We start from the raw sequence: 43285 nt of genomic DNA on the forward strand, positions 1-43285 counted from the left end.
CGGATCATCAAGGACAGGGGCAACGAGTCATACCGGCCCCGAAGGCCACGAGCCCCGAACCGGGCTCTACGAAGACGGTAATGGGCGAGCTGCTGCCGCATCCAGGGCCGGTCCGGGCGCGCTCCCGGGGCCGGAGCGGGGCCACGTCGTCCGACGGTCCTGCCAGGCGCGGCTGGTGGGCCGCCCCGCGGTCGGCGGACATGGATGACGGCGTCGGTGCCGGGTGGCCGAGGTCGTGGCCGGCATACCGGTGAGGTTGTGGCGCCGCATCCATCGGACGAGGTCGAGGGGTTCCTCGGTGTGCCGGAAGACGTACCGGCCCCGGAACTGCCGCGCCCTGATCGTCTCGGGGCCGACGGCGTGGGCCGGGCCGATCATCCGGGTGACGGCGTCCAGGTCGGTCGACGGCCCGGCCCGGCGGGTCGGTTCCGCGACCGGGTCGAGGAGGTGGCCGGGGTGCGGCCACGGACGATGGGCCGGTGCACCGAAGCACAGGTGCAGTTGCCCCCCGATGGGCCGGCGGTCTGTCTCCAGCGGAGCTCCAGCGCTTCACGAGCGAGTCGCAGGATCCGGTTGCCAAGGTCATGGCAAGGCTTTGCCAGGCCTTGAGCCATCGTCGAAGGAGCCCGCCCGATGTCCCTCTCCGCCCTCGTCGAACAGCAGGTGCTCGCCCGGCCCGAGGCCGTCGCCGTGGCCTGCCCGGACGGCAGCGGTCCCAAAACCGCCCTCACCTACCGTGAGTTGAGCCGCGCGGCCGACCTGCTGGCGGCGCACCTCGCGGCGCGGGGCGTCGGTCCGGGCGACCGGGTGGTGACGTGTCTGCGGCCGGGCACGGACCTGGTGACCGCCCTGCTCGCGATCGTGCGGACGGGCGCGGCGTACGTGCCGCTCGATCCGGCGCATCCGGCACGGCGGCGACGGCTGATCGTGCGGGACTGCTCGGCCCGCGCCGTGGTGACGACCACCGCTCACCTGGCCGACTTCGACGAACCCGGCCCCATGTCCGTCGCCCTCGACGCCGAGGCCGCCGAGATCGCGCGGCGCGCCGACGCCCCGCCCCGCGCCGTGCCCGCGCCCGACGACGCCGCCTACGTCTGCTACACGTCCGGCACGACCGGCACCCCCAAGGGCGTCGTCGTACCGCACCGGGCGGTCCTGGACCTCGTAGGGTCGACCGACTACCTGCGGCTGGAGCCGGCGGACGTGGTCGCGCAGGCCGCCAACCCCGCCTTCGACGCGGCCACGTTCGAGATCTGGGCGACGCTGACCGCGGGCGGCCGGCTGGTCGTGCTGGACCGGGACACCGTCGTGGACCCCCGGGCGCTGGAGCACTCCCTGCAGGCGCACGGCATCACGGTGATGTTCCTGACGACGGCGCTGTTCCACCGGGTCGCCGACGAACGGCCCACCGCTCTCGGGGACCTGCGTGCCGTGCTGTTCGGCGGGGAGCGCTGCGATCCGCGGCGGGTGCGGGAGGTCGTGGAGGCCGGGCCGCCGGGGCGGCTGCTGCACATGTACGGGCCGACCGAGGCCACCACGTTCGCCACCTGGTACGAGGTGCCCCGGGTGCCCGGCGACGAGACGGTGCCGATCGGCCGGCCCGTCGGCGCCACCCGGGCGGTCGTCGTCGACCCGGCCGGGACACCCCTCGGGCCGGGCGGCACCGGTGAACTGCTGCTGGGCGGGCCGGGGCTGGCCACCGGCTATCTGGGGCTGCCCCGGCTGACCGACGAGCGGTTCGTCGAGGACCGGTTCACCGGCGGCGGACGGCTGTACCGCACCGGGGACCGGGTGCGGGTGCGCGAGGACGGCGAGCTGGAGTTCGCCGGCCGGTTCGACGACCAGGTCAAGCTGCGGGGTTTCCGGATCGAACTCGGTGAGATCGAGGCCGTGCTGCGCCAGCACCCCGCGGTGTCGGCGGCCGTGGCGTCGGTGCAGGAGAGTGCCGACGGCGAGTGCCGGCTGGTGGCGCACGTGGTGCCGGCCGCCCCCACCGCCCGTCCGCCCCGGCCGAACACGCAGGTCACCGAGTGGAAGGAGATCTACGACACCCTGTACGCGGACGGCGCGGACAGCCGGCTCGGGGAGAACTTCGCGGGCTGGCACAGCAGTTACGACACCCGGCCGATCCCCCCGGAGCACATCCGGGAGCTGCGCGCGGCCACCGTGGAGCGGGTGCGGGAGCTGGGCCGGCGCCGGATCCTGGAGATCGGGGCAGGTGCGGGGCTGCTGCTGGCGGAGCTCGCCGCCGACGAGGAGTGCGAGCAGTACTGGGCAACCGACCTGTCCGAGGCGGCCGTGGCGGCCCTGCGCGCCCGGGCCCGGGCGGACGTACGGCTGCGGGACAAGGTGCGGCTGAGCTGCCGGGCCGCGCACGACACGGGCGGGCTGCCGCCCGGGTACTTCGACACGATCGTCGTCAACTCGGTGATCCAGTACTTCCCCGGCCTCGGTCATCTGCGCACCGTCGTCCAGCGGCTGCTGCCGCTGCTCGCGCCGGGCGGCGCGCTGTTCCTGGGCGACCTGCGCAACCTGGAGCTGTCGCGCTGCCTGCAGACCGGCGTCGAACTGGCCGACGGCGGCACCGGCCGGGACGTTGGGGCGGTGCGCCGCCAGATCGCGCGGCGGGTGGAGCTGGAGACCGAACTGACGGCGGCGCCGGCCCTGTTCGCGGCCCTGGCCCGGGAGATGCTGCCGGCCGTGCGCGCGGTCGACGTCCGGATCAAACGGGGCGTGCACCACAACGAACTGACCCGCTACCGCTACGAGGCGGTGCTGAGCACCGCCGACCCCGTCGCCGACCTCGCGGACGCGCCGCGGGTGCGCTGGGGCGCCAAGGTGCGGGACAGCACGACCCTGCAGGCGTATCTGCACGCCGAGCGGCCCGCCGTGCTGCGCGTCGCCGGCGTGCCCAACGCGCGCGTGCACGGCGAGTGGGCCGCCCTGCGCGAGCTGGCCGGCCCCGAAGGCCGCGTCGCCGACGCGGCGGCCCGGCTCACCGACCTCTGCCCGGCACCCGATCCGGAGGAGTTGTGCAGGGCCGCCGAACGCCTCGGCTTCAGGGCGCTGCCCACCTGGTCGCCCGGCGCCCCCGAGGCGTTCGACCTGCTGCTGCTCGCCCCGGACGCCGTCCCTGAGGGGCCGCTGACGTCGGTGTACGCCGCGCCGGTCCGGGCGGCCGAGCGCTGCGCGAGCACCCCCAACGCCTTCGAGCGGACCGTCGGCTTCGAGGCGGCCCTGCACACCCATCTGCGCGAACGCCTGCCCGACCACATGATCCCGGCCGCGCTGGCGACCCTGGACGAACTGCCCCTGACCTCCGGCGGAAAGGTGGACCGCCGCGCGCTGCCCGCCTGCGCGTTCACCCCCGGGCGGCCCGGCACCCAGCCGGGCACACCCGTGCAGGAGATCGTCCGCGATCTGTTCGCGCAGGTGCTGGGTGTGCCCCGGCGGGCGGTCCACGCCGACTCGGACTTCTTCCGGCTGGGCGGCCATTCGCTGTCCGTCGCCCGGCTGCTCAAGCGGATCCGGCAGATCTTCGGTGCCGCCCCGGGCAGCGGCGCCCTGTACGAGGCCTCGACGCCGGCGCTGCTGGCGGACCTGATCGGGGATCCGGCGGCCGCGCAGACCGGTCCGGTCGGCTCGACAACGGACAGTGCGGTGCTGCCGCTCCGGCTGCGCGGCGCCCTGGACCTGCCCGCGCTCGAGGCGGCGCTGGCCGATCTGGGCCGGCGGCACGAGAGCCTGCGCAACTCGCGGCTGGGGGCGGCGGGCACCCGGCTGCGGAGGCTGTCGCCGGACGACCACGTCCTGGAGCTGGCGGTGCCCGCCGACGGTGTCGACCAGTGGTCGCACGCGCCGCTGGCCGCCGATCTCGCACGGGCCTACGAGGCACGGGCCACCGGCGAGGCACCGCGGTGGGCGGCCCCGGCGCACGACGAGGTGCCGCGGGCCACCGGGGGGCAGGCGGCACCGACCGCGCTGCCGGGCGCGCCGCAAGGACCGCCGGACGGCCCGGCCGGGAGCCTGGGCGCAGAGATCGACGCCGCCCTGCACCAGCGGCTGACCCGGTTCGCCGCCGAGCACGGCACCACCTTGTTCATGGTGGTGCACACGGCGCTGGCGGCGCTGCTCACCCGGCTCGGGGCGGGTGCGCGGACGACGGTGGCGGCGCCGGTCCCGGCCCGGGGCAGCGATGCGCTGCGGCGGTCGGTGGGACCGTACGGGCGGGTGCTCGCGCTGACCGTGGACGGCTCGGGCGATCCGGCGTTCGTGGAGCTGCTGCAGCGGGCACGGGCCGCGGGCCTGGCCGCGTACCGGGACGGCGATGCGCCGCTGGCCGAGCCGGGCGGGGTGTCCCTCACCGTGTTGCAGCAGGTGACGGCCGTGTATCCGGCGGCAGGTCTGTCCGTGCAGCCCGAACCCGCCCAACTCCCCTGTGCCCGCTCCGAGTTGGCGCTCACTCTCATCGAGCGGCAGGACGCGGTGGGAGCGCCCGCGGGCATCGCGGTGACGGCCGTGTTCCGGGCCGACGGCGTGGGCGAGGCGGTGGCGGCGTCCCTGACCCGGCAGCTGGTGGCCGTACTGGAGTCGGCCCTCGCCGACCCCCGGTGCCCGGTGAGCAGGCTGGGTCCGGCCGCCCCCGCGGCCGGCGCCGACGACCGCGGCTGGGCCGGCGAGGCGCTGCGGCTGCCGCGGGCGACCGTGGCGGGCCTGTTCGCCGAACGGGTCGGCCGGGGCCCCGAACGGCCGGCGCTCGCCGGTGTCGACCAGGCCGAACTGGACTCCCGTTCCGACCTGTTGGCGCACGTCCTGCTCGAGCACCGGGCGGGCGCGGGCGCGACGGTGGCCACGGCGATCGCGTCGCCGACGGCCTTCGCGGTGGCCGCGCTCGCCGTCGCCAAGGCCGGCGCCGTCTGTCTGCCGCTCGACCCGGCGCAGGGGGTGCCCGACGGGGTGCGGCCGGCGGTGCTGCTGCTGGACGAGGCCGCCGACCGGACCCTGCCCGCGGTGCCCGGAGCGATGCGGCTGGTACGGGACCCGGCGGCCGACGCCCTGGCGGCGGGCGGCCGGTGGCCGGTGCGCGACAGCGACCGGATACGGCCGCTCGCGCACGGCGACCCGCTGGTGCTGGCGCCCTGCGGGGACGGCATCGTCGTCGTCGGCGCCGAGTCCGTCGTCGCCGAGAGCGTCACCGCGCCCTGCGACCGGCCGCGGCGGGCGGCCTGGCTGGTGCGCGGCTACCCCGACGCGGACGCCGCGCTCGGCCTGCTCGGCGCCCTGGCGTCCGGTACGCACGTCGTGGTACCGCCCGCGTCCCTGTACGAGGGCGGGGCCCCCGCCGTACTGCGCTGGCTGCGCGACCGGGAGGCCGGCACGGTCCTGGGCGGCGGCAGCGACCGCGAACTCGTCGCGCTGGCCCGCGCCGAGGGCTGGACGCTGACCAAGAGCGGCGGCAGCGTGGAGGGCCGTCTCGTCGTCGAGCACGGGCCCGGCACCCGCACCCGGCCGGTGCGCGGCCACCGCGTGTACGTCCTGGACGAGGCGATGCGGCCCGTCGCACCGGGCGGCACCGGCGCGCTGTACATCGGGGGCGTCGGCGTCGCCCAGGGGTACGCCGGGCTGCCGGGCGCCACCGGCGAGCGGTTCGTGCCCGACCCGTTCGGCGGCGCGTCGGGCACCGCCCGGATGTGGCGGACCGGGCGGTCCGCGCGGCCGGCGGCCGACGGATCGCTCCAGCTGCTGGACGAGCCGTGGGACGGCGATCCCTACACCGACGTGGATGCCACGTTCGTCGTCGTCTGCGACGCGCTCGGCCGCAGCGCCCTGTGGCCGGCGTCCGCGGCGGTCCCCCGGGGATGGCGGCAGACGCACGCCGAGGACCTGTACGAGATGTGCGTCGACCATCTCAACCGGGGCCCGGACGCGGGGTGAGAGGGCTGGGGCCGGGACAAGTCCGCTGCGGTTCGGCGGCGCCCCACCGGGGCGCGGGGCTGCAGTGAGCATGCGGCTTGGCCGCGATGGGGGTCCCCCCCGCTCGAGCGAAGCCGAGAGTGGGGGAGCAACCTGGGGGCATCTCCCGGCCGAAGGCTGGGCGACCACGCCGGCGCCGCGGCCGATCGACGGCACATCGCGGCACTTCCAGCGGAGCGCTCAGCCGTCGCGGGCCGTCAGCAGCAGATCGGCGACGACACCCCACAGCTCGGTCGCCAGGTCCAGGCTCGCGTCCGCCTGGGCGCGCAGGGCCAGGGCGCGCAGGGTGTGCAGGGCCGTGTCGTCGCCGGACAGGAACCGCAGGCGATGGCGCAGGACGTCGAGACGGACCCGGTCGCGATACGTCATTCTCGGCTCGTCCCCGGCCAGTTCGGCCAGCCGGGCGCGGGCCTCGTCGCGGCGGCCGGTGTGGAAGGCCAGCTCCGCTTTGAGGAGGGCCAGTTCCTGACGCAGGGCGGCCGTGCCGACGAAGGCGAGGGCGGGCTCGGCGGCGGCGACGCAGCGCCCGGCGTCGTCGGTGCGCGGCGGTGTGCGCTGGAGGTTCAGGCGGGCCGCGGCGAACCGCAGCCGCAGCCACAGCACCAGGTCCTCGCCGCCGGGGAATCCCTCCAGCGCCCGGTCGAGGAGTGCCTGCGCGGCGGCGTGCTCGCCCTGCCGTACCCGGACGGCGGCCGCGGTCCACAGCGCCTCGGCCCACAGGGTGTCCGAGCGGCCCGCGACCAGGCCGGTCAGTTCGTCGGCGTGCGCCCGCGCCTCGGGCAGCCGGCCCGCCTCGGCCTCCACCGACACCAGGGCGAGCAGTGCTCCCGCTCGGTCCTGCACGCCGAGACCGTCGGCGCGGGCCAGGTCGTGGGCGGTGACGGCGGCGTCGAGGGCCGGGGCGATCTCGCCCAGCGAGCGCAGACAGCGGGCCAGCCCGGTCAGGCCGCGCACCCGCAGCTCGGCCAGCCCGATCTCCTCGCTCAGCGCGACGAGTTCGTCGAGACGCACCCGTTCCCCGGCGTGGTCGCCCTCCCTGCGCCGCACCCGGGCCAGCAGCCACAGCGCCTGCCAGCGCAGGACGGGGTCGGCGTCGGGGTCGGCCGCCAGCGCCCCGCGTACGGCGTCGACGGCGGCGTCGGTGGACCGCTCGGGCAGGGAGGCGGCCAGGGTCAGCACGTCGGCCAGCGAACCGGCCGCGGGCGCGGCGAGGTCGTCGGGCGGCACGCCGAGGCGCCCGGCGAGATAGGTGACGGCACGCGAGGTGGGCCGGCGGGCCCCGGTCTCCAGCCGGGAGAGATATCCGGTGGACATGCCGTCGCCGGCCAGCGCGGTCTGCGACATGCCTCGGGCGGCGCGCAGTTGGCGCAGGCGCCGGCCGAACGCGGGCTGCTGGAGCATGGTGCCCGAGGCTAGGCGGGCGGCAAGGGGCGGGCAAACCCTTGCCCGCCCTCGTGGGCCGGGTCTCAGGCGCAGTTGGCGCGTTTCTCACCCGGTCGTCGAGCATTCCTCAAGCGGACTTCCGGCGGTTCCGTGGACGCTCTCAAGCGGCCGCGCAACCACCGGGAGGTCCGTATGTTGCACCCGCTCCTGTCCGACGACGACATCGGCTGGCCCAGGCGATGAGCACCCGCGAGCGACGGGCACGCCTGTCCGGCACGCGAGGAGTCGATGCTGCCGGGCGCGGCCGCAGGCGCCGTGGCCCTGGCGGGTGCGGCGTCGGCGGCCTGGGCGGGCACGGGGCCGCGGGCCGTTGCGTCAGCCCGCCGCTGCCCGCCGGAGCGCCCGGGCCAGCTCCCGTGCTCCGTCGTCGTCCTCGCCGCTGCCGAGCACCACCAGCGGCGGTGTGCGGCCCGCCGCCGCGCAGTGGCGGGCGATCTCGTACGCGAGGGCGCCCGCGCCGGAGAAGCCGCCGAGCACCAGGCGGCCGCCCGGGCCGGCGAGGGGGCCGAGCGCGGCCGCGCCGCCGCGGGGCACGTTGGCCGAGGCCCGCAGGACGAACAGCGCCTCGGGGCCGTCGTAGCACCGCACCAGGCCGCGGTACCAGGCGTCGGGCGCGCCGGGAGCGGCGATGAGGCAGATCGTGGCCCGGCCGGGCAGGGCCGCCGCGCGCAGCGGGACGAGCAGGCCCGCGGGCCTGCCGCGGTCGTGCACCCGGGGCATCTGCGCACCGCTGAGCGAGCCGATCACCTCGGCGACGGTGGTCGACTCCCGCACCGTGTACGGCAGCCGGCGCAGCAGCTGGGCGCTCTGCACGAGCATGGCCTGCGTCTTGTCGTCCTCCAGGCGTTCGCGGTCGTGGACCGCGGACAGCACCAGGCCGCCCTGCACGTCGTGGTGGGCGACCACGCCCAGCGCGCTCGCGGTACGGGCCGCGGCGGGAACCGGGTGCTCGACGTGCACGCCGTGCGCCGCGAGCGCGCCGGTGAGCAGGTCGTCGCGGCGCGGGGTGGGCTCGAAGGCCAGCAGGGTCTCGGCGGGCTCGGCACCGCCTGGGCCGAGCCACTGCTGGATGCGGCCGGCCGGCGTCCACTCGTAGGCGGCCATGTCCAGCACGCGGTCCCGCAGGGTGCGCAGCAGCCGTGCCACCGTGTCCGCCGGGTCGACCTCGACGGTCAGCGGCAGCGGGTTGGCGAACGGGCCCGGGATCCGCTCGATGTCCTCCAGCAGGATGCCGCGGCCCGAGAAGGAGACACCGAAGCCGACCCGGACGGGCCCGCGCAGCGCACCGGAGGCCCGGTACAGCAGCATCGCCCACACGGTGTGCAGGGCGCCGGACTCGGTGGCGCCCCAGCGGGCCGCCCAGTGCGCGAGCCGGGTCGTCTCGGCCCGGGAGAGCCGGGTGCGGCTGCGTCCGGCGCCGTCGTGGCCGGTGCGTTCGCCCGGGGCGGCACGCGGCAGCGGGGCGGGGGCGGCGACGGAGGTGGGGCGGCTCCAGAAGTCCCGGGCGGGCGCGGGGTCCTGACGGTCCAGCCAGCGGGTGTAGTCGCGCAGGTCGGGGCGGCGTTCGCCGCCGGGCAGGGTGCCGCCCGCGAGGTAGGCGCGGTAGAACTCGCGGACCAGGACGCGCACGCTCCAGCCGTCGAGGAGGGCGCGGTGGTAGGTGAGCACCACGTCGGTGGGCGGCTCCTCGTCGAAGGAGCGCACGGGCGGCCCGTCGAGGAGGGCGACGCGCAGCAGGCCGGGGCGGCGCAGGTCGAAGCCGCGGGAGCGCTCGGCGGCCAGGAGGTGCTCGCGGCCGGCGAAGGCGTCGTGCGCGTGGTGGGCCACGTCGGGTTCGCAGCGGTCGAACAGGACGGCGCGGGGGTGCGGGTCCCAGACGAACGCGGACCTGAGGACGGTCTCGCAGTCGAACACCGCCCGCCAGGCCGCGGTGAACCGGCCGGTGTCCAGCGGCCCGTGCCACCGCCAGGCGAGCTGCTCGACCTGGTGGTCCGGGCCGGTGCTCGCGTCGGCGAGCAGCTCGCGCTGCAGCGGGGTCACCGAGAAGGTCTGCGGCAGCGGCCCGTACGCGCTCGGCCGGACCCCGTCGCCGTCGGCGACGGACGCCGGGTCGGGTGCCACCACCGGGGCGCTGGTGATCAGGTCGGCGAGGAGTCCGGCGGGGTAGGGCGCCGGATCGCCGGCCGGGGAGGGCAGTTCGAGGGTGTGGTGGTCGGGTCCGTGCCGGTGCAGCCGGAGTTGGTCGGCGAACGGCGTGGGATGGCCGGCGGCGATCCGGTCCAGCGCGGCCCGGAACAGGGCCGGGTCGAGCCGGCCCCGCAGCTCCAGCACCGGCCGGGACTCCTGGGTGTGGTGTCCGGGGTCGAGGACCACGGTCATGGTCGGTGCCGGGGAGCGATCCGTCGGCATCGGTTGTCCTCCTCTCCTGACTCACGGACCTCGATCATGAAGGGCCGCGCCACGTGCCGCTGACGCGGCGCTGACACGGGTCAGCGGGGATGGCGCAGGCCGGTCTCGAACGCGTAGATCGCCGCGTGGACCCGGTTGCGCAGGCGCAGCTTGTGCAGCAGGTTCTGCACGTGGGTCTTGACCGTGTGTTCGGAGAGGGAGAGCCCGGCGGCGATCTCGCCGTTGGACAGGCCCCGGGCGAGCAGTTCGAGCACTTCGCACTCGCGCTCGGTGAGCTGGTCGGGGCTGACGTGGGAGAGCGGGGACTGCCGTGCGGCGGCGGTGCGGTGCGGCGGCTGCGCCGTCTCGTGGACGAGGGTGTAGCCCGCGGCCGCCAGGACGACGGCGGAGGCCAGCTGGCCGGCGGTGGCGGTGGCGGGCAGCGCCCCGTGGGCCGGGCCCAAGGGGCCGCCAGCGGGCTCGCCCATGGTCAGCAGCCGCACCCCGTCGCCGGCGGCGCGGGCCAGCTCGCGGGCGCGGTCGGCGGACAGCGGGCCGTGCGCCACGAGCACGTGCGGGCGGCGGGCGCGCAGGGCGGCCGCGGCATCCGGGCCGGGGGCGGACTCGCCGGTGACGCGGATGCCCCGATGGCCTTCGAGCAGGGCGCGGATGCCGGTCCGGGCGAGCGGGTCGGCGCCCACGACATGAACCCGCACGGGGGCGCTGCCGGGGGCGGTCGCGGGGGCCGGGTCCGGCTCGTGCGCCCAGGCCTCCGGCAGGGCCTGGGCGGTGGGCAGGACGTGCAGGGTGGCGTGCCGCTCGTCCATGGCTGCCTCCTCACACTCGACACCGGTCACGGTAGCGGCGCGCACGGCGTCTGCCCGTTTCCTCCGGCGCTTGCCTAGCGTTCCGCGAGCGGTTCTGACTGCTGTTCCAACGCGACGAGTTCGGCGACCGCGCCGAGGAAGCCGTCGTCGAGCATGGTCTGCACCCGGGTGTCCCGGGAGGGGTCGAGTCCGCAGTCGTGGCAGGCGATGCTGACCAGGTAGCGGCCGAGCGTGGACCAGGTGCCGAAGGCCCACTCGCCGCGGGCGGCGGGGCGGCCGTCGGGGGCCAGGAGCGCGGGGCCGGCGACGCCGAAGCCGAACTCGGTGAAGGACAGGCGCAGTCCCTGGCCGATGGCCTTGGTATAGGCCTCCTTGAGGGTCCACAGCCGCAGCATGGCGGCGGACTGCTCCTGTTCGGGCAGGACGGCGAGCTCCTGTTTCTCGTCGAAGGTGCACACGTGGTCCTGCATCAGCTCGAACGACATGCGGCGGCCGGCGGGTTCGGTGTCGACGCCGATGCGGCCCAGCCGGCTGATGCCCACGGCGATCAGCTCGTCGGTGTGGGTGAGGCTGACGTCGATCTGGTCGAAGCCGCGCAGGTAGGGGCGCCCGCCGAGCCGGTAGGCGAGGTCGATGTCGCCCGGGTCGAGGGCGAGGGCGGCCGCGGCGGTGTACTTCACGGCGAGCCGGGAGGCGGCAAAGCGGGCCCTGACGACCGGGTCGGGGCTGCGCCGGTAGCGCTGCCAGTCCCGGCCGAGCAGGGCGCGCAGGTGCGGGTCGCCGACGACGGTGGGCAGCCACTCGCCCCAGGTGGTGCACACGGTGGCGTTGCCGCGCACCGCCATGCCCTCCCGGACCTGCTGCCACGGCCCGCGGGGGCCGCTGATGTGCACGGGTGGGGTGATGCGCGGATCGTTCTCGGTCATCGCCGTGCCCTTCGTGGTGGGGTCGCCTAGGGTCACTGGGCCGGCGCCGTGGCGTCCAGGTCGCAGGAGCGGCCGGCGCGGAAGCGGTGGACCAGCTCCGACAGGACCATCTCGACGCAGCCCTCGGGCAGTTCCGGGACGGGGATGCCGAGCCGGCCGCCGATCCGGGACAGGGCCAGGACCGCCCAGGCGGGGGCGGCGAGGAACGGGTCGGAGCCGTCCTGGCCCTCCCAGACGCCGAGCACCGCCGCGGCGGCCAGCACCAGGGCGTAGCGGTCGCTGAGCACGCACACGGCCGGGTCGGCGAGGCTGCCCGGGGTGATCGCAGGAAGGTGCCGGCAGGCTTCGCGCAGGGCGCGCAGCTCGGTGACGAACGCCTCGGCGAGATCAGCGAGCGCGGCCATCTGCCCGCCGACGCCGCGCACGTTGGCGAGCCGGGCGGCGGAGCCCACGAGGGAGGCCGCGAGGAAGTCGCCGCCGCCGGCGATGGACAGCAGCCGGTAGTCCAGGGCGGGCAGTTCGGCACCGGTGCGGAACAGCTCGGGCGGCGGCTCCTGCTGCGCGAACCAGGACCGCTCGGCGAGCGCCCGCAACTGCGGCACGATCACCGCCTGGCAGGCCGCGGTACCGGCGTGGCCGAGACCGGCGACCGGCAGGTCACGGACGAGCTTGTCGAGGGCGCCGTACGCGGAGCCGCCGCGTTCGTAGCCGCGCGAGCCGAGCACGGTGGCGAGCTCCTCGAGGTTCTCGCGCAGCAGGTCGGGCACCACGTACTTGACGGCGGCGGCCAGCACATGGGTGCCGTCGGGCAGCAGGCTCAGGGCACGCAGCGCGACACTCGCCATGCTGTCGCAGGCCAGCAGGTCGGCGAAGACTCCGGTGAGGGGCCCCTGCCAGCGGCGGGCGACGGGGCGGGAGCGGCCGGCGGTGACGGCGCGCACGGCGGAGTGCAGCACGGTGTCGGCGGCCGCGACGACGGTGCCGGCGATCAGACAGCGGTTGACCTGGTAGGTGCGCAGCGCCAGCGCCACGCCCTCCCCCGGCCGGCCGACGAGGGCGTCCTCGGGCACCGCGCAGTCGGTGAACTGAAGCCCGGAGAACTGGCAGCCGCGCATGCCGGTGGTCTCGATGCGCGGCAGGTGGCGTACGCCGGCGCCGAGTTGATCGGGGTCGAGCAGGAGAACGGAGTGGCTGCGGGGGCTGCGGGCGGGGTCGGTGCGGGCGTAGACGACGTAGGCGTCGGCGCGGGCGGCGTTGATGATGACGTCCTTGCGGCCGCTGAGCAGATGGCCGCCGCCGGGGGCGGGCCGGGCGGTGAACTCGTCGCGCAGGATGGCGTTGGCGTGCGCGAGTTCGTGGTGCAGGATCGAGGCCCGGCCCTGGTCGGTCAGGAGGCGGGCGGTGTTGCGGCGCTGCCGCTCGGTGCCGGCCGCCCAGACCGCGGAGGTGGCGAACAGCGAGGTGATGCCGGCGCCGAAGCCGAGGGCGACGTCCCGGCGGAAGATGGGGCGCAGCACCTTGGCCAGCAGGTCGGCGCGGGTCAGGCGGCCGCCGTACTCGGCGGGCACGAACTCGGCGCCCAGGCCGGCCTCGGCGAGCAGCTGCTCGGTCTCGGCGGGTGTCTCGCGCCGGTCGTCGGCGGCGAACAGGGCCGTAAGGCCGTGCGGGTTGGCCGGGTCGTGGGGGTCGCCCAGCAGCGCCTCCAGCCGCGCGGCGCGCTTGAGCGCGGCGCTCTCCTCGGGGCCGCGGGACCGCACCCGGTCGGTGCGGGCCGCGAACGTCTCGGCTGTGGTGGCCATGGTGGCGTGGATCAACTCCTTCGTCATGGACCGCCTCCACCGGACCGCGCCGTCCCGCCCTCGGGCACCGGGCTCCCGCCCGCGACCACGGCCCGAACCGGCCCCGCGGAGAAGCCCATCAAAGAGCGCTGGGGAAAGGACTGACGTGGGCTCGCGTCCTGCTGGAGCGGTGGGCAGGGCGAGGGGCACCGGGGTGGGTGGTGCGTGGCAGGGGCTGGGGCCGCGCAGGAGGAGCGGGAGCGGTTCAGTGGTCGGGGCAGCGGATTGTGGGCGGACGGCCGGTGGCGGGTGGCGGGCGGTGCAGGCGGGCCAGGGCGGTCAGCACGGCTCTCGTGTCGCCGACCGTGACGGAGAGGTCCTCGGCGGGGCCGTGCGGGCCGCATTCGAGGAGGTGGGTGTGGCCGGCCGAGCGGAGCCGGTGTTCCGCCCGGGGCCCGGCCGTGCCGGGCGGGCGGACGCTCCCGCGGGCCGCCGCCCGCAGGGCCAGCGTGCCCGAGACGTGGCCGGCGGCGAGTTCACCCACGCCGTCGCCGGCCACCGCCGCGCCCGCCGCGCCCCGGTCCTGCCACAGCCGGTACAGGGCCACCTGGTAGGCGAGCAGCGCGCTGCGGCCGTACTGCGGCGTCGCCAGCAGCCGCGTGTCCACGCCGTCCTGCGGCGCGAACACCACCACGGCGAGCGGCAGGGGCAGTACGTCGTCCAGCGCGCGGCACACGGTGTCGAACGCGGCGCGGAAGACCGGGAACGTCCCGTACAGGGCCCGGCACAGGGTGAGCGGCCGGCCCCGCCAGTCGGGGAACAGCACGGCCGGCCCGGGCCCGCCGTGCGGCACCGGCCTCCGCGGGGCCTGGTGGGTCGTCCTGGATACGGGCACGCGGACCGCCTCTCACAGCATGCGGACCGCGGACCCGGCGTGCCGCTTGGCCAGTTCGAGGGTGGCCAGGCTGTTGCGGCCGAGCGCCTCGCGCACGTAGCGGCGGGCGTCGGCGACGGTCGCGCCCGGGCCGAGGACGGCTTCGACGTTCTCCTCGCGCAGCACGACGCTGTGCTGCGAGGTGACCGTGACGCCGGTCTCGTCCGGGACGACGGACCACTCGCCGGTGTGGGCCGTCATCAGGGCGGGCGTGAGTGTCTGCTTGTAGACGATGCGGCCGGCGTGCGGGAAGCACACGCGGACCGACTCGGTGGTGTGGACCGAGCCGTCGGCCGTCGTGGTGTCCATGGACATCACCTGGACGCCCGGCTCGTCCTCGGTGACGTCGAGCCGGGACACGTGCGGGACGCGCTCGGGCCAGTTGGCCACCTGGTACAGGAAGTCGTAGACCACCTCGGCGCCGCCCCTGACGCGGACCGAGTCCTCGAAGACCAGGATCAGTTCGTCGAGGCGGCTCCACTGCTCGGCGATCCGGCGCAGATTGCCCAGCTCGGTGCGGCTGTTGGAGTCCACCGCCTGGTCCACCCATGCCACACCGGCCGGGTCGTCGCCCTCGACGGTGAAGTCGTGCAGCAGCGTCAGCCGGCTGTGCCGGGCGTCGAGCTCCTCGACGATCCAGGTGCCGAGCATGCTCTTGACCGGGGCGGCCGGCAGGTCCTGGCGGAAGGTGATGCGGCGGTCCTGCGGGGACAGCTGCCGGCTGGAGGTCCAGGACCTGACCTGCCCGTTGGCGGTGGCCCACATCCGCAGCCGCTCGCTGCGGCCGTCGAACTCCAGCTGTTCGACGTGGACGTTGGGCGGGAAGTACCAGGGCCAGCGTGTGGCGTCGGCGATCAGGCCGTAGACCACACCGGCGGGGGCGGCGACGTCCACGTCGTGCGCGGTGGTGTGCACTCGCTCGGCGGCCATGTGTCTTTGCACCCTCTCTGTGTGCGGCCCGATGACGGCTCGGGGCGGCCAGGGCCTGTCCGGTGGATCAGGCCGGCGTCGCGGGGTCTGGCACGCGCATCTGCCGCGTTGTCGTCGGTCGCCGACTCCCCCACTCTCGACTTCGCTCGAGCGGGGGGGACCCCCATCGCGTCGACTCCCTCCTCCGCCTTGCAGCTGCACGCACCAGACCCCGCTCGGCTTGGTTGGAATGTGCGGTTTCTTGTAGCCGGCCTGATCCACCGGACAGGCCCTAGTAGTTGCCCAGTCCGCCGCAGACGTTGAGCGCCTGCGCGGTGATGGACGCTGCCTGGCGGGTCGTCAGATAGCCGACGAGGCCCGCGACCTCCTCCGGGGTGCAGTAGCGGCCGAGTGGGATCTTCGCCTCGAACTGCTCCTGCACCTGCTCGGTCGTGGTGCCGTAGGCGGCCGCGTAGCCCTGGCGGACCCGCTCGGCCAGCGGCGTCTCGACGTAGCCGGGGCAGACCGCGTTGACGGTGATCCCGGACGGGGCGAGTTCCTTGCCGAGGGCCTTGGTGAAGCCGACGACGGCGTGCTTGGAGGCGCTGTACGGGGCGCCCAGGACGACGCCCTGCTTGCCCGCCGTGGAGGCGACGTTGATGATCCGGCCGTGCGGGTTGCCGGTGATGCCGCCGTGGTTGAGGACCTCGCGGGTGAGCAGGAAGACGCCGGTGAGGTTGGTGTCGATGACGTCGTGCCACAGCTCGTCGCTGATGCCCGCGGTGGGGCCGCCGCCGCTGCGGCCGGCGTTGTTGACCAGCACGGTGATCGGGCCGAACGTGTCGACGGCCGTGCGCACCAGGGCGGCCAGGGAGTCGGCGCAGCGGACGTCGGCGGCCGCTCCCTCCACGTGAAGGCCCTCGGCGCGCAGGTCCTCGACGGTCTGCTTGACCGTGTCCGCGGTGCGCGCGCACAAAAAGACGCGGTGGCCGCGCTGCCCGAGTTCCCGGGCGACGGCCAGGCCGATGCCACTGGTGCCCCCGGTGACCAGGGCCACCGGGGGCGGCGCTGTCGCTGTCGTCATCGGCTGTCCTCCCGTCCGGTGATGGTGCTCAACACCCTGTCCCGGTCCGCTGGAGGCACGCACGAGGAACCCTGGAGAGCCGCCGCCTTGCGCACGCCGAGGCCCAGTGCGCTCAGCGCCCCCTGCCACGCCTCTTGGGTCAGCCGGGCCCCGCGGGCGGCGAGGTACCCGTCGGGGCGGATCAGCAGCCAGCCGCCCGCGCCGAGGCCGAGCGCGTCCCGCAGCGTGCGGCCGGGGTCGGGCAGCGCGCCGGGTGCGCTGCCCGGGCGGGCGCCGACCGTCCGCACGGACAGCCAGGGGGTGTGCGAGGCCGCCGCGCGGGCCGCGGTCTCGGCCGGTACGGCGTCGCACTGCGGGGCCCCGGCCGCCCACAGCAACGTCCAGCGCACCTCGCGCAGTTCGGCGGCCAGCGCGTCGGGTCCGGGCTGTCCGGCGTGCACGGCGGCAGCCGCAGAGACCCGCTCGCCGGGCGCGGGCCCGGTGCCGGACGGCCGGGCAAGCCGGTCGGCGCCCCGGCGCCGGATGCGGGACCCGGCGCCGGTCAGCGGGGGCCGCGTGCGGCGGGGCTCCTCGACGGACAGGCTCAGCGAACAGTCGCGGTAGCCGATCCGCAGCCCGGACATGCCGCCGAGCACCTTGCGCTGGATGGCGCGCCGCAGCGGCGCCACCTTGCGTACGACAGTGAAGACGACCGGCAGCGCGGCGGCGGCGAGAAGGTTCTTGAACTGCACGAGGAAGGTGGCCGTGCGGGTCGAGCCGAGCAGGGCCCGGCCGATGGGCACCCGTTCCTCGTCGTAGGTGTCGAGCAGGTGGCGGCCGGCGTGGCCGCGGGCGACGGCGGCGAGTTTCCAGGCGAGGTTGTACGCCTCCTGGATGCCGGTGTTCATGCCCTGCCCGGAGGCCGGGCTGTGGACGTGGGCGGCGTCGCCGGCGACGAAGACGCGGCCCTCGTGCATGCGGGGCACCATGCGCTGCTGGAAGGTGAACACGGAGGTCCACTCGGGTTCGCCGACGGCGACGGGCGTGCCCAGTCCGGCGCTCAGCTTCTCGGACAGGCGCCTGGCCGCCGCGTCGGCGCCCTGGTCGCCGGGGGCGGTGTCGAGGAGCCGCCAGTGGCCCTGGCGGGCGTAGGGGACCATCATCAGGGCCTGTTGGCCGGTGTGGACCCAGTAGATGCTGTCCGGCACCAGGTCGGTGCGCACCGGGGCGTCGGCGAGCATCCAGGTGTCGCGGCTCTCCCCGATCAGCGGCAGGCCGAGCTGTTTGCGGACGGTGCTGTGGCCGCCGTCGCAGCCGACGAGCCAGTCGGCCCGGCAGGTCTGCTCGCCGCCGTCGGCCCGCTGAAGCCGCACCCGTACCGAGTCGGTGTCCTGGTCGAAGCCCGTCACCTTCACGCCCCACTCGATGGCGACACCCTGTGCGGCGACGGCCTCGCGCAGGACGGCCTCGGTGGCGCTCTGTTCGACGATGACGGTGTACGGGAAGCGGGTCGGCATGCTCGCGTAGTCGGCCTCAAGGCGCACCAGCCGCCGCCCGGAGGCGAACATGGTGAACGCCCGGTTCTCCCGGCCCCTCTCCCGCAGGGCGTCGACGACGCCCATCTGGTCGAGGGTCTCCAGGGTGCGCGGGTGGACGGCGACCGCCCGGCTGCTGCGGGCGGGACCGGGCGCGGCGTCGACGACGCGGACGTCAAGGCCCCGGCGGGCCAGTTCGTGGGCGGCGGTCAGGCCGACGGGGCCGGCGCCGGCGATCAGGACCTGGGGCCGCGGGTCGGCGGGCACCTCAGGCCGCCTCGACGCTCTCGTACAGCCCCGGCTCGGGCTGGGCGAGCGGCACCAGCTGCCGGATGAGGGCCTGGAACTGCTCGCTGCGCGCGGCCTGCTGGTGGGCGGCGGCGTCCTGCCAGACGGCGACCTCGATGAAGACGTTGCGCTCGCCGACGTGCCGCAGGGTCTGGTTGCTGACGTGGCCGGGCTGGGCGCTCATGTAGGCGGTGAGGCGGTCCTTGACGGCCAGGAAGGTGTCGATGTCGCCGTGCACGGTCAGCTTGTTGACGAAGGTCACCACGGTGTCCTGCTCCTCGGGTCGGTGCGGTGGGTGCGGTGCGTGCGGTGGGCCGGTCAGACGGCCTGCTCGGAGGCGGCCCGCAGGTGCAGCCGTCGGCGCAGTTCCCGGCGGGTGGGCTTGCCGCCGGGGTTGCGGGGGACGGCGTCGAGGGCTTCGAGCCGGCGGATCCGGTCGGCGTGGCCGAGGCGGGCGTTGGCGCGTTCGGCGATGGAGTCGAGGACATCGAGGATGCCCGGTGTGCCGGGCAGGGCGTCGTCGTAGCCACCGGGGATCTCGCGCAGGACGACGCCCGCCCAGACCAGGGCGCCGTGCTCGGGGTCGGGCCAGTCGACGACCATGCACTCGGCGACGCGGGGGTCCTCGGCCAGGATGCGCTCGACGACGCTCGGGGAGACGAGTTCGTTGTCGTACTTGAAGACGTCGCTGAGCCGGTCGACGAGGTGCAGGCCGCCGGTGTCATCGAGGTATCCCACGTCTCCGGTGGTCAGCCAGCCGTCGGCGTCGACGGGCGAGGGCTCGTCGTCGTCCAGGTAGCCGGCCATCAGCTGCGGGCCGCGGATCTGTATCTCGCCGGTGGACCAGACGTCGACGGGGCTGCGCCCGCCGAGGGAGACGATGCGGCACTCGGTGCCCGGGACGGGGCGGCCGACGGCACCGGGTTCGGGGTCGGCGTCCAGCAGCTGGTTGCAGGCCAGCGGGGAGAGTTCGGCAAGACCGTAGCCCTGGACGACGGGCACCCGCAGGGCGTCGCGCAGCCGGCGGGCGGCAGCGGGGGCCAGCGCACTGCCGCCGGACAGCACGGCCTTGAGCCGCGGCCCGGCCGGCACGCCCTCGGTGCGCGCCTCGCCGAGCCGGTCGTCGGCGGCCAGGCGGTACAGCCGGGCGGGCAGCCCGTAGTAGTGGGTGGCGCCGACGCGGGCCGCGACCTTAAGGGAGGCGAGGGGGTCGGTCAGGCGGCACAGGACCTGCGAAGCGCCCGCGTGCACCGCCGAGTTGAGGTGCATGGTGTGGTAGAGCGGCAGGTGGTTGAGGGTGACCGAGTCGCCGTCGAGCTGGTGGGCGAGGGCGATCTGGGCGGCGTTGGCGACGACGTTGCGGTGGGTGAGGCGCACGCCCTTGGAGCGGCCGGTGGTGCCGGTGGTGAACTGCACGCAGGTCACGTCGTCGACGTGCGGTGCGGCGCTCTCGTAGGGTCCCTCGGGCGCGGCCGCCAGGGCGGCGGCCAGCGGGATCGCGGCGCCGGGCACGACTCCGTCGTCGGCGTCGGTGACGATCACGGTGCGCAGCGCGGGCAGTCGGTCACCGATCTTGACGAGGAGTTCGGCGACGGACGTCGGCACGAAAGCGACCTGCAGGCCGGTGGCGGCGCACACCTGGGCGAGCGCGGCCTCGCCGAGCAGCGGGTTGAGCAGGGCGATGGTGCGGCCGGCGCGGGCGGTGCCGTAGTAGGCGGCCGGGAAGAGGGCATCGAGGGTGCCTGCGACACCGATGACGGTGGAGGGGGTGCCGGCCAGCCAGTGGGCGATCCGGTCGGCGTGCCGGTCGAGTCCGGCGAACGTCACGGTGCCGCGCTCGGTGGTGACGGCCGCGCCGTCGGGGTTGCGCTGGGCCGCCCGGCGCAGCAGACCGTCGAGCGGGATCCTCGGGTAGCTGAGGAACGGCACGGGGCGACCTCCTGGCTCGGATCGAACGATCAGTTGAGGCCTTAACCCTGCGGGCAGCGGCTTGAGAGGGGTTCGAAGAATGCTCGATCCGGGCCGCAGAAGCTGTCGGTGCCGGGGCGGGCGTCCGCCCCGGCCTCCCCAACCCACGAAAAAACGGAGCCCCCCATGCCGGAGCCGACCGAGTCCAGCCTGCTGCTGTACGCCGAGGTGCAGCGGTTCTACGCCCGTCAGATGCAGCAACTCGACCTGGGCAAGGCCCAGTCGTGGGCGCAGACGTTCACCGCGGACGCCCTCTTCGATGTGCCCACGCTGCCCGAGCCGGTGCGCGGGCGGGCCAAACTGGTCGCGGCGGTGGAGCGGGCCCGCGCCCAGCTGGCCGCGGCCGGTGAGCGCCACCGGCACGTCATGGGCATGGTCGACGTCCTTGAGCGCCCCGACGCCACCCTGGACGTCCGCTCCTACACCACCGTCTACGCCTCGGCGGTCGGCGGCGCCTCCCGGGTGCACCGGGTGTGCGTGTGCGAGGACGTGCTGGTCCGCGAGGACGGCGAACTGCGGGTGGCGCGGCGGAAGGTGACGCGGGACGACCTGCCCTGACGCGTGGTGGCGGGCCGCCTACGCGTGGCAGTGCGGCAGCGCGCCGTGGTACTCGGTCATCTCCCCGAACAGGGCGCCGACGTCGAGCGGGGCACCGGGGGCCGCGCCGGCCAGCTCGGCGTAGGCCCGATGCAGGTTGGGCACCAGGCGTTCGGCGTCGAGGCGGTCCGCGTACGGGCCGGGGCCCTCGGCGCGCGCGAGGTGCAGCGGGGGCAGGCCCGCCGCCCTGCCGCGCTCGGCCTGGCGCTGCAGCCAGTGGAAGTACGCCTCGTCGGCGTCGAGGAGTTCGGGCCCGCCGACCGGTCCGTGCCCCGGCACGACGGTCACCGGGTCGAGGGCGCGCAGCCTGCGCAGCGCGGCCAGTGACCCGGACACCGAGCCCATCAGGCAAAACGGCGTGACCCCGTTCATCACCACGTCCCCCGCGAACAGCACGCGCCGGCGGGGCAGCCACACCGCGGTGTCGCCGGTGGTGTGGGCGGCGGGCCCCAGGTGGATCAGTTCGGCACGGTCGTCGCCCAGGTGCAGGGTGAGGGTGTCGCGGTAGGTGATCTGCGGCAGCGTCGGTTCGATGTCGCCCCAGTCGACGCCGGGCCACAGGGTGGTCAGCGAGAGGCCGGCCGCCGCCATCTCGGTGCGGGCGTTGTCCTGGGCGACGCCGACGGCCTCGGGGAAGTAGCGGTGGCCGAAGGTGTGGTCGCCGTGGAAGTGGGTGGTGACCAGGGTGCGCGGCGGCCGGGCGAGGGTGCGCAGGACCTCGGCGCGCAGCCTGCGGGCGCGGCGTTCGGTGGCCGCGGTGTCGACGAGCACGGCGTGCCCGTCGGCGCCGGCGATCAGGCCCGCGTTGTTCAGGCACCAGCCGCCGTCGGGCTGGACGTAGGCGAAGACACCGTCGGCGATCTCGGTGAGGCGGGCGGCCGTGCTCGTGGCGGCCGCCGTCATCGGGCGGCCGCCGGCAGCGGCGCGGCGTGCAACTCGACGATCCGGCCCGCGCCGTCGAAGCGGAACTGGGCGAGCAGACACCGCACCGGCGCCGCAGGGCCCGTCCTGGCCGTCGCGGTCAGGCGCAGGGCGACGCGGTCGCCTTCGGCGAGGACGCTGTCGCAGGCCAGCAGCGGGCGGTCGGGGGCGAAGGGGTCGGTCAGCGCGCAGGGCTCGCCCCGGTTGGCCGACTCGACCAGGGCGAGGGCGAGTTCCTTGTTGCGCTCCTGCACGGTATGGCGTACCAGGAGGGTGTGCAGGGTCTCGCTCAGGGGCTCCGCCAGGGTCAGAGGCATGGCCGGCCTTTCGTGTCGTCGGGGAACGACTCCCCCGGCCAGGCTTGCGCCTTACGGTCGAGGGTCATTGGAGAACGGGTGAACCCGGACCGCCCGCGTGTTGGCTGCGCAGCCCCTCGTCGAGGGCCGGAGCTCTCCTCGACGGACGCACTGCCAGATCTCCATGGCCTCTCCAGCAGCTCCTGAGAGCGTCGCCGCACCACAGCGAACCGACACCCCGGGAGCAGAGCATGTCCGTGTCCGTCTCCGAACGCCCAGGAACAAGCGGCTCCGGCGCACCACGCCCGGCCGGCCGCACGGCGCGTCCCGGTGTCGCCCTCGCGGTGATCGCCGGCTGCAACGCCATGATCCAGCTGGACGATCCGATCGTGAACATCGCGCTGCCCGGCATGCGCTCGGGCCTGGGCCTCACCGCGGTCGGCGCCTCCTGGGTGCTCAGCGCCTATCTGCTGGCGTTCGGAGGGCTGCTGCTGCTCGGCGGCCGGGCCGGCGACATCCTCGGCCGCCGCAAGGTGTTTTTGGCCGGGGTCGCCGTGTTCACCGTGGCCGCGGGCGCGCGGGCGCTGGCCCCGACCGACGAGGTCATGATCGCCGTGCGTGCCGTGCAGGGGCTGGGCGCCGCCTGTGCCGCACCCAGCGGGCTCGCCCTGCTGCTGAGCACCTTCGCGGAGGGCACGGCCCGCAAGAAGGCCATCGCGCTGTGCACGGCGGTCGGTGCCGTCTCCACCGCCGGCGGCCTGCTGCTGGCCGGCGCGCTGACCTCGCTCGGCTCCTGGCGCTGGGTGCTGCTGCTCAACGTGCCGATCGGCGTGGCGATCCTGCTGCTGGGGCCGCGCGTGCTTCAGGAGACGGCCCGCAACCGGGGCCGGTTCGACGTGGCCGGCGCGCTGCTGTCCGCGGCGGGGGCCACCTCGCTGGTGTACGCGCTGGCGCGCGCCGCCGACCATGACTGGAGCGATGCGACGGTGGCCTTCCCGCTGCTGGCAGGCCTCGCGCTGCTCGCCGTGTTCGCCGTCGTCGAGCGGCGCGCCGAGCAACCGGTGATGGTGCTGCGGCTGTTCGCCGACCGGGACCGGGTGCTGGCGTATCTGGCGGTGCTCGCCGTGCCGGGTGCGCTGGTCGGCGCCTACTTCTTCCTCAGCCAGTCCTTCCAGCAGGAGGGCCTGTCGCCGCTGGTCACCGCGTGCGCGCTGCTGCCGGTGCCGGTGACGATGGCCGTCATGGCCGGCGTGGCCGTCCGCGCCGAGCGCCTCCTCGGCCCGAAGCGGCTGATGGCGCTGGGCGCGGCGGCGCTCGCCGTGGGCAACCTGATGCTGGCCTCCCTCGATACGGTCGAGGTGGTGCGGGTCGTGCCCGCCCTGGTGCTGCTCGGCGCCGGCATGGCCTTCTGTGTGATCCCGCCGACCGTGCTGGCCACCTCGCGGCTGCGCGGCGACGAGGCGGGCGCGGCGTCCAGCATGCTCAACTCGCTTCAGGCACTGGGCGGTTCGCTGGGCATCGCGCTGCTGGTGAGCGCCTCGTCCGGCCGGGCGACGTTCGCCGGCGCGAGGTCCGCGGGCTTTGTCACCGGCGCCGTGTTCGCCGTGGTCGTCCTGGGGGCCGCGCTCTGCGTCAGGCGGCCCGCGGACCGTGGGCCGCGCCGGCGGTGAACAGCTCGGTGCGCACCCGCACCGGGGTGCGGCCGTAGGCGATGCGGGAGGTGATGCGCGCCCCGGCCGGGGTCCTGGTGACCACGGACGCGGCGCGCGCCCGCACGAACTCCGCGAGGGGGCCGCCGACGCCGAAGAACGCCATGGCCTGCACCCGCTGGATCCGCGTCACGGCGTCGGCGACGGGCCGCCGCTCGGCCTCGAACGCGGCGAGCCGCTCCCGCCGTACGTCGGAGGCGGCCAGCGCTTCGACGAGGACGGGGTGCAGGACGGCGGCGTCCTGGAGGGCGAGGTTGATGCCCTGGGCGCCGAGCGGGCCGTGGGTGTGGGCGGCGTCGCCGAGCAGGACGAGTCCGTCGCCCGTCCAGGTGGCGGCGTCGGCGGCGAAGACGTCGAGCAGCGACAGGTCGGACAGACTCGTCAGGTGCTCGTGCAGCAGATCGGCGTACTGCGGCAGCGCGGCCGCCAGATCGCGCCGGACGCCGTCGATGCCGTGCGCGGCCAGCTGGTTCCAGCTGCCGTGCGGCAGGGTCCAGCCGATCCGCAGCCGGTCGGGGTGCGTGTCGTGCACGAGGACCGCGGCCTTCCCGGCGCGGTGGATGCGCACCCGCCCGGTGGCCCGTCCGGGCGCGGGCAGCGTGAACCACACGACGTCCTGGTCGAAGACCTCGCGGCGGCCGGCGTCGATCCCGGCCAGCGCACGGGTCTTGGAGAAGCGTCCGTCGGCGCCGACGACCACGGACGCGCGGACCCGGACCCGGCGGGTGCCGAGCCGGGTGAGAACGGCGCCGGTCACGCGGCCGTCGTCGCCCTCGGTCAGCGCGTTGATGCGGTGGCCGTCGAGGTAGGTGAAGCCGGGCAACGGCCCGCACGCGGCGAGGAGTTCCTCCAGCAGGTGCGGCTGCGGCAGCGCCAGCAGCCGGTTGTGGGGCGCGGGCAGCCTGCGGTAGTCGATGTCCAGGAGCACCTTCTCGCGGCCCAGGACCTGGAACCCGTCGAGGGTGCGGGCGCCCCGCGCCGACGCCTTCTCGAGGACGCCCAGGTCGTCGAGGACGAGCTGGCCGCCGGGTTGCAGGATCTCCCCGTAAAAGTCGCGGCGGAAACAACTGCTGCGCTCCGCGAGCGTGACCCGGACCCCGGAGCGCAGCAGCATCAGGCTCAGCGCGAGCCCCGCGGGGCCCGCGCCGACGACCAGTACATCGGTGTGCACGGTGGCGTCCTGCCACGGGGAGGGGCCCACGGTTCAGACCACCGCCCGTGCCGCGAGCAGCTCGTTGACGAGCTGCAGGTACTGGCGCGGTGTCTCGGCCGCGTCGATGGCCTCCTCGTCGAACGTGATCGTGTGGTCCCGCTCGATGCGGCCCGTGGTTTGCAAAATGGCGAGCGAGTCGTAGCCGAGGTCGAGGAACGGCGTGTCGAGGATGTCCCCGTCGAGGTCGGTCCACTCCTCCTCGCCCGCGCACTCGCGCAGCAGCGTGACCAGGTCGCTCAGTTCCAGACGCTCCATCGTGTTCTCCTCGGTGGGGTTGCGGGTGGGCTGCCCCGGGAGGGGGGCGGCCGGGGCTCAGTGGTGGAGGGGCTCAGGGGGCCGCGCGGAGCACGACCGCGGAGTTGAAGCCGCCACGCCCCCGGGCCAGCACCAGGGCGCAGCGCAGCGGGGCACCGCGGCGCGGGGCGCCGGTGACCAGGTCGACGGGACAGTCGGCGGCGGGCTGCCCGGTGCCGGGCGTGGGCGGGATGACCTGGTCGCGCAGGGCGAGCAGGGCCGCGGCGAGGTCCAGTGCGGAGCCGCCGGCGAGCAGCCGCCCGGTCATCGCCTTGGGCGCGGTGACGGGCACGCCGTAGGGCCCGAACAGCGCGGCGAGCGCCGCGGCCTCGGCCCGGTCGGCCGCCCGCTGTCCGGCCGCGTCCGCGAACACCACGTCCACGTCGCCCGGTTGTGCCCCGGCGTCGGCGAGCGCCAGCCGGGCGGCGTCGCCGAGCCGCGGCGTTGTCCCGCCGTCGAAGGTGGCGGCGTACCCGGCAAGACTGCCGTACACGGTGGCGCCCCGCTCCCGCGCGCTGTCGGCGTCCTCCAGGACGAGCATCGCGCCGCCCTCTCCGGCGACGTGACCGCCCGCGTCGGCGGCGAACGGCAGGTAGGCGCGCTGCGGGTCGTCGACCGTGGACAGCAGGCCGTCCGCCAGGTGGGCGGTCCAGCCCCACGGGCACAGCGCCGAGTCGGCGCCGCCGGTGACGACGAGCCGGCTGCCCTTGCGGATCTGCCGGCGGGCCTGCGCGGCGGCGTCGAGGCCGCCCGCCTGCTCGGAGACGAGGACACCGCTCGCGCCGCGCGTGCCGTGCCGGATGGAGAGCTGGCCGGTGTTGGCGGCGTTGAACCAGGCGAACGCCTGATAGGCGCTGACGTGTTTGCTGCCCTGGTGCCACAGCGCCTGCAGTTCGCGCTGCCCGAACTCGAAGCCGCCGGCCGAGCTGGCGGTGACCACGCTCGCCGCGTACTCGGGCAGCGCGTCCAGGTCGGCGCCGCAGTCGTCGACGGCCTCCTTGGCCATGGCCAGGGCGAGCCGGGTGACCCGGTCGGTCTGCGGCAGCAGCCTGCCGGGCACGTGCTCCTCGTCGGTGAAGCCGGGCACCTCGCCCGCCAGGCGCACCGGATAGCCGGAGGCGTCGAAGCGGGTGACCGCTCCCACCGCGGTACGGCCCCGCAGCGCGGCGGCCCACCAGGTGGCGGTGCCGAGCCCGCCGGGTGCGGCGATGCCGATGCCGGTGAACACGGCGGTGGCCCGGGCCACCGAGACGGTGCCGCTCACGCGGCCTCCTTGAGCCGGGGGCGGGTGAGGACCATGGCGCTCTGGAACCCGCCGAACCCGCTGGCGACGCTGACGACGGTGTCGGTGCGGTGCGCGCGGGCGGTCAGCGGCGTGTAGTCGAGGTCGCAGGCCGGGTCGGGTTCGTGCAGGTTGGCCGTGGGCGGCACGGTGTCGTGGGTGATGGCCAGGGCGCACGCGGCGGCTTCGAGGGAGCCGATCGCGCCGAGCGAGTGCCCGATCATCGACTTGATGGAGCTGACGGGCACCTCGTAGGCCCGCGCCCGAAGGCTCTGCTTGAACGCGGCGGTCTCGTGCCGGTCGTTCTGCTTGGTGCCCGACCCGTGCGCGTTGACGTAGTCGACGGTGGACGGGTCGCGGCGCGCCTCGTCGAGCGCCCGCCCGATCGCCCGCGCCATCTCCTCGCCGTCGGACCTCAGCCCGGTCATGTGGTAGGCGTTGCTGAGGCTGGCGAACCCGGCGATCTCGGCATACGCCCGCGCCCCGCGCCGCCGCGCCCGCCCGGCCTCCTCCAGCACGAGAACGGCCGACCCCTCCCCCAGCACGAACCCGTTGCGGCTGCGGTCGAAGGGCCGCGACGCCGTGCCGGGCTCGTCATTGCGCGGGCTGGTGGCGCGGATCGCGTCGAACGAGGCAACGGAGATCGGGGAGATCGGCGCCTCGGTGGCCCCGGCCAGCATCACGTCGGCGCTGCCCTCCCGGATCAGCTCCACGGCGTGCCCGACCGAGTCGAGCCCCGAGGTGCAGCCGGTGGACACCATGGCGACGGGGCCCTGCGCGCCCGCGTCCCGGGCGACCTCGGCCGCCATCGAGCTGGGCACGAAGTAGTCGAACAGATGCGCCACGGCCCTGCGGTGGTCGACGTTCCAGCGGGCCCCGCGGTCGCTGACCCGGGCGTACTCGCGGTCCAGGCCGGTGGTGCAGCCGACCGCGCTGCCGAGCGTGACCCCGCAGCGCACCGGGTCGAGCCCGTCGGCGACACCGCTGTCGGCGCGTGCCTCGCGGGCGGCGACGAGGGCGAACTGCGCCGCCCGGTCGAGGCGCATCGCCTCCTCGGAGGTGAAGCCGTGGGCCGCGGGGTCGAAGTCGGCCTCGGCGGCGATGCGCGAGCGGTAACCGGTCGCATCGAAGAGGGAGATGGGACGGGTGGCGGTGCGGCCAGCGGTGAGCAGATCCCAGAACGCCAGGGTTCCGGTCGCTCCCGGGGCGACGACACCGATCCCGGTGATGACGACACGCCTCATCGGCTGTTCCTCACGGTCGTGCGCGCGGGTGGCGGAGTCTGTGACGCCAGTCGCCGCGCGACACGGCACGCGCGCCCCACGATCCGGGGTGTCTGGCGTTCTCGTACGAAGAAGTGGTCGCCGGCGACCATCCGCAGGGCGACCGGAGCGGTGCTGAAGCGGCGCCAGCCGGCGAGCGCCTCGGAGGGCACTACGGGATCGTCCGCGCCGCCGAGCACGAGCAGCGGCACCTCCAGCGGCCCGCCGGTTGAGGGGTCGACGGCGGCCGCGCGCAGGGCCGCGGCCAGCCTCAGGTCGTCGCGGAGAACGGGCAGCACGGCCCGGTGCCACACACCGCCGGGCGCCGTCGCGGCGGAGGCGGGCAACAGTCCCAGGTCGGCGAGCAGCCGCAGCAGCCGGTCGGCGGGAGCGTCGGCCGCGTTCACCAGCGCGGGCGCCTCGTGCGGCGACGGCGCGGCACCGAGGCCGACGAACGCGGGCGCAGGCCGCCCCTGGTCGGCGAGGACCCGGGCCAGGGTGTAGGCGACGAGGGCGCCGAGGCTGTGCCCGTAGAGGGCGAACGGCCCCTGATCCGCACGCCGGCGGGGGAACACGTCGAGGAAGGCGCCGAGGAGGCCGTCACGGCCGGTGACCCGGGCCTCATGGCGACGGCTCCCCCGTCCGGGCAGCGCCAGCGGCACGATCTCGACGCCCGCCCCGGCCGCGGCGGGCCAGCGGCGGAAGCAGTCGACGCCGGCACCGGCGTGCGCGAAGCAGTAGAGCGTCACGGGCCGGTCGTCGGGCATGCGCGGCCTCCTTCGGCGGACCCCGTTTCGCCTCGGGGTGAGGCGTTCCTTGCCCCGAGGCTCACCGACCGGCCTGGAGAAGCGCTTGAGGACCCGTCAGGCTCCTCTGGAACGGGGACGGGGGCAAGGAGCGTCGTGGACGGCGGACCGGAAGGCACCGGTCCGCCGCGCGCGCCGCGGCACGCGGCCCGCGTGGCGCGAAACCGTCACCGCCCACGTACTCGCGACGGTGGGGCGCCGCGAGGGTGGGCATCAGGCGGCGAAGAGGTCGAACGTCGAGGTGCACCGCGGTCCCGCCAGCACGTCCAGCTGCGGGTCGACGGCGAGCATGGCCTGGTGCAGCCGCTGCAACTGCGGCGAGGGCTCCACCCCGAGCTCGTCGATCAGCCGCATCCGCAGCTTGCGGTAGGCCTCGAGCGCCCCGGCCTGCCGCCCCGACCGGTACAGCGCCACCATGACCTGCGCGTGCAGACCCTCGTGCTGGGGGTGACGGGCCGTCAGGTCGGTGAGCTCGGCGATGAGTTCGGCGTGCCGGCCGAGTCGGAGGTCGGCGTCGATGCGCCGCTCCACGGTGCCCAGGCGGCTCTCCTCCAGCCGCCTGACCTCGATCTCCAGGATCGGCCCGACGCGCACGTCGACCAGGGCCGCCCCCGTCCACAGGTCGAGGGCCGCCCGCAGCCGCTGCGCCGACACCTCGTTGTCCCCCGCCTCGAAGGCGACCTGCCCCTCCCGCGCCAGGCGCTCGTACTCGTGCACGTCGACGCAGCTCTCGGGGATCTGCAGCAGATACCCCCCGTGCCGGGTGGCCAGCACTTCCTTGGCGCTGGCGGGAGAGCTCGGGCCCATCGCGGTACCCAGCCTCCTGCGCAGCTGGAGGATGTACGTCTGCAGGGTGGTCAGCGCGCTCTGCGGCGGGTCGGTCCCCCAGATCTCCTCCATGAGCATCGGAACGGGCATGACCCGCCCCGGATAGAGCGCCATCAGCGACAGGATCTGCCGCGGCTTGGCCGCTGTAGGAACGATTGATCCCCCGTTGACCTCGGCACTCAACGGACCCAGAACCTGAATCCTCACGGTGTCCTCCGTAGTGGTCGAGCTCTCTGTCCAGTTCCTTTCGTTGGCCAGAAATCTGTGCCGCGAGTGACGCTAGCCGGGCCCGTTTCCAGCAAGCGAAGTTCTGTAGCGGCCCTCTAGCCGACCTCCAAGTGCGGTATTGCCAAGGGGCGTTGAGCCACTAAAGAACGCCTGTACAAATACTCGGAGTGAACTCCTGGTTCCACTCCTTCGGTGATCGCGCGGATATCGTTCGGTGCATTCCGACACACATTCGGGATACCGCTGTTCGGACGGAGGCGCGATGGAATGCACCGGCCCTGGACCGGGCGGCCCGCAGGAGCCCGGCACCGGCGGTGGGCTGCGGCTCTTCGTGTTCCCGCACGCGGGAGGCTGGAGTCTGATGTTCCAGGACTGGCCGGACCACTTTCCGCCCGACTGGCGCGTGCGGGCGCTGGACGCACCGGGCCACGGGCCGCTGCTGGACACGCCGCCGCTCACCGACGGCGAGGCCCTTGTCGCCCATTTCCTCGACCTGCTCACCCCGGAAATCACCGACGACCGCACCCCGTTCGCGTTCTTCGGCCACAGCATGGGATCCCTCGTGGCGTACGAGCTGACCCGCCGGCTTCTGGCGGAAGGACTGACTTTGCCGGTGTGGCTGGGAATCTCCGCCTTCAGCGTCCCGCAGCCGGGCGACGAGACGGCCCCACTGCTCGACAGCGCGCTGTCCGACGACGCATTGCGCCACCGGCTGGCCGCGCTCGGCGGCACCCCCGCACCGGTGCTCGCGGACCCGTATCTGTGGACGGTCTTCGCGCCGGCGATCCGCGCCGACCTCGCCGTGCTGCGCGGCTTGCGCACGGCACCGGCCGGCGCCCCGCTGCCGGTCGCGCTCTCCGCCTTCGCGGGCGCCCGCGACCGGGCGGCGCCCCCCGCGCGGATCGCCCCGTGGGCCGACCGCACCGAGCACTTCCTCGGTCTGCGGGTCTTTTCCGGCGGCCACTTCTACTTCCAGGACGACCTCGCCGCCCTGGCCGCCCAGGTCACCGCCGACGTGCACACCGCGCTGCGGGCCCGGGCCGCGGTCGCGGGTGCCCGGTGATCGGGGCGGGCAGCGAGCTGCGGCTCCTGGGCCCGGTGGAGGTGCACCACCCGCGCACCGGGTCGCGTGTCGTACCACCCGGCGCCAAGCAGCGGGCCCTGCTGGCCACACTGGCCGTCGAGGCCGGACACACCGTCTCCGTCGAACGGCTCACCGACGAACTGTGGGGCGCCCGCCCGCCGCGCAGCGCGGCCAACGCCGTGCAGGCGCACGTCGCCCGGCTGCGCAGGCTGCTCGGGCCGCCGGACGGCCCGGCGGTCCGCGAGACGATCGTGACCGAGCCCACGGGATATCTGCTGCGGCTCGGCGAAGCGAGCACCGACGCCGAGCACTTCCGCCGGCTGTCCGCCGAGGGACGCGCCGCAGCCGCCTGCGACCCCGACCGCGGGGCCGCGCTCCTGGACCGCGCGCTGTCCCTGTGGCGGGGCCCGGCGCTCGCGGACTGCCGTGGCGGCCCGATCTGCGCGGCGGAGGCCGACCGGCTGGAGGAGCAGCGGCTGCTGGCGCTGGAGGCGTTCTACGAGGCGAGGCTGCGTTCGGCACGCCCCGACGGCATCACCGGCGAGCTGGAACGGCTGGCGGAGGAACACCCTCTGCGGGAACGGTTCTCCGACCTGCTGATGGTGGCCCTGCACCGCGCCGACCGCCGCTCCGAAGCCCTCGCGGTCTACGAGCGGGTGCGCCGGCGGCTCGCCACCGAACTCGGCGTGGACCCCGGACCGTCCCTGCGCGGCCGCCGCGCGGCCCTGCTGCGCCACGGTCCGCCCCCGTCCCCCGTACGGGAACAGGGCTCCGGGGGGTACGAGGAATACCGGGCGTACGCGAAGGACACGGAGGACACGGCGTACGACGGCCCGGCCCTGGGGGCGGCCGAGATGGCACGCATCGGCAGGCGGCTGGAGGAGCTGTCGTACGAACTGCGCGAACTGACCCGCCGTTTCGAGGCCCTGAGGGCCGGCCATCACGCCGCCGCCCCGCTCGCCCCGTCCCCTCGCCGCTGAAGCGTGTTGCAGAAGGATCTTGTAGTTCTTCATCCGGGCGAAGGCCTGGGACGCGGCCGCTGGATGACCCGGCACACCGTCGGCGGCGAGACGGCGAGCAGCGGCGCGAGCTGCCGCAGGGTCAGGTCGGTGCGGTAGCAGACCGCCACCAGCACCACCCGCTCCGCCGGCGGCAGGCACCACGGCCGCCCGCCGCCAGGACCGTTTCCGCCCGGCTCCCCCACCACCCGTAACAAGCCTTCGAACTGCCGCATCCGCAGACCCGTGAACGTCTCCGCCCACAACGGATCAGCCCTCAACACCCCACGCATACAAGGGAAATGCCCAGATCACAGCCTTCTGCGGCACGCTTGAGGGCGTGTTGCGAAAGTCCCCGCCCCAGGCTCCGGCCGGCAGGTGCCCCCCGCCCCGCGTCGCCCGTCACGCCCTCTCGCCGCACCGGCCGAAAGCCCGAGTACGTCCCGTGCGAGGACGTCCGGCCGGCACCGAACGCCGCTCCTTCTCCCACCAAGATCCATCAGAAACCCCCTGGCCCCGTCCCTGTTCAGCGGGCGGTCGCCCCGGCCAGCGGGGGGCCGCCGAGGGGTTCGGGCAGCGCGATCCGGCGCGGTGCGGCCCTGCCCCAGGGGAATCCGTGGTGCAGCTGGAGCACCGGGTCCTGCCCGTCGGCGGCCTGCACGGCGACGGCGACCAGCACATCGGGGACGGGCTCCAGCTCGACGAACCGCCACCGCCCGGACCGGTCGTCCGCGGGCGGCCTGAACCCCTTCACCCCGCGGTCCTCGGCCAGGTCGAAGGCGAACTCGTCGAAGGGCAGGCCGAGTCCGAGGCCGCGCGCCTTGGAGTAGGCCTCCTTCAGCGTCCACAGGCGCAGCACGCGCCGGTCGCGCGCATGTCCCGGCGCGGCCCTGGCCACCCATTCCTGTTCCTCGGGGGCAAACGTCTCCACGATGGTGTCCAGGGCGTGCGCGTCCCGGGCGAGCCGCTCGACGTCCACGCCGATGCGCTGCCCGCGCATCACGCCGAGCAGGTTGTAGCCGCCTGCGTGGGAGAGGTTGAAGTCGAGTTGTGGCCCGCCCCGGGGCAGTCCGCCGTCGGGGGGCTGGAGAAAGGGCCGCCCCCGCGAGGAACGGAAGATGACGAGCTCGGCCTCGGCCAGTCCGGCCTCCAGCGCGAGCGCCCGCCGCACCAGGGTGTGCGCGACCAGGTACTGGCGACGGTCGCGTTCGAACAGGAACCTGCCTGCGATCTCCTGTTCGTGCTCATCGAGCCAATGCGTGGCGAGCACCCCGGCGATGGCGGGGGCGAGGTCGTCGTTGGCGCAGATCCACAGCTTCACCGGTGCGGGCGCGGCCCGGCCCCCATCCGGTGCGGGGAGCGTCATCGTGTCCGCTCCGAAGCCGTGCCCGTCCCGGCCGCGCCGTCCGGGCCGAGCCACAGCGACCGCGGCCGCAGCGCGCTCGTGGGCAACGCCACCACCGGGCCGGCCGGGATCGCTGCGCGCGTGACGTCGACGCCGGCCAGCCACAGCCGGGTCAGCTGCTCGAAGCGGTGGCCGTGCCACAGGGCGGTCAGGTAGGCGCGGGTCTCCGGCAGGTCGTCGAGAAGGGGTCCGCTGCCCGGCCGCGGCCGGGTGTCGGCGGTGCGGGCGAGTCCCGTCACCGGTGCCGGCCGCCGCCCGCGGTCCGCGGCGGCCTGCGGCTGGGCCGCGAACTCGTCGAGTGCGGTGGCCAGTTGGGCGCTGTCCTGGGCCGTCACGGCGAGCCGGCAGTCCAGGGCCGCGCGGCCACACCGCAGTTCCCGGGCCAGCGCGCCCAGGCCGGGCAGGGCACCGGCCGGGCGGCCGCGCGCGGTGAGCCAGGCCGCCAGCCGTCGTGCGGTGGCGGCCAGGTGCTCCAGGGTGGGCGCCGAGACCAGCACCAGCTGCGGCTGTCCGTCGTCCTCGCCGGCTGCGCCCGCCGCGTCCCGTTCCGCGCCCGTGCCGGAATCGGGCAGGTACTCCTCGACGACCGCCCGCGCCTGGGTGCCCGCGCTGCCCCGCACCACGACCGAGGCCCGGCGGGGCCCTTCGACGCCATCGGCGCGCCGCGGCCGGTCCCAGGGACCGGCTCCGCTCTGAGCGCCGGCGGCGGCGAGCGTCCCGCTGCGCACCTGGAGCACGGCCCGGGTCAGCGCCGCGGCCCCGGTGGCGGCCCCGGCATCCCCGACGCCGGCGCGCACGGTCTGGCCGGACTCGTGCAGCGTGCCGCCCTCGGCGGGAGGCGGCCCTGCGGCCCCGTCCTGGTCGTCACCGCCGTCCCCCCCGCTTCGTCCGGCGTGGGCGACCGCGGTGGAGCGGATGACGGCGTGGACGGTGTCGCCGTCCTGCTGCGCGGCGGCCAGTGGTTTGAGCAGCACCGCGCCGACGCCCTCCCCCGCGCCGGGCCCCTGGCGCGAGGGGTGCAGGCGCAGCTCCACGGCGCCGACCAGGGCCGCCGCGCACTCGCCCGCCCGCAGCGCGGCAAGCGCCTGGTGCAGGGCGACGAGGAAGGAGGACTCACCGGCATCCACGCACTGGCTCGGGCCGCTGAGGTCCAGCAGTGCGGACAGCCGGCCCGGCAGGCTCCCGTGACCGGCCGCGGGCAGGGCGCGTCCCGGGGTCCACTGCCCGGCAGCGAGCAGCAGGTAGTCGTGGGAGCCGGCCGCCGCGTAGACGCCGAGGCTGCGCGGCCGGCCGCTCGCCGACACCAGCGCGTCGAGCCGGGCACCGGCCTGGCCGGCGGCCTCGAGCGTCTCCCAGGCGGTGTGCAGGAACAGCCGTTCCTGAGGGTCCGTCAGGACGGCTTCCTCGTCGGTCAGGCCGAAGAACGCCGTGTCGAACTCGTCCACGTGCTCCAGGAAGTGACCGCCGTCCCCGGCATCTCCGGCATCCCGGCCCGGCGGCGCGGCGGCCGCGGTGTCCCGCCCCTCGAGCAGGTTGTGCCAGAACGCCGCCAGGTCGGGGGCCTGCGGATAGCGCCCCCCGATACCGATGACGGCGAACCGGTCGTCCGCGTCGGCACGCCCGGCCGGGACGCGGGCGTGCGCCGGGTCGTCCGCCGTCACGGGCGAGGACACCGCCTCGGTCCCGGACGGCACGGGCACCACCACCGGCCCGCCGGCGATCGCCGGCCGGCCGGCTTCCCCGCCGGCGGACGGCACGGGCGCGGGCGCCGCCGAAGGTGGCGCAGGCGCGAGCGGCGCCCCGGTGAGCAGCGCCACCGCGTGCTGCCGGTCCAGGGTGCCGTTCTTGAACCTGGTCAGGATCTCCCTGTTGTCCATGGTGCCGTGCGCTCCCGTCTCAGGCCGCTCGCCCCGCCAGCACGGCGGCTGCCTCGTCGACGCTGAGCCGGTTGTCGCGGACCGCGTCGAGCAGTGCCTCCAGGTCCGTGGGGCCCGCGGGGCCGGACGGCGCCTGGGTCCGGGACCGCAGGGCGGGCCCCGGCAGGGTCCGGGCGGCGGGCAGGCCGGTGCGGGAGGCGACGTAGGCCGCCATGGCGTTCAGGCTCGGGTGGTCGTAGAGCGTGACGGCCCGCTCGTCGAGGCCGTAGGTGCGGTTGACGACGGCCACGAACTCCGCGCCGAGGATGGAGTCGAGGCCGAGCAGGTGGAAGGCGGCGTCGGCGTCGATGTCCCAGGGCTCGCAGCACAGGATCCGGGCGAGCTCTGTGCGCAGCACGTCGACGACCTGCTCCGCGCCGGCCGCCGGCGCCGGCGCGGGGCCGGGCGCGGGCTGCGGGCCAAGGACACCGAGCTGGGGGGCCACATGGCGGGCGAACGCGGCGGGGGTCGGGTGGTCGTACAGGGCGGTGGCCTTGATGCGGGTGCCGTAGCGGGCGTTGACGACGGCCACGAACTCGACGGTCAGCATGGAGTCGAGACCGAGCAGGTGGAAGGGCTGCTCGGGGTCGATCGCCTCGGCCTTGACGCCCAGGGCGTCGGCCAGCACGGTGATGAGCTCGCCGAGCAGGTCGCCGCCGCCGGGCACCGGGAGCGCCGGCTGCGCTGCCGTACGCGGGTCGCTGGTCATCTTTGGGCCTCTCTCAAGGGTCGGTCCCGGTCTGTGGTGGGAAATTGTCTGCTCAACCGGTCGGGCCGCACATCGCCGTCCGCGGTGAACCCGGGCCCGCGGTATGGCTCGTGGGAGGGGGCCCGGCCTGCTCCCCTACTCCGAAGGAGTGAGGGGGGCAGGAAGGTGTTCACTCCTGCCGGCCACCGGTGGCCGGTTCCCTCGTCCCGCAGCCACCGGTGGCCGGATCCTTCACCGGTGCCAAGGTCCGGTCTCCGGACCCCGGCACCCGGCGGCACCACAATCGGCGGCATCAGGTCCCGCAACGCGCCGCTCCGCCCGGACAGTTCGTCGTACGTCATGCCACCGCGCGAGCGCCTCGCCGCCGCCCAGTGCGGCGTCGTCCATCGCCTCGGCACGCTCCTGCGCGTCCTGCCGGCGCACCTCCCCGCGGCACGCGCCCGGCGCAGCAGATGCCGGCCGGCCGCGAGGCGCATCCGGTGGAATCCGGGCCCGCCGCATGGTCGTTCCCGGCCCGCCCGCCGGTGATCCGGAACGCGGCCCGCAGCGTCGGATCCTTCCGGAGGGTCCACGCCCGCCAGTGGGTGTGGCCGCGCTGCCGCACCCGCTGCCGCGAGGCCCTGTGTGGAGGCGACGTGGACGTGCAGCGCCCCTGGGTCACCCCGGCCGCGCCGGCGCTGCCGGTCAGGGGGGCGTTCGCGTATCCCGTGAGGCCGAACAGGTGCGCCCCGGCGTGCACCAGCCGGTGGCGGCTCTTCTCGGATCGTTCCGGCACTGGTTCCCCCGGCCAGCCCGTCACCGGTTCACACCTGCGCCATGCGGCCCCTGCCGGATCCGGCGGGGGGCAGCTGGGTCGCCGCGGGCGTCGGGTGGTCCAGGGACAGCGGGGTCTCGGGCGCGGCCATCAGGATCGACTGCTGCAGCCGGCGCAGCCGGGCCGAGGGCTCCAGGCCGAGGTCCCGCACGAGGGTGCCGCGCAGCCGGTGGTAGACGTCGAGCGCCTCACTGCGCCGGCCCGAGCGGTGCAGCGCCAGCATGAACTGGGCGTGCAGGTTCTCGTGGTTGCGGTAACGGCTGGTCAGCACGGTGAGTTCGGCGAGCAGTTCCCGGTGCCGGCCGAGCCGCAGGTCGGCGTCGATGCGCTGGTCGAGGGCGCACAGCCGGCTCTCGTCCAGCCGTTTGGCCTCCATCTGCAGCTGGGTGCCCATCTGTACGTCGGCGAAGGCGGCGCCGGCCCACAGGCTCAGCGCCTCGCGCAGTTTGCGGGCGGCGCCGGGGAAGTCCCCGGCGTCCATGGCCCGGTAGCCCGTGCCCGCGAGCCGCTCGAACTCGCGCACGTCGCTGGTGCCGCCGCCGGTGACCAGCAGATAGCCGCCGGGCGAGGTCACCAGCACGTCCTTGGCGCTGCGCGGCGGCTCACCCGCGGCGGGAGTGTCCTTCTCCAGCGCGACGGTGATGAGTTCACGCAGCTGCAGTACATAGGTCTGCAGGGTGGTGCGGGCGCTGCGCGGCGGTTTGCCCGCCCACAGCTCCTCGATCAGCCCGGAGACCGGCACCACCTGGTCGGCGTGGAGCGCCAGAAGGGCGAGGACCTGCCGAGGCTTCGGTGCGGTGGGGGCGATCGAGGCCCCGTTCTCCCTGACGTCGAGTGCGCCCAGTACGTCGATGTCCACGCCGTCTCCCCCTACTTCCCTGTGTGGTGCCCGGCACGATCCAGTAAAAAACAGTACGGACGGTTTGTCAATATCAAACCGTCTAAGCTGTTTTATTTGACCCGCCTAGACTGGCCCTCAAGCCCGGGTAGACCAGCCTGAGCAGGCAACATGATGAGATCTCCGGAACGGGCACCGCGACAGGGCGCCTAGCTTCGGGTGAGATCCCGGGGAGATTCCACCCTGAGTCGAGCGACTCAGAGTCCTTTAACAGACCAGATGCGCTGTTTAAGTCCGGCCGGGCCCGGTGCCCGGCGTCCCGCCGGGCACCAGCCGGCCGAGGGTCTCGGCCGACGCCAGCCGGGGCAGCAGCAGGTCCCAGAACTGCCCGATCGTGGCCGCGGACATCCACCTGCGGTCGCTGGCACCGAGCCGCTCGAAACCCACCGTCGCCGCCACCACGGCGACCGCGGCGTCGGCCGCGGACACGCCCTCGGCGAGCACGCCCTCGCGCTCTGCGTCCTTGAGCACTTCCTCGACCCAGCCCTGCCACTGTCCGCGCAGGTCCGCCGCGCCGTCCCGGCTCGGCGAGCCGCCTGCCAGCTCAAAACCGGCCCGGACCACGACGTCCCGGTCCAGCCGTCCCATCAGGGTGTGCGTGGCGTCGATGAGCCGCTGCAGCGGCTCCGGCCCGCCGGCCCGGGCCGGGGCGGCGATGGTGCGGACGGCGGCGGCCGCCTCGTCCTGCACGGCGCGGGCCAGGGTCTGCTTGCTCTCGAAGTGGAAGTGCAGCGCGCCGTTGCTCACCCCGGCCTTCTGGCTGATGGAGTTGAGCGACGCCACGCCGAAGCCGTCGTGCGCGAACACCTCGGCGGCCGCTCGCACCAAGGCCTGCCGCGTGCGCGCGGCCCGCTCCTGCTTCACCATGGCGGTGCTCCTGACTGGGGCCGGCCGGCGGCGTGACCGGCCGGCCCTCGGGTTGTGCCTGATCCAGCGGCTTACTGCGGGGGGGGTTGCCGTGCTTGCGGGAGGGCAGGTCGGCCTGCTTGGTGCGGAGCATCGCGAGGGACCGGATGAGTACCCCGCGGGTCTTTGCGGGATCGATGACGTCGTCGACCAGGCCGCGCTCCGCCGCGTAGGTACGGGTGCATGAGCTCGGACCTGTACTCCTTGACCATGCGGGCCCGCACCGCCTCGGCATCCCCGGCCTCGGCGATCCGGCGGCGGAAGATGACGCCGGCCGCGCCCTCCGCGCCCCTCACGGCGATCTCGTTCGGCGGCCGGGCGTACGTCGGGTCCGCACCGATGGACTGGCTGTCCATCACGATGTACGCGCCTCCGTACGCCTTGCGCAGGATGAGCGAGATGCGCGGCACCGTCGCGTTGCGGCAGGCGTACAACAGCTTCGCGCCATGGCGGATGATTCCGCCGTGCTCCTGGTCGATGCCCGGGAGGAACCCGGGGACGTCCGGCAGTGTGATGACGGGAATGCTGAAAGCGTCACACATCCGGACGAAGCGCGCGGCCTGCTGCGAGGCCTCGATGCCGAGCACGCCCGCGAGGCTCTGCGGCTGATGGGCGACGATACCGACCACCTGGCCGTCGAGGCGGGCCAGCGCGCAGATGACGTGGCGCGCCCAGCGCTCGTGGACCTCCAGGTGCTCGCCGTCGTCGACGATCTCCTCGATCACGCGGGTCATGCCGTACGGCCGGCTGCCGTCGGCGGGCACCAGGTCCAGCAGGACGCCGCTGCGCCGGTCCGCGGGGTCGCCGCCGAGCACCTTCGGCGGGGCCTCGCGGTTGTTCTGCGCACGCAGGGACAGCAGGCAGCGCACCTCGGCGAGGCAGGTCTCCTCGCCGTCGTGGGCGACGTGCGCCACGCCGCTGGTCTCGGCGTGGACGTCCGCGCCGCCGAGCCCGTTCTGCGTGATCTCCTCGCCGGTCACCGCCGTGACCACGTCCGGTCCGGTGAGGAACATCTGCGAGGTCCCGCGGACCATGAACACGACGTCCGTCGGCGCCGGGCCGCAGGCCGCGCCGCCCGCGCACGGGCCGAGCATCACCGAGATCTGCGGGATGGCCCCGGACGCCGTGGCGTTGCGCCGGACGCTGCCGCCGTACCCGGCGAGCGCACGCACCCCCTCCCGGATCCGGGCGCCGGCGCCGTCGTTGAACAACACCAGCGGCGCCCCGGTGGCGATGGCCATGTCCATGATCTTGTGGATCTTCGCGGCGTGGGCCTCGCCCAGCGCGCCGCCGAAGACCCAAAAGCCGTGCGCGTACACGAAGACCGTGCGGCCCCCCGCCGTGCCCCAGCCGGTGATCACACCGTCCGGGTACGGCTCTTCGGCCTCCAGGCCGAAGCCGGCCGCCCGGTGCCGGCGCAGCCGCTCGACCTCGTTGAACGAGCCCGGGTCCAGCAACAGCCCGATCCGCTCCCGCGCCGTCAGCCTGCCCTTCGCAGGCTGCGTTTCCGTCGCCCTCCCGCCCGGGCCCGCCCTCGCCCGCGCACGGATCTCGCGCAGCTGCGCCACGCGTCCGCGCACCGCTGTGGGCCCCGGCCCGACCGGAGGGCGGTCAGTCGTCGCAGCCATGCCGGATCCCCTCCCGAGGCAGCGCCGAGCGGTCCGGCCCTGGGTCCAGAACCATCATAACAAACCGCTCAGGCGGTTTACGGTGGGGATCGAACCGCCGGGCCGGCCGGGGTCCGTCATCGCCAACTGCCGGGCGCCCGGTAGCCTTCCGGCCGCCTCCACCAGCGGGGGGCGGCCGCCGGCGGCCGCCCGGCCGCCTTGCGGGCACGCGTGCGCACCATGAGCAACGCCGCGGTGAGAGCGGCCAGTTCGTCCTCGCGGACCTGGCCGCGTTCCACCCGGACCGCGGCCTGCGCCCTCTCCATCCGGCCAACTCCCTTCCCCCGCCTCGCAGACACGGTCGGCCGGGACGCTCAAGCGCCGCTTTGGCATCACTCGAGAACCGGCCGGGCCGGCAGCCCGTACGCCGCCGCCGGGGGCACCCGAAGCGCGCCGGCGGGATGGCGACCGGGGCGGCGCGCGCCCCGTCGCGGCGAAGGACATGCAGCTCAGGCGGGCACCCGGGGGAGGAACGCACACCAGGGGCGACGCATGGAAGAAGCCGCTCCATATCCCGTGCAGCCGGAGTCCTGCGTACCGCTAGAAACTAAACCGGATGGTATGTATCTTCTCAGGCCTAGGAAGGAACCACGCACTTCACGCCACCGCGGCTCAGGGGGAACAGATATGTCTGCGAGCACGTTCCGTGTCGAACGCCCCATACCCAGCACACCGCTCACCGTGGGCGCCGCGGCGCCCACGGTGAGCGGTGTCTTCCACTACCCGTCCCTGACCACCACGGTCCCCAAGGAGTTCGTCCACCGCGCCAGCGTGGCCGAGGTCATGCTCACCGACTGGGACCGCAGCGACGAGGACCGCTTCACCGTGTCCGCCCAGTGGCCGCGCGGGCACAGCTTCTTCACCATGGAGGACCGCTACAACCCGCTCATCGCCGCCGAAACGATCCGTCAGACCGGGATCCTGCTGGCGCACGCCGAGTACGGCGTTCCTCTCGAGAGGCAGTTCCTGGTGTGGGACCTCGGCGTGAGCGCCCGCCCCGGGCACTTCGACGTCGGCCGGACACCGGCCGCGCTCGAACTCGACGTCGTCGTCTCGCAGGTGAAGCGGCGTGGCGGCACCCTGACGGGGCTGCGCATCACGGTGGAAATGCGCCGTGACGGCCAACTCGCGGCAACCGGCGGCGGCTCGCTCACCTGCGTCAGCCCGGTGGTCTACCGACGGCTGCGCGCCGCCCACCTCCCCGCGGACGGCCAGCCGCGGGTCATTGCGCTGACGGCCCCGGTGCCGCCGCAGACCGTCGGGCGCACATCACCCATGGACGTCGTCCTGTCCCCCACCGGAGAACCCGGCCGCTGGCAGCTGCGGATGGACACCCGCCACCCCGTCCTCTTCGACCACCCGGTCGACCACGTGCCGGGCATGATGCTGCTGGAGGCCGCCCGCCAGGCCACGGCCGCCACGGTGGGGCGGGACTGCATGCCGCTGGACATCACGAGTGAGTTCAAGCGCTACACCGAACTCCACAGTCCCTGTGTGATCGAGACGTGCCGGATCCCCGCTGCCGGCACGGACCCGGTGGAGTCCGTGCTCGTGACCGGTCACCAGAACGGAACGCCCGTGTTCCGCTCCACGGTGACCGTGGCCGCTCCCCCCGGCTGAACGGCCGGGCTACCGCCCGGGCCCGGGCGGCGCGGCGGCCCCGTCCCGCCGCCCGCCGCGGTCCGCGAAGGCCGCCAGATGGTCCTCGGCCCACGTACAAAAGTCGCCGGCGGGGCGGCCCGTCACCGCCCGCACGGTGTCCGTCAGCTTCGCCTTGGCGCCGGCCCGCTGGCGCTCCGCGCTCTCCAGCAGCGCCTCGACGATGGGCGCCGGATAGCGCCTGCCCAGCGCGCGGCGCGCCTGGTGCGGACTCAGTTCCTCAAAACGCAGCGCAACGCCCAACAGCCGGCCGAGCCGCTGCGTCTGCTCGACGGCGGTCAGCGCCTGCGGCCCGGTCAGGGTGTAGGCCTTCCCCGCGTGCCCGTCCTCGGTCAGGGCACGCACGGCCACTTCCGCGATGTCCCGGGGGTCCACACAGGCGTTGGCCGCCGTCCCGCAAAGCCCCCGCACGACGCGTTCGCCGCGGATGGACTCGGCCCAGGACAGGGCGTTGGACATGAAGGAACGCGGACGCAGCAGGGTCCACTCAAGGCCCGATCCGCGCAGCAGTTCCTCGTTGGCGCGCTGCCACCGGGTGATGAGGTCACCGGCCTGCCGGTCGAGCACGGCGGCCGCGGAGAGCTTCACCAGCCGCTGCACTCCGGCCGACCGTGCGGCACGGACGAACCGGGCGTCATCGCCGGCGCCGGGGCTGCTGGTGACGAGCAACGCCGTGCTGACCCCCTCCAGCGCCCGGTTGAGCGCCTCCTCGTCGCCGAGATCCGCGGCGACCCTCTCCGCCGAAGGCGCGCCCGTGACCCTCCCGGGATCCCTGGCCATGATGCGCACGCGCAGGGCAGCGGGCAGGCGCCGGACGACCTCCCGGCCCACCGTCCCGGTGGCCCCGCTCACCAGAATCACGGGCGCCCCCCGCTCCGGCCCCCGGCCGGCGGCACCGGCGCTTCGCCACGCTCCGCTCATCGACTGCCCCTTCCCGTCACGATCCTTTTCGGCCCCATTCCCTGAACTCGGTACCGCCCGAGGTTCTCGCGGACCGACATCTTCTATAAGATACAAACTGGACGGTTTCTTATAGGGGTCCGGGCTCATTGATGGGAGGAGACCGAGATGGCGAAGCAGGACCGTGCGGTCCGCACACGGCAGACGATCCTGTCCGCGGCGGCGAAGGTCTTCGAGGAGCGCGGCTACCAGGCCTCGACGATCAGCGAGATCCTCAACGCGGCCGGTGTGACCAAGGGGGCCTTGTACTTCCACTTCCCCTCCAAGGAGCACCTGGCCCAGGGGGTGCTCGCCGAGCAGGACCAGCGCGGGCCCGTCGCCGACCGCCCGTGCAAGGTCCAGCAGTTGGTGGACACGATGGTGCTGCACGCCTACCGGCTGCAGAGCGACCCCATGGTCAGGGCGGGGGTGAGGCTCTCGCTCGACCAACAGGCCCAGGGCCTGGATCGCACCGGCCCGTTCACGCGCTGGACCGACGTGGGCCTGGAACTGCTGGAGAAGGCGCAGGCGCAGGGCGAGCTGCTCCCGCATGTCCTACCGGCCGAGACCGCCGACGTCCTGGTGGGCTGCTTCGCCGGCATCCAGGCGATGTCCGAGACCCTGTCCGGCTACCAGGACCTGCCCCGGCGGGTCAGCGCCCTGCTGCGGCATGTGCTGCCGAGCGTGGTCGTGCCCTCGGTGCTGGCCGCGGTGGACATCACCCAGGGCAGGGGCGCAGCGGTCTACGCCGAGGTGCAGCACCTGGCACCGCCCGCCCCCCAGGCCGCCGTCAGCTGACGGACCCGGCGAGCCGGCCTGGCG

At 74.8% G+C, this 43285-nt stretch carries 33 protein-coding genes and 2 pseudogenes; 7 read left to right on the forward strand and 28 right to left on the reverse strand.

The annotated features are described in order from the left end of the window. Nucleotides 1-633 precede the first annotated feature (633 nt). Entirely contained in the window at nucleotides 634-5934 is a 5301-nt protein-coding gene (locus GAS53_RS45525) for a non-ribosomal peptide synthetase (protein WP_151483666.1), read from the forward strand. Between the two features lie 219 nt (nucleotides 5935-6153). Here the strand turns inward: GAS53_RS45525 and GAS53_RS45530 are convergent, their stop codons facing one another. From GAS53_RS45530 to GAS53_RS45580, 11 genes are all read right to left on the reverse strand, one after another. Next, on the reverse strand, nucleotides 6154-7374 hold the full coding sequence (locus tag GAS53_RS45530; RefSeq protein WP_151483667.1) for a helix-turn-helix domain-containing protein: 1221 nt from the start codon (nucleotides 7372-7374) through the stop codon (nucleotides 6154-6156). A 357-nt stretch (nucleotides 7375-7731) separates the two neighbouring features. After that, a complete protein-coding gene (locus tag GAS53_RS45535; protein WP_151483668.1) occupies nucleotides 7732-9825 on the reverse strand; it encodes a condensation domain-containing protein in 2094 nt (697 codons plus the stop codon). Between the two features lie 80 nt (nucleotides 9826-9905). Then, entirely contained in the window at nucleotides 9906-10631 is a 726-nt protein-coding gene (locus tag GAS53_RS45540) for a response regulator transcription factor (RefSeq protein WP_151483669.1), read from the reverse strand. A gap of 74 nt (nucleotides 10632-10705) precedes the next feature. Beyond that, on the reverse strand, nucleotides 10706-11557 hold the full coding sequence (locus GAS53_RS45545) for a 4'-phosphopantetheinyl transferase family protein (RefSeq protein WP_151483670.1): 852 nt from the start codon (nucleotides 11555-11557) through the stop codon (nucleotides 10706-10708). Nucleotides 11558-11589: 32 nt separating this feature from the next. After that, on the reverse strand, nucleotides 11590-13383 hold the full coding sequence (locus GAS53_RS45550) for an acyl-CoA dehydrogenase family protein (protein ID WP_225859509.1): 1794 nt from the start codon (nucleotides 13381-13383) through the stop codon (nucleotides 11590-11592). Between the two features lie 217 nt (nucleotides 13384-13600). Next, nucleotides 13601-14230, reverse strand: a complete 630-nt coding sequence (locus tag GAS53_RS45555) for an acyltransferase domain-containing protein (RefSeq protein ID WP_151483671.1) — start codon at nucleotides 14228-14230, stop codon at nucleotides 13601-13603. 12 nt (nucleotides 14231-14242) lie between these two features. After that, nucleotides 14243-15199, reverse strand: coding sequence for an aromatase/cyclase (locus GAS53_RS45560; RefSeq protein WP_151483672.1), 957 nt, complete (start codon nucleotides 15197-15199; stop codon nucleotides 14243-14245). Between the two features lie 271 nt (nucleotides 15200-15470). Continuing rightward, nucleotides 15471-16262 carry an SDR family NAD(P)-dependent oxidoreductase gene (locus tag GAS53_RS45565; RefSeq protein WP_151483673.1) on the reverse strand — a complete coding sequence of 264 codons (792 nt, stop codon included), beginning with the start codon at nucleotides 16260-16262 and terminating at the stop codon, nucleotides 15471-15473. Beyond that, entirely contained in the window at nucleotides 16259-18043 is a 1785-nt protein-coding gene (locus GAS53_RS45570) for an FAD-dependent oxidoreductase (RefSeq protein ID WP_225859510.1), read from the reverse strand. The genes GAS53_RS45565 and GAS53_RS45570 overlap by 4 nt, the downstream gene beginning before the upstream one ends. A gap of 1 nt (nucleotide 18044) precedes the next feature. Next, entirely contained in the window at nucleotides 18045-18329 is a 285-nt protein-coding gene (locus tag GAS53_RS55685; protein WP_192583570.1) for an antibiotic biosynthesis monooxygenase family protein, read from the reverse strand. A 53-nt stretch (nucleotides 18330-18382) separates the two neighbouring features. Next, complete coding sequence (locus GAS53_RS45580; RefSeq protein ID WP_151483675.1) at nucleotides 18383-19993, reverse strand: class I adenylate-forming enzyme family protein; 1611 nt, start codon at nucleotides 19991-19993, stop codon at nucleotides 18383-18385. Between the two features lie 165 nt (nucleotides 19994-20158). Here GAS53_RS45580 and GAS53_RS45585 point away from each other — a divergent pair, with 165 nt between their 5' ends. After that, complete coding sequence (locus GAS53_RS45585; protein ID WP_151483676.1) at nucleotides 20159-20590, forward strand: nuclear transport factor 2 family protein; 432 nt, start codon at nucleotides 20159-20161, stop codon at nucleotides 20588-20590. 18 nt (nucleotides 20591-20608) lie between these two features. Here the strand turns inward: GAS53_RS45585 and GAS53_RS45590 are convergent, their stop codons facing one another. After that, nucleotides 20609-21532 carry an MBL fold metallo-hydrolase gene (locus GAS53_RS45590; protein ID WP_151483677.1) on the reverse strand — a complete coding sequence of 308 codons (924 nt, stop codon included), beginning with the start codon at nucleotides 21530-21532 and terminating at the stop codon, nucleotides 20609-20611. Beyond that, nucleotides 21529-21867 carry a nuclear transport factor 2 family protein gene (locus tag GAS53_RS45595; RefSeq protein ID WP_151483678.1) on the reverse strand — a complete coding sequence of 113 codons (339 nt, stop codon included), beginning with the start codon at nucleotides 21865-21867 and terminating at the stop codon, nucleotides 21529-21531. The genes GAS53_RS45590 and GAS53_RS45595 overlap by 4 nt, the downstream gene beginning before the upstream one ends. A gap of 230 nt (nucleotides 21868-22097) precedes the next feature. Between GAS53_RS45595 and GAS53_RS45600 the strand changes: the two genes are divergently transcribed. After that, nucleotides 22098-23516 carry an MFS transporter gene (locus GAS53_RS45600; protein WP_151483679.1) on the forward strand — a complete coding sequence of 473 codons (1419 nt, stop codon included), beginning with the start codon at nucleotides 22098-22100 and terminating at the stop codon, nucleotides 23514-23516. Here the strand turns inward: GAS53_RS45600 and GAS53_RS45605 are convergent. The 6 genes from GAS53_RS45605 to GAS53_RS45630 form a co-directional block, all read right to left on the reverse strand. Beyond that, nucleotides 23479-24726: an FAD-dependent monooxygenase gene (locus GAS53_RS45605; RefSeq protein WP_151483680.1), complete on the reverse strand. Its 1248-nt coding sequence runs from the start codon at nucleotides 24724-24726 to the stop codon at nucleotides 23479-23481. The genes GAS53_RS45600 and GAS53_RS45605 overlap by 38 nt on opposite strands. Nucleotides 24727-24759: 33 nt before the next feature. Continuing rightward, nucleotides 24760-25023, reverse strand: coding sequence for an acyl carrier protein (locus GAS53_RS45610; protein ID WP_151483681.1), 264 nt, complete (start codon nucleotides 25021-25023; stop codon nucleotides 24760-24762). A gap of 73 nt (nucleotides 25024-25096) precedes the next feature. After that, complete coding sequence (locus tag GAS53_RS45615; protein ID WP_225859511.1) at nucleotides 25097-26326, reverse strand: beta-ketoacyl synthase N-terminal-like domain-containing protein; 1230 nt, start codon at nucleotides 26324-26326, stop codon at nucleotides 25097-25099. Further along, nucleotides 26323-27588, reverse strand: a complete 1266-nt coding sequence (locus GAS53_RS45620) for a beta-ketoacyl-[acyl-carrier-protein] synthase family protein (protein ID WP_151483682.1) — start codon at nucleotides 27586-27588, stop codon at nucleotides 26323-26325. Before GAS53_RS45620 ends, GAS53_RS45615 begins: the two co-directional genes overlap by 4 nt. Beyond that, complete coding sequence (locus GAS53_RS45625) at nucleotides 27585-28373, reverse strand: thioesterase II family protein (protein WP_151483683.1); 789 nt, start codon at nucleotides 28371-28373, stop codon at nucleotides 27585-27587. The genes GAS53_RS45620 and GAS53_RS45625 overlap by 4 nt, the downstream gene beginning before the upstream one ends. 252 nt (nucleotides 28374-28625) lie before the next feature. After that, nucleotides 28626-29447, reverse strand: coding sequence for an AfsR/SARP family transcriptional regulator (locus tag GAS53_RS45630; RefSeq protein ID WP_151483684.1), 822 nt, complete (start codon nucleotides 29445-29447; stop codon nucleotides 28626-28628). 283 nt (nucleotides 29448-29730) lie between these two features. Between GAS53_RS45630 and GAS53_RS45635 the strand changes: the two genes are divergently transcribed. Next, nucleotides 29731-30531, forward strand: coding sequence for a thioesterase II family protein (locus GAS53_RS45635; RefSeq protein ID WP_151483685.1), 801 nt, complete (start codon nucleotides 29731-29733; stop codon nucleotides 30529-30531). Beyond that, on the forward strand, nucleotides 30528-31532 hold the full coding sequence (locus tag GAS53_RS45640; protein WP_151483686.1) for an AfsR/SARP family transcriptional regulator: 1005 nt from the start codon (nucleotides 30528-30530) through the stop codon (nucleotides 31530-31532). The genes GAS53_RS45635 and GAS53_RS45640 overlap by 4 nt, the downstream gene beginning before the upstream one ends. A 47-nt stretch (nucleotides 31533-31579) precedes the next feature. On the opposite strand, the pseudogene GAS53_RS45645 reads toward GAS53_RS45640, so the two are convergent. The 8 genes and pseudogenes from GAS53_RS45645 to GAS53_RS45680 all read right to left on the reverse strand — a co-directional run. Next, nucleotides 31580-31843 (reverse strand): annotated as a pseudogene (locus GAS53_RS45645) (transposase family protein); the annotation flags it as partial. 233 nt (nucleotides 31844-32076) lie between these two features. Beyond that, nucleotides 32077-32916 carry a 4'-phosphopantetheinyl transferase family protein gene (locus GAS53_RS45650; protein ID WP_151483687.1) on the reverse strand — a complete coding sequence of 280 codons (840 nt, stop codon included), beginning with the start codon at nucleotides 32914-32916 and terminating at the stop codon, nucleotides 32077-32079. Next, complete coding sequence (locus GAS53_RS45655) at nucleotides 32913-34832, reverse strand: beta-ketoacyl synthase N-terminal-like domain-containing protein (protein ID WP_151483688.1); 1920 nt, start codon at nucleotides 34830-34832, stop codon at nucleotides 32913-32915. Before GAS53_RS45655 ends, GAS53_RS45650 begins: the two co-directional genes overlap by 4 nt. Nucleotides 34833-34851: 19 nt before the next feature. Then, nucleotides 34852-35580 carry an acyl carrier protein gene (locus tag GAS53_RS45660; protein WP_151483689.1) on the reverse strand — a complete coding sequence of 243 codons (729 nt, stop codon included), beginning with the start codon at nucleotides 35578-35580 and terminating at the stop codon, nucleotides 34852-34854. 803 nt (nucleotides 35581-36383) lie between these two features. Then, nucleotides 36384-37253, reverse strand: a complete 870-nt coding sequence (locus GAS53_RS45665; RefSeq protein ID WP_151483690.1) for an AfsR/SARP family transcriptional regulator — start codon at nucleotides 37251-37253, stop codon at nucleotides 36384-36386. A 267-nt stretch (nucleotides 37254-37520) separates the two neighbouring features. Further along, complete coding sequence (locus tag GAS53_RS45670) at nucleotides 37521-38159, reverse strand: ScbR family autoregulator-binding transcription factor (RefSeq protein ID WP_151483691.1); 639 nt, start codon at nucleotides 38157-38159, stop codon at nucleotides 37521-37523. A gap of 76 nt (nucleotides 38160-38235) precedes the next feature. Further along, nucleotides 38236-39826 (reverse strand): annotated as a pseudogene (locus GAS53_RS45675) (acyl-CoA carboxylase subunit beta); the annotation flags it as partial. A gap of 116 nt (nucleotides 39827-39942) precedes the next feature. Then, nucleotides 39943-40131, reverse strand: coding sequence for an acyl-CoA carboxylase epsilon subunit (locus tag GAS53_RS45680; RefSeq protein ID WP_151483692.1), 189 nt, complete (start codon nucleotides 40129-40131; stop codon nucleotides 39943-39945). A 361-nt stretch (nucleotides 40132-40492) separates the two neighbouring features. Here GAS53_RS45680 and GAS53_RS45685 point away from each other — a divergent pair, with 361 nt between their 5' ends. After that, the gene (locus GAS53_RS45685) at nucleotides 40493-41485 is read left to right on the forward strand and encodes a ScbA/BarX family gamma-butyrolactone biosynthesis protein (RefSeq protein ID WP_151483693.1); all 993 of its coding nucleotides are present in this window, start codon (nucleotides 40493-40495) and stop codon (nucleotides 41483-41485) included. Nucleotides 41486-41494: 9 nt separating this feature from the next. Here the strand turns inward: GAS53_RS45685 and GAS53_RS45690 are convergent, their stop codons facing one another. Then, on the reverse strand, nucleotides 41495-42385 hold the full coding sequence (locus tag GAS53_RS45690; RefSeq protein WP_151483698.1) for an NAD(P)H-binding protein: 891 nt from the start codon (nucleotides 42383-42385) through the stop codon (nucleotides 41495-41497). A 207-nt stretch (nucleotides 42386-42592) separates the two neighbouring features. On the opposite strand from GAS53_RS45690, the gene GAS53_RS45695 reads away from it, so the two are divergent. Next, a complete protein-coding gene (locus tag GAS53_RS45695) occupies nucleotides 42593-43261 on the forward strand; it encodes a ScbR family autoregulator-binding transcription factor (protein WP_151483694.1) in 669 nt (222 codons plus the stop codon). Nucleotides 43262-43285: the final 24 nt, after the last annotated feature.

This window comes from Streptomyces albicerus (genome assembly GCF_008905045.1).
Classification (GTDB): domain Bacteria; phylum Actinomycetota; class Actinomycetes; order Streptomycetales; family Streptomycetaceae; genus Streptomyces; species Streptomyces albicerus.

What these genes read in the sequence shown, in the direction of transcription:
- GAS53_RS45525 (WP_151483666.1), top strand. Translation starts at nt 634, where the DNA reads ATGTCCCTCTCCGCCCTCGTCGAACAGCAGGTGCTCGCCCGGCCCGAG.
- GAS53_RS45530 (WP_151483667.1), bottom strand. Translation starts at nt 7,374, where the DNA reads ATGCTCCAGCAGCCCGCGTTCGGCCGGCGCCTGCGCCAACTGCGCGCC.
- GAS53_RS45535 (WP_151483668.1), bottom strand. Translation starts at nt 9,825, where the DNA reads ATGCCGACGGATCGCTCCCCGGCACCGACCATGACCGTGGTCCTCGAC.
- GAS53_RS45540 (WP_151483669.1), bottom strand. Translation starts at nt 10,631, where the DNA reads ATGGACGAGCGGCACGCCACCCTGCACGTCCTGCCCACCGCCCAGGCC.
- GAS53_RS45545 (WP_151483670.1), bottom strand. Translation starts at nt 11,557, where the DNA reads ATGACCGAGAACGATCCGCGCATCACCCCACCCGTGCACATCAGCGGC.
- GAS53_RS45550 (WP_225859509.1), bottom strand. Translation starts at nt 13,383, where the DNA reads ATGACGAAGGAGTTGATCCACGCCACCATGGCCACCACAGCCGAGACG.
- GAS53_RS45560 (WP_151483672.1), bottom strand. Translation starts at nt 15,199, where the DNA reads ATGGCCGCCGAGCGAGTGCACACCACCGCGCACGACGTGGACGTCGCC.
- GAS53_RS45565 (WP_151483673.1), bottom strand. Translation starts at nt 16,262, where the DNA reads ATGACGACAGCGACAGCGCCGCCCCCGGTGGCCCTGGTCACCGGGGGC.
- GAS53_RS45585 (WP_151483676.1), top strand. Translation starts at nt 20,159, where the DNA reads ATGCCGGAGCCGACCGAGTCCAGCCTGCTGCTGTACGCCGAGGTGCAG.
- GAS53_RS45590 (WP_151483677.1), bottom strand. Translation starts at nt 21,532, where the DNA reads ATGACGGCGGCCGCCACGAGCACGGCCGCCCGCCTCACCGAGATCGCC.
- GAS53_RS45595 (WP_151483678.1), bottom strand. Translation starts at nt 21,867, where the DNA reads ATGCCTCTGACCCTGGCGGAGCCCCTGAGCGAGACCCTGCACACCCTC.
- GAS53_RS45600 (WP_151483679.1), top strand. Translation starts at nt 22,098, where the DNA reads ATGTCCGTGTCCGTCTCCGAACGCCCAGGAACAAGCGGCTCCGGCGCA.
- GAS53_RS45610 (WP_151483681.1), bottom strand. Translation starts at nt 25,023, where the DNA reads ATGGAGCGTCTGGAACTGAGCGACCTGGTCACGCTGCTGCGCGAGTGC.
- GAS53_RS45620 (WP_151483682.1), bottom strand. Translation starts at nt 27,588, where the DNA reads ATGAGGCGTGTCGTCATCACCGGGATCGGTGTCGTCGCCCCGGGAGCG.
- GAS53_RS45625 (WP_151483683.1), bottom strand. Translation starts at nt 28,373, where the DNA reads ATGCCCGACGACCGGCCCGTGACGCTCTACTGCTTCGCGCACGCCGGT.
- GAS53_RS45635 (WP_151483685.1), top strand. Translation starts at nt 29,731, where the DNA reads ATGGAATGCACCGGCCCTGGACCGGGCGGCCCGCAGGAGCCCGGCACC.
- GAS53_RS45650 (WP_151483687.1), bottom strand. Translation starts at nt 32,916, where the DNA reads ATGACGCTCCCCGCACCGGATGGGGGCCGGGCCGCGCCCGCACCGGTG.
- GAS53_RS45655 (WP_151483688.1), bottom strand. Translation starts at nt 34,832, where the DNA reads ATGGACAACAGGGAGATCCTGACCAGGTTCAAGAACGGCACCCTGGAC.
- GAS53_RS45660 (WP_151483689.1), bottom strand. Translation starts at nt 35,580, where the DNA reads ATGACCAGCGACCCGCGTACGGCAGCGCAGCCGGCGCTCCCGGTGCCC.
- GAS53_RS45670 (WP_151483691.1), bottom strand. Translation starts at nt 38,159, where the DNA reads ATGGTGAAGCAGGAGCGGGCCGCGCGCACGCGGCAGGCCTTGGTGCGA.
- GAS53_RS45680 (WP_151483692.1), bottom strand. Translation starts at nt 40,131, where the DNA reads ATGGAGAGGGCGCAGGCCGCGGTCCGGGTGGAACGCGGCCAGGTCCGC.
- GAS53_RS45685 (WP_151483693.1), top strand. Translation starts at nt 40,493, where the DNA reads ATGTCTGCGAGCACGTTCCGTGTCGAACGCCCCATACCCAGCACACCG.
- GAS53_RS45695 (WP_151483694.1), top strand. Translation starts at nt 42,593, where the DNA reads ATGGCGAAGCAGGACCGTGCGGTCCGCACACGGCAGACGATCCTGTCC.